51 protein-coding genes, 8 tRNA genes, 1 pseudogene and 1 riboswitch (1 of these 61 only partly in view) are annotated in these 56,944 nt (G+C 60.9%); of the genes and pseudogenes, 19 read left to right on the forward strand and 41 right to left on the reverse strand.

Translation table 11 applies throughout. From position 1 onward, the window contains the following. The first annotated feature begins 384 nt into the window (after positions 1-384). The 3 genes from BM110_RS08060 to BM110_RS08070 all read left to right on the forward strand — a co-directional run bounded on the left by BM110_RS08060 (position 385) and on the right by BM110_RS08070 (position 2,590). Complete coding sequence (locus BM110_RS08060) at positions 385-1,473, forward strand: asparaginase (RefSeq protein ID WP_093513078.1); 1,089 nt, start codon at positions 385-387, stop codon at positions 1,471-1,473. 171 nt (positions 1,474-1,644) lie between these two features. Further along, the gene (locus BM110_RS08065) at positions 1,645-1,896 is read left to right on the forward strand and encodes a DUF1654 domain-containing protein (RefSeq protein WP_083351486.1); all 252 of its coding nucleotides are present in this window, start codon (positions 1,645-1,647) and stop codon (positions 1,894-1,896) included. Positions 1,897-1,900: 4 nt separating this feature from the next. Then, a complete protein-coding gene (locus tag BM110_RS08070; protein WP_071492196.1) occupies positions 1,901-2,590 on the forward strand; it encodes an endonuclease in 690 nt (229 codons plus the stop codon). A 31-nt stretch (positions 2,591-2,621) separates the two neighbouring features. Here BM110_RS08070 and BM110_RS08075 read toward each other — a convergent pair whose 3' ends face one another. Continuing rightward, positions 2,622-2,987, reverse strand: coding sequence for a penicillin-binding protein activator LpoB (locus BM110_RS08075; protein WP_092250381.1), 366 nt, complete (start codon positions 2,985-2,987; stop codon positions 2,622-2,624). 263 nt (positions 2,988-3,250) lie between these two features. On the opposite strand from BM110_RS08075, the gene csrA reads away from it, so the two are divergent. Continuing rightward, positions 3,251-3,445 carry a carbon storage regulator CsrA gene (gene csrA, locus BM110_RS08080; RefSeq protein WP_058426265.1) on the forward strand — a complete coding sequence of 65 codons (195 nt, stop codon included), beginning with the start codon at positions 3,251-3,253 and terminating at the stop codon, positions 3,443-3,445. A gap of 516 nt (positions 3,446-3,961) precedes the next feature. Here the strand turns inward: csrA and BM110_RS08090 are convergent. Beyond that, positions 3,962-4,639 (reverse strand): HAD family hydrolase, encoded by a 678-nt coding sequence (locus tag BM110_RS08090; protein WP_093513080.1) that lies wholly within the window; start codon positions 4,637-4,639, stop codon positions 3,962-3,964. Positions 4,640-4,775: 136 nt separating this feature from the next. On the opposite strand from BM110_RS08090, the pseudogene BM110_RS08095 reads away from it, so the two are divergent. The 5 genes and pseudogenes from BM110_RS08095 to BM110_RS08115 all read left to right on the forward strand — a co-directional run. Then, positions 4,776-5,252: pseudogene (locus BM110_RS08095) on the forward strand (alpha/beta fold hydrolase); the annotation flags it as partial. 111 nt (positions 5,253-5,363) lie between these two features. After that, entirely contained in the window at positions 5,364-5,609 is a 246-nt protein-coding gene (locus BM110_RS08100; protein WP_071492201.1) for a DUF2790 domain-containing protein, read from the forward strand. 42 nt (positions 5,610-5,651) lie between these two features. Continuing rightward, positions 5,652-6,323, forward strand: a complete 672-nt coding sequence (locus tag BM110_RS08105) for a heavy metal response regulator transcription factor (RefSeq protein WP_071492202.1) — start codon at positions 5,652-5,654, stop codon at positions 6,321-6,323. Beyond that, the gene (locus tag BM110_RS08110) at positions 6,320-7,720 is read left to right on the forward strand and encodes a heavy metal sensor histidine kinase (RefSeq protein WP_093513082.1); all 1,401 of its coding nucleotides are present in this window, start codon (positions 6,320-6,322) and stop codon (positions 7,718-7,720) included. The genes BM110_RS08105 and BM110_RS08110 overlap by 4 nt, the downstream gene beginning before the upstream one ends. A gap of 124 nt (positions 7,721-7,844) precedes the next feature. Continuing rightward, complete coding sequence (locus BM110_RS08115) at positions 7,845-8,069, forward strand: hypothetical protein (RefSeq protein WP_058426270.1); 225 nt, start codon at positions 7,845-7,847, stop codon at positions 8,067-8,069. Between the two features lie 15 nt (positions 8,070-8,084). Here the strand turns inward: BM110_RS08115 and pcp are convergent, their stop codons facing one another. From pcp to BM110_RS08135, 4 genes are all read right to left on the reverse strand, one after another. Further along, a complete protein-coding gene (gene pcp / locus BM110_RS08120; RefSeq protein WP_093124617.1) occupies positions 8,085-8,726 on the reverse strand; it encodes a pyroglutamyl-peptidase I in 642 nt (213 codons plus the stop codon). 7 nt (positions 8,727-8,733) lie between these two features. Continuing rightward, entirely contained in the window at positions 8,734-9,684 is a 951-nt protein-coding gene (locus tag BM110_RS08125) for a DUF979 domain-containing protein (protein WP_071492205.1), read from the reverse strand. Next, the gene (locus tag BM110_RS08130; protein WP_071492206.1) at positions 9,681-10,397 is read right to left on the reverse strand and encodes a DUF969 domain-containing protein; all 717 of its coding nucleotides are present in this window, start codon (positions 10,395-10,397) and stop codon (positions 9,681-9,683) included. The genes BM110_RS08125 and BM110_RS08130 overlap by 4 nt, the downstream gene beginning before the upstream one ends. Before the next feature lie 439 nt (positions 10,398-10,836). Further along, a tRNA-Val gene (locus BM110_RS08135) sits at positions 10,837-10,913 on the reverse strand. 184 nt (positions 10,914-11,097) lie between these two features. Between BM110_RS08135 and BM110_RS08140 the strand changes: the two genes are divergently transcribed. After that, positions 11,098-12,381 (forward strand): NAD(P)/FAD-dependent oxidoreductase, encoded by a 1,284-nt coding sequence (locus BM110_RS08140; RefSeq protein WP_093513084.1) that lies wholly within the window; start codon positions 11,098-11,100, stop codon positions 12,379-12,381. Positions 12,382-12,543: 162 nt separating this feature from the next. On the opposite strand, the gene BM110_RS08145 is transcribed toward BM110_RS08140, so the two are convergent. From BM110_RS08145 to leuC, 19 genes are all read right to left on the reverse strand, one after another. Continuing rightward, a tRNA-Asp gene (locus BM110_RS08145) sits at positions 12,544-12,620 on the reverse strand. 105 nt (positions 12,621-12,725) lie between these two features. Next, positions 12,726-12,802: transfer RNA gene (locus BM110_RS08150), tRNA-Asp, on the reverse strand. A 55-nt stretch (positions 12,803-12,857) separates the two neighbouring features. After that, positions 12,858-12,933: transfer RNA gene (locus BM110_RS08155), tRNA-Val, on the reverse strand. A gap of 107 nt (positions 12,934-13,040) precedes the next feature. Continuing rightward, on the reverse strand, positions 13,041-13,805 hold the full coding sequence (locus tag BM110_RS08160; protein ID WP_093124664.1) for an SDR family oxidoreductase: 765 nt from the start codon (positions 13,803-13,805) through the stop codon (positions 13,041-13,043). 11 nt (positions 13,806-13,816) lie between these two features. After that, positions 13,817-15,028: an O-succinylhomoserine sulfhydrylase gene (locus tag BM110_RS08165; protein ID WP_071492215.1), complete on the reverse strand. Its 1,212-nt coding sequence runs from the start codon at positions 15,026-15,028 to the stop codon at positions 13,817-13,819. Positions 15,029-15,093: 65 nt separating this feature from the next. After that, positions 15,094-16,599, reverse strand: a complete 1,506-nt coding sequence (purF, locus tag BM110_RS08170; protein WP_058426877.1) for an amidophosphoribosyltransferase — start codon at positions 16,597-16,599, stop codon at positions 15,094-15,096. 41 nt (positions 16,600-16,640) lie between these two features. Continuing rightward, a complete protein-coding gene (locus BM110_RS08175; RefSeq protein WP_003192538.1) occupies positions 16,641-17,198 on the reverse strand; it encodes a CvpA family protein in 558 nt (185 codons plus the stop codon). Positions 17,199-17,311: 113 nt separating this feature from the next. Beyond that, a complete protein-coding gene (locus tag BM110_RS08180; protein WP_092250359.1) occupies positions 17,312-17,971 on the reverse strand; it encodes an SPOR domain-containing protein in 660 nt (219 codons plus the stop codon). Next, the gene (gene folC, locus BM110_RS08185; RefSeq protein WP_093513086.1) at positions 17,955-19,262 is read right to left on the reverse strand and encodes a bifunctional tetrahydrofolate synthase/dihydrofolate synthase; all 1,308 of its coding nucleotides are present in this window, start codon (positions 19,260-19,262) and stop codon (positions 17,955-17,957) included. The genes BM110_RS08180 and folC overlap by 17 nt, the downstream gene beginning before the upstream one ends. Continuing rightward, positions 19,259-20,179, reverse strand: coding sequence for an acetyl-CoA carboxylase, carboxyltransferase subunit beta (gene accD / locus BM110_RS08190; RefSeq protein WP_025856447.1), 921 nt, complete (start codon positions 20,177-20,179; stop codon positions 19,259-19,261). The genes folC and accD overlap by 4 nt, the downstream gene beginning before the upstream one ends. A 243-nt stretch (positions 20,180-20,422) precedes the next feature. Further along, a complete protein-coding gene (locus tag BM110_RS08195; RefSeq protein WP_093513088.1) occupies positions 20,423-21,055 on the reverse strand; it encodes a phosphoribosylanthranilate isomerase in 633 nt (210 codons plus the stop codon). Between the two features lie 64 nt (positions 21,056-21,119). Then, positions 21,120-21,944: a tRNA pseudouridine(38-40) synthase TruA gene (gene truA, locus BM110_RS08200; RefSeq protein ID WP_071492219.1), complete on the reverse strand. Its 825-nt coding sequence runs from the start codon at positions 21,942-21,944 to the stop codon at positions 21,120-21,122. Between the two features lie 141 nt (positions 21,945-22,085). Further along, positions 22,086-24,635, reverse strand: a complete 2,550-nt coding sequence (locus BM110_RS08205; RefSeq protein WP_093513090.1) for a FimV/HubP family polar landmark protein — start codon at positions 24,633-24,635, stop codon at positions 22,086-22,088. 162 nt (positions 24,636-24,797) lie between these two features. Next, the gene (locus tag BM110_RS08210) at positions 24,798-25,808 is read right to left on the reverse strand and encodes an aspartate-semialdehyde dehydrogenase (RefSeq protein WP_093513092.1); all 1,011 of its coding nucleotides are present in this window, start codon (positions 25,806-25,808) and stop codon (positions 24,798-24,800) included. 239 nt (positions 25,809-26,047) lie between these two features. Further along, complete coding sequence (gene asd / locus BM110_RS08215) at positions 26,048-27,160, reverse strand: aspartate-semialdehyde dehydrogenase (protein WP_092250344.1); 1,113 nt, start codon at positions 27,158-27,160, stop codon at positions 26,048-26,050. A gap of 64 nt (positions 27,161-27,224) precedes the next feature. Next, positions 27,225-28,307, reverse strand: a complete 1,083-nt coding sequence (gene leuB, locus BM110_RS08220; protein ID WP_092250341.1) for a 3-isopropylmalate dehydrogenase — start codon at positions 28,305-28,307, stop codon at positions 27,225-27,227. Positions 28,308-28,360: 53 nt separating this feature from the next. Continuing rightward, complete coding sequence (locus BM110_RS08225) at positions 28,361-29,125, reverse strand: class I SAM-dependent methyltransferase (protein WP_093513094.1); 765 nt, start codon at positions 29,123-29,125, stop codon at positions 28,361-28,363. A 128-nt stretch (positions 29,126-29,253) separates the two neighbouring features. Further along, entirely contained in the window at positions 29,254-29,898 is a 645-nt protein-coding gene (leuD, locus tag BM110_RS08230; RefSeq protein WP_058426887.1) for a 3-isopropylmalate dehydratase small subunit, read from the reverse strand. A gap of 10 nt (positions 29,899-29,908) precedes the next feature. Beyond that, the gene (gene leuC, locus BM110_RS08235; RefSeq protein ID WP_093124685.1) at positions 29,909-31,327 is read right to left on the reverse strand and encodes a 3-isopropylmalate dehydratase large subunit; all 1,419 of its coding nucleotides are present in this window, start codon (positions 31,325-31,327) and stop codon (positions 29,909-29,911) included. Positions 31,328-31,466: 139 nt separating this feature from the next. Here leuC and BM110_RS08240 point away from each other — a divergent pair, with 139 nt between their 5' ends. Continuing rightward, on the forward strand, positions 31,467-32,357 hold the full coding sequence (locus BM110_RS08240) for a LysR family transcriptional regulator (RefSeq protein ID WP_071492224.1): 891 nt from the start codon (positions 31,467-31,469) through the stop codon (positions 32,355-32,357). A 66-nt stretch (positions 32,358-32,423) separates the two neighbouring features. Then, a complete protein-coding gene (locus BM110_RS08245) occupies positions 32,424-35,702 on the forward strand; it encodes an EAL domain-containing protein (protein WP_092250332.1) in 3,279 nt (1,092 codons plus the stop codon). A 4-nt stretch (positions 35,703-35,706) separates the two neighbouring features. On the opposite strand, the gene BM110_RS08250 is transcribed toward BM110_RS08245, so the two are convergent. The 12 genes from BM110_RS08250 to uvrB all read right to left on the reverse strand — a co-directional run bounded on the left by BM110_RS08250 (position 35,707) and on the right by uvrB (position 46,711). Further along, a complete protein-coding gene (locus tag BM110_RS08250) occupies positions 35,707-37,005 on the reverse strand; it encodes a hypothetical protein (protein ID WP_093513096.1) in 1,299 nt (432 codons plus the stop codon). A gap of 140 nt (positions 37,006-37,145) precedes the next feature. Continuing rightward, the gene (locus BM110_RS08255; RefSeq protein ID WP_093513098.1) at positions 37,146-38,771 is read right to left on the reverse strand and encodes a hypothetical protein; all 1,626 of its coding nucleotides are present in this window, start codon (positions 38,769-38,771) and stop codon (positions 37,146-37,148) included. Positions 38,772-39,324: 553 nt separating this feature from the next. Further along, complete coding sequence (locus tag BM110_RS08260) at positions 39,325-40,284, reverse strand: tRNA dihydrouridine synthase (protein ID WP_093513100.1); 960 nt, start codon at positions 40,282-40,284, stop codon at positions 39,325-39,327. Positions 40,285-40,339: 55 nt separating this feature from the next. Continuing rightward, entirely contained in the window at positions 40,340-40,774 is a 435-nt protein-coding gene (locus BM110_RS08265; protein WP_033901813.1) for an acyl-CoA thioesterase, read from the reverse strand. 40 nt (positions 40,775-40,814) lie between these two features. Continuing rightward, positions 40,815-41,648 carry an alpha/beta hydrolase gene (locus tag BM110_RS08270; RefSeq protein WP_093513173.1) on the reverse strand — a complete coding sequence of 278 codons (834 nt, stop codon included), beginning with the start codon at positions 41,646-41,648 and terminating at the stop codon, positions 40,815-40,817. Positions 41,649-41,662: 14 nt separating this feature from the next. Beyond that, the gene (locus BM110_RS08275) at positions 41,663-42,202 is read right to left on the reverse strand and encodes a TetR/AcrR family transcriptional regulator (protein WP_058426896.1); all 540 of its coding nucleotides are present in this window, start codon (positions 42,200-42,202) and stop codon (positions 41,663-41,665) included. Between the two features lie 180 nt (positions 42,203-42,382). Next, positions 42,383-42,458, reverse strand: a tRNA-Glu gene (locus BM110_RS08280). A gap of 77 nt (positions 42,459-42,535) precedes the next feature. Beyond that, positions 42,536-42,611: transfer RNA gene (locus tag BM110_RS08285), tRNA-Ala, on the reverse strand. A 50-nt stretch (positions 42,612-42,661) separates the two neighbouring features. Next, a tRNA-Glu gene (locus tag BM110_RS08290) sits at positions 42,662-42,737 on the reverse strand. Between the two features lie 78 nt (positions 42,738-42,815). Next, positions 42,816-42,891, reverse strand: a tRNA-Ala gene (locus BM110_RS08295). Positions 42,892-43,038: 147 nt separating this feature from the next. Continuing rightward, entirely contained in the window at positions 43,039-44,520 is a 1,482-nt protein-coding gene (gene gltX / locus BM110_RS08300; RefSeq protein ID WP_058427800.1) for a glutamate--tRNA ligase, read from the reverse strand. 175 nt (positions 44,521-44,695) lie between these two features. Then, positions 44,696-46,711 carry an excinuclease ABC subunit UvrB gene (gene uvrB, locus BM110_RS08305; RefSeq protein ID WP_071490114.1) on the reverse strand — a complete coding sequence of 672 codons (2,016 nt, stop codon included), beginning with the start codon at positions 46,709-46,711 and terminating at the stop codon, positions 44,696-44,698. Positions 46,712-47,054: 343 nt separating this feature from the next. Between uvrB and BM110_RS08310 the strand changes: the two genes are divergently transcribed. Further along, entirely contained in the window at positions 47,055-48,251 is a 1,197-nt protein-coding gene (locus BM110_RS08310; RefSeq protein WP_058427801.1) for an amino acid aminotransferase, read from the forward strand. A gap of 100 nt (positions 48,252-48,351) precedes the next feature. Continuing rightward, the gene (locus tag BM110_RS08315) at positions 48,352-48,561 is read left to right on the forward strand and encodes a hypothetical protein (protein ID WP_093124704.1); all 210 of its coding nucleotides are present in this window, start codon (positions 48,352-48,354) and stop codon (positions 48,559-48,561) included. A gap of 13 nt (positions 48,562-48,574) precedes the next feature. Here BM110_RS08315 and BM110_RS08320 read toward each other — a convergent pair whose 3' ends face one another. Beyond that, positions 48,575-49,447 carry a putrescine utilization regulator PtrR gene (locus BM110_RS08320; protein ID WP_092250317.1) on the reverse strand — a complete coding sequence of 291 codons (873 nt, stop codon included), beginning with the start codon at positions 49,445-49,447 and terminating at the stop codon, positions 48,575-48,577. A gap of 103 nt (positions 49,448-49,550) precedes the next feature. On the opposite strand from BM110_RS08320, the gene BM110_RS08325 reads away from it, so the two are divergent. Further along, positions 49,551-50,933, forward strand: a complete 1,383-nt coding sequence (locus tag BM110_RS08325; RefSeq protein ID WP_093513102.1) for an aldehyde dehydrogenase family protein — start codon at positions 49,551-49,553, stop codon at positions 50,931-50,933. 56 nt (positions 50,934-50,989) lie between these two features. Here BM110_RS08325 and BM110_RS08330 read toward each other — a convergent pair whose 3' ends face one another. Beyond that, positions 50,990-51,295: a protealysin inhibitor emfourin gene (locus tag BM110_RS08330; protein ID WP_092250312.1), complete on the reverse strand. Its 306-nt coding sequence runs from the start codon at positions 51,293-51,295 to the stop codon at positions 50,990-50,992. Between the two features lie 14 nt (positions 51,296-51,309). Next, complete coding sequence (locus BM110_RS08335) at positions 51,310-52,371, reverse strand: M4 family metallopeptidase (RefSeq protein WP_071490120.1); 1,062 nt, start codon at positions 52,369-52,371, stop codon at positions 51,310-51,312. A 130-nt stretch (positions 52,372-52,501) separates the two neighbouring features. Here BM110_RS08335 and BM110_RS08340 point away from each other — a divergent pair, with 130 nt between their 5' ends. The 4 genes from BM110_RS08340 (at position 52,502) to BM110_RS08355 (ending at position 56,534) form a co-directional block, all read left to right on the forward strand. Next, positions 52,502-53,428 (forward strand): DNA/RNA non-specific endonuclease, encoded by a 927-nt coding sequence (locus BM110_RS08340; protein WP_092250309.1) that lies wholly within the window; start codon positions 52,502-52,504, stop codon positions 53,426-53,428. A 36-nt stretch (positions 53,429-53,464) separates the two neighbouring features. Further along, a riboswitch (cobalamin riboswitch) is annotated at positions 53,465-53,660 on the forward strand. Positions 53,661-53,761: 101 nt separating this feature from the next. After that, a complete protein-coding gene (locus BM110_RS08345) occupies positions 53,762-54,772 on the forward strand; it encodes an ABC transporter substrate-binding protein (protein WP_092250306.1) in 1,011 nt (336 codons plus the stop codon). Beyond that, entirely contained in the window at positions 54,769-55,773 is a 1,005-nt protein-coding gene (locus tag BM110_RS08350; RefSeq protein ID WP_092250303.1) for a FecCD family ABC transporter permease, read from the forward strand. The genes BM110_RS08345 and BM110_RS08350 overlap by 4 nt, the downstream gene beginning before the upstream one ends. Continuing rightward, positions 55,770-56,534 (forward strand): ABC transporter ATP-binding protein, encoded by a 765-nt coding sequence (locus BM110_RS08355; RefSeq protein WP_092250301.1) that lies wholly within the window; start codon positions 55,770-55,772, stop codon positions 56,532-56,534. The genes BM110_RS08350 and BM110_RS08355 overlap by 4 nt, the downstream gene beginning before the upstream one ends. A gap of 160 nt (positions 56,535-56,694) precedes the next feature. On the opposite strand, the gene BM110_RS08360 is transcribed toward BM110_RS08355, so the two are convergent. Then, positions 56,695-56,944, reverse strand: the 3' portion of a protein-coding gene (locus BM110_RS08360; RefSeq protein ID WP_092250494.1) for a GNAT family N-acetyltransferase. The gene runs 215 nt beyond the window's last position; only the last 250 of its 465 coding nucleotides appear in the window; the start codon falls outside the window, past its right edge; it ends in the stop codon at positions 56,695-56,697.

Genomic DNA, 56,944 nt, shown 5'->3' on the forward strand with positions numbered 1-56,944 from the left:
TTTGTCAACGGTTGAAAACACCCTTTCATCCAGGCCCTCCCTCACGCTTGGGCATAGATGCAGCTAAACATCACACACTTCCAATCGTTCTCTGAAACGACAGGCTGGAACGCATCATTCATGCATCCTCAAAAGCCTGGCGGTCAACTTTTCGGACAACCGAACGCAATGCGGTCCGATGTTCGGAAAGCCGGACACCCACATGATAAATAAGCCCGAAAAATCAATATTAACTGTTATAAATCAATAATTTAAATTGTTTTAGCGTTCACGCTGAGCCTGGTACAGATCCTGCTCTACCTCATCACCTCGTGGCATTCAGAACCGCACGGGTGTTCTAGGTGAACCTGCTACAGCACTCATCAAAAACCAGAGAGAAAAATAATGAAATCTGCACTGAAGACTTTTGTTCCGGGCGCGTTAGCCCTCCTGCTGTTGTTCCCCGTTGCCGCCCAGGCAAAGGAAGTTGAAACCAAGACCAAACTGTCCAACGTGGTGATCCTCGCCACCGGCGGTACCATTGCCGGCGCCGGCGCCAGCGCAGCCAACAGCGCCACCTACCAGGCAGCGAAAGTCGGTATCGAGCAATTGATCGCTGGTGTTCCTGAGCTTAGCCAGATCGCCAATGTGCGTGGCGAGCAAGTGATGCAAATTGCGTCCGAAAGCATCAACAATGACAACCTGCTGCAACTGGGTCGCCGCGTCGCCGAACTGGCCGACAGCAAGGATGTGGACGGCATCGTGATCACCCACGGTACCGACACCCTGGAAGAAACCGCCTACTTCCTGAACCTGGTGGAGAAAACCGACAAGCCAATCGTGGTGGTCGGCTCCATGCGACCAGGCACCGCCATGTCGGCGGACGGCATGCTCAACCTGTACAACGCTGTGGCCGTGGCCGGCAGCAAGGATGCACGCGGCAAAGGCGTGCTGGTCACCATGAACGACGAGATCCAGTCGGGTCGCGACGTCAGCAAGATGATCAATATCAAGACCGAAGCGTTCAAGAGCCCATGGGGCCCAATGGGCATGGTGGTTGAAGGCAAATCCTACTGGTTCCGCTTGCCGGCCAAGCGTCACACAATGGATTCGGAATTCGATATCAAGAACATCAAGAGCCTGCCGGACGTCGAGATCGCCTATGGCTACGGCAACGTGAGCGACACTGCCTACAAGGCCCTGGCTCAAGCAGGCGCCAAAGCCATCATCCACGCCGGCACTGGCAACGGCTCCGTGTCCTCCAAAGTCGTACCTGCCCTGGTGGAACTGCGCAAACAGGGTGTACAGATCATTCGCTCTTCCCACGTGAATGCCGGTGGCATGGTTCTGCGCAACGCCGAACAGCCTGACGACAAATACGACTGGGTGGCTGCACTCGACCTGAACCCGCAGAAAGCCCGCATCCTGGCCATGGTCGCCTTGACCAAGACCCAAGACAGCAAAGAGCTGCAGCGCATGTTCTGGGAATATTGATTCCTGACTGTCCCCCTGCAGGAGCGAGCATGCTCGCTCCTGCACCATCCCGCCCCGCCCTACACCCAATTGCCTGAATTGCTGTAAGACGAACTTCTTGAATTTTAAGTAGTTGCGAAATCGCCTACAGTTAAATACTGTATGTGCGTACAGCTTATTAAGGAATACTCCGTGGCAAAGTCCTCTTCCGCAGTGCCAACCGCACCTGATGCCTACGAACGCCTGGCTATTCGCGTGCAAAAGATCATCAATTCAACCAACGCCCAGAAAGCCAAGGCGGCGTTGATCTTCCGTTTGCCGGACGAGCCCGAGGATGAATGGGCGCGGTTGCTGGAGGAAATAGCAGAGAACGACAACGTCACCCTCGCCTATCGTGACGACGGTGGCGTACAGATTTTCTGGGTTGTACCGAAGGAAGATTGATTCAATGAGTGTCCGTTTTATCGCGGTTTGCTGCCTGTTTTTTGCTGTCACCGCCCACGCCCAGGCGCCACGCACGTTCAGTGAAGCCAAGAAAATCGCCTGGAAGCTCTACGCGCCACAATCCACCGAGTTCTATTGCGGCTGCAAGTACACGGGCAATCGCGTGGACTTGAAAGCCTGTGGCTACATCCCCCGCAAAAACGCCAATCGTGCCGCACGCATCGAATGGGAGCACATTGTTCCCGCCTGGCAGATCGGGCATCAGCGCCAATGCTGGCAGGACGGTGGACGTAAGAACTGCACGCGCCATGATGACGTGTTCAAGCGTGCCGAAGCGGACCTGCACAACCTGGTACCCAGCATCGGTGAGGTCAACGGTGACCGTAATAACTTCAGTTTTGGCTGGCTGCCGGTACAAAGCGGGCAGTATGGGTCTTGCCTGACTCAAGTGGATTTCAAGGCCAAGAAGGTCATGCCGCGCCCTTCCATCCGGGGAATGATCGCCCGCACCTATTTTTATATGAGCAAACAGTACGGCTTGCGACTGTCGAAACAGGATCGCCAGTTGTACGAAGCCTGGAACAAGACCTACCCGGTGCAGGCATGGGAGCGCCAGCGTAACCAGACAGTGGCGTGTGTGATGGGGCGCGGCAATGAGTTTGTCGGCCCGGTGAATCTGAAAGCCTGTAGTTGAAAATGGGCGAAACTCCCGCCCACCCGGCGCGTTACTGTGCCGCCTTGTGCTCGATAACCTGCGATTCGGTATCGGTTTTCTTGGCGCGCGCCATTTTCTCGTTGAGCAGTGCCTGCTTGGCCTGCGCTTCAGCCTTGGTCGCGAACGGCCCCAGCAGGACTTCGTCCTTGCCGTCAACCTTCACGATGTAAAAATTGAAACCATGCTCCAGCAACCAGGCCGTAAGGTCGGTGATGGCCTGTAGCTTGTGGTCCGGCGGCCCGACCCACACGTCCCATTCCTGGGCAGCAATCGCGCCGGTTCGAGGCTGGTTTTCGGTCACGACAGGCTTGCTCCTGGGGGCCTCCACGCGCTTGTCCTCACCGCAACCGGCCAATGCCAACACCGCCATTGCCATCGCTACTTTACGCACTGCCCTGCTCCTTTAAAGATAAAGAGGCGACTTTATCATTCACTGTCTATTCTGGCCGTCATAAACATTGGCTTAAACAATGCGAATCATGTATCGCAGACCTGTATGATGCCGCCATGGGAATTAATGTCGCCTCTATGCGTCCTAAAAAGAGGCAGTCACAGGGAAGCGCTTAGCAGTAAGCTACACACATCCGACACCTGCCCTGTCTGAAACATGTGTCCTTAAAAGTAATCAAGGAGAAGTCCATGCTGATACTCACCCGCAAAGTTGGTGAAAGCATAAACATCGGTGATGACATCACGGTCACCATCCTGGGCGTCAGCGGCCAGCAAGTAAGAATCGGCATCAACGCACCCAAGGATGTTGCCGTGCATCGCGAGGAGATCTACCAGCGCATCCAGGCCGGTTTGACTGCCCCGGACAAAAACCAGACGCCTTGAAGCGCCCTCAGTAGCCAGCCCTTTCGTGCACTGTAATGGCTGGCGAAAACCTCTTCACACCACTCTTGTCATTGCTGCGTGACTGACGCCACCAATGCGTTCATCTTCATGGAAAGATGAAACTGTCTTCACGCCCGGAACTTGTTGTTTCATTCTCAGCCGAATCTTCTGACTGACACTCAGCTATCCGCGTGCATTCAGGAGCATGTCGATGCGGCCCAGGCCCCCACCGCCATTTGCCTACACGTCTTGGATGATCGCCTTATCGATAGGATGGGTCTTCGCAGGGCTGGCCTATGGTTTGAAGTATGCAATCGAAGGCTCCGGCTCCGCCGCTCCTCATTCGGGGCTGGACTTGGCGCTGCTGCTTTGCGGGTACTTGTTCCTGTTTTGTCTCAAACCCATCCAGAAGTCCGTACAACGCAGGTTGTGCCGGCAAACGCGTCAGTGACATCGCGCTCATCGCTAGCAGCCCCCCTATCAACAGCGTCACAGCGCGAGTTTGGCCTTTTCGTATCAGCCCGTCCGACTCTTCAAGTACAACAAGCCATCTGCGTCACGCTGTACGTCCAACTGCTGGTACCCGTCTATCGAAGGGTGGTCAGTGGCCATAGGCGTGTGATGCGTCGACGTCACGACCATCACATCCGCGCCTGCGGCCTCTCCCGCACGAATACCCACCGGCGCATCTTCAAACACCAGGCATTCCTGCACCGGCACACCCAGGCGTTGCGCCCCCAAAACGTAACAAGCCGGATTCGGCTTGCCGACGGCCACGTCTTCAGCCGTCACCAATACCGCCGGCGGCGCAATGCCCGCTGCTTGCAGTCGGCGCAACGCCAACTCCCTGGGGGCAGAAGTGACCAACGCCCATTGATCACCCGGCAGGCGGTTCAGAAACGCCACGGCGCCGGAAATCGCCACAACACCTTCGACATCATTGATTTCAGCCTCGGTTATCCACTGCGCTTCAACCTCGGGATCGACGCCCGGCAATGCCTGGCGTGTGATGGTGTCGATCGCGCGGGCGCCGTGAATAGTCGTCAAAAAAGCCGCCACATCCAGCCCATGACGTTCAGCCCAGATGCTCCACACCCGCTCGGCAGCGGCAATGGAGTTGAGCAAGGTCCCATCCATATCAAACAAAAAGGCACGGTAACGGCGATTGAACACGGCTGAAGCTCGGATAGACACTGAGCGAATTCCTCATGGGCGGAAAAATGATAGGCCCGATGCAATCTACGGATCACCTCGGTGCTTGTAAACGCTACCGAGGTCGATTGCATTACAGGTTTGTAATGGAGCGGTAAGTCTTACCAGCACCCTCACTTCATACAGTGGAGTCGACGCCGGGGCCAACCCGAAGGTCAGCGCCCTGGTGTACGTGGCCGCCCGCGCGCCGGACGCCAATGAAGACTTTGTCGCACTCTCGGCAAAGTATCCGAGCATGCCGGTGCGGGCCGGCGTTGAAGACCACGACGGCTACCTCACCCTGAGCCAGGAGGCCTTCCTCAAGTACTTTGCCGGCGATGTACCGCATGCCAAGGCCATGGAGCTGTACGCCGTGCAGCAGCCCATCGCCAAGACCCTGTTCAGCGGTCGCACCGTCAACGCCGCCTGGCACACCAAGCCTTCCTGGTATGCAGTGTCGGCGAATGACCAGACCATCAATCCGGACTTGGAACGCTTCCTCGCCAAGCGCATGAACGCCACCACCATCGAGCTGCCTTCGAGCCACCTGTCGCTGGTGTCCCACGCCAAGGAAATCACCGACCTGATCCTCGAGGCCTCTGGCCGCCAGCCCTGAGCCGTGCATTACAAACTTGTCATCATCCTGTTGGTTGGCTGTTCGGGGTGCCTGGTTACCGTGAACTCACTGTCACGATCTGGCAGCCAACCCTTTAAGAGAGATACCACCATGAAACTGTTTGTCCTCGGTTTTACCGCTCTGCTCGCTACCGGTTCCGTGCTTGCCGCAGAACCTGTGATCCATGACAAAACCGGCTTCTTCGTGCACCTGGATGTGGCCAAAGTGCTGTCGAGCACCGACACCTACGGCCAATGCGGCATCGTCCCGGCGCGCCTCGACTACCTGGACAGCCAGGGTCGCGAACATGTGTTGGACTACCAGGTCCAGGGCATCGGTTGCGCCAGCGACAATTGATCGGGCTACACTTGCGCCACGCATTGAGACAGGGCACTTTCCATGAACATTCTTGTAGTCGAAGACGAACCCAAGGCCGGCAATTACCTGCTCAACGGCCTGCAGGAACTGGGTTACTCCGTCAGCCTCGCCCGTGACGGCGTGGACGGTTTGCACCAGGCCCTGGAAACAGCGTTCGACGTGATCGTGCTGGATGTGATGATGCCGAAAATGGACGGCTGGGAGGTGCTGCGCCGCCTGCGAAAGGAAGCGGATACGCCGGTACTTTTCCTGACGGCTCGCGACGACATTGCCGACCGCATCAAGGGCCTGGAGCTGGGTGCAGATGATTACCTGATCAAGCCTTTTTCCTTCGCCGAACTGGTGGCACGTTTGCGAACCCTGACCCGTCGTGGCCCAAGCCGCGAGGAGGAACAGCTGCAGATCGCCGACCTGCAAATCGACGTGCTCAAACGCCGTGTCACCCGCGCCGGCACCCGCATCACCCTGACCAACAAAGAGTTCGCCTTGCTGCACCTGTTCGCCACTCATCAGGACCAGGTGCTGTCCCGCTCGCTGATAGCCTCGCGGGTGTGGGACATGAATTTCGACAGCGACACCAACGTGGTCGACGTGGCCGTACGGCGCCTGCGCCTGAAAATCGACGACCCGTTCCAGCTCAAGCTGATCCACAGCGTGCGTGGCATCGGCTACCGTTTCGATACCCAGCCATGAACACACGCCGTCATTACTCCCTGACCCTGCGCCTGGCATTGATCTTCGCCCTGCTCGCCTTCGCCCTGCTGGCGACCCTCGGTGTGGCGCTGTATCGCGAACTGGAGCGGGAATTGATCATGCGTGACGACGCGGCCTTGATCTACCGCATCGATCAGTTGCGCAACCTGCTCAATGACAGCAACACCCTGGACCTGATCAAGACCAAGCCGGAGTTGTTCCAGAACATGCTCGGCAACCGCGAATCGGTACTGAGCATCGCCGCGCCAGGACAGAAGCCATTGCTGACGGTCAATCCCGGCAATATCGACCTGCCTTCCATACCCCCGGTCCCCAAGAACCACGAACTGACGCTCGCCGACGTACACCATTTTCCCAGCATCAACGGCGCACCCTTCGCCACCGTCGCCGCGTCCATCGACTCCGGCGACCTGGGCAGCCTGCAAGTCACCACGGGGCGCCTGATGACCGAGCGCACCAGCGTACTCGCCAGCTATCGCCTGAGCGTTTATATCCTGGCGAGCATTGCCGCGATCATCCTGGCCCTGGTCGGCTACCTGCTGGTTCATCGCGGGCTGTTACCGATGCGACGCCTGGCCCGGCACGCTCAAGGCATTGGCGTCGGCAACCTCGCCGAACGCCTCGACAGCCACGGCGCGCCTAAGGAACTGCTACCGATGATTGATTCATTCAATACCATGCTTGAGCGGCTGGCCAAGGGCTTTGTCCAACTGGGTCAGGTGTCCACCGACATGGCCCACGAGCTGCGCACCCCCATCAACAATTTGCTGGGAGAAACCCAGGTCGCCCTGCAACAGCACCGCAGCATTGAAAGTTATCAGCAGTTGTTGGCGTCCAATGTGGAAGAGCTTGAACGCCTGGCGCGGATGCTCGATAACATGCTGTTCCTCGCGCGCACCGACCCGGCCAGTGCTTTGCGGCAACGCCAGGAACTCAGTGCCTGGGACGAGGTGGAACGCATCGCCGAGTACTTTGAGGGCTTGGCGGGTGATGTGGATATCAGCATTCACGCCGAAGGTGAAGGCGTGATCTGGGCGGAGCCAATGCTGCTGCGCAGGGCCCTGGCGAACCTGTGCGCCAACGCCATCAAATATGGTGCGCCAGGTACCAAGCTGGAGATCCGCGCCGTGCCAAGCGCCGATGGCATTCACCTGAGGGTCAGCAATCAAGGCGAGACCATCGCCGCCGAGCATCTGCCGCGGCTGTTCGAACGGTTTTACCGGGTGGATGAGTCACGGGAACGTTCTGCACAGTCCAACGGGTTGGGATTATCGATTGTGGCAACCATCATGCAACTGCATAACGGGCGGTACAGCGTAAGCAGTGAGGCAGGTGTGACGTGTTTTGAGTTGTTCTTTCCTAGACGGGAAGATTGAGCGCAAACGCCCGGTGTTATTTTGCAAAGGTTTGTCTCTTAACACTGGTCGCAAGCCAGACTAGTCTCGCTTCCCAAGGGGCTCAAGGGAGAGCCGGCAGCGGTAAAATTATGGAGATCCTGAAATGGAAATGCGATTAGGTTTACTGGAAAAGGGGCTGGCTGAAATGAATGAGAAGCTGATCACCGTTTCGAGCAAGGCAGATGCCATGGACAAGCACTTCGCTTCCAAGGCAGACCTGGCAACTACTGAACTGAACCTTATCAAATGGTACGTGGCAACCGCATTCGCCATGACAGGCCTGGCTTGCGCTATCACCTTCGGGCTTACCCGACTGTTTGCGATTTGAGGAGCGTCGGGCCGATCAGCTGACCTGCCCGCCCGCTTCCTCTGCATCTACCGGTGTTTGCCACGCCGCCAGCACAGCTGTCTGCAGCCCCGCAACCAACGTATCCAACGCCATTGAGGGCCGCTGTGAATCTGCCACCTGCTCTGGCAGAAAAGGTACGTGGATAAACCCACTGCGTACCCCAGAACCTGCGAGCGCATGCTGCAACAGATAAAACACCTGGTTACACACAAATGTCCCAGCCGTCTGCGATACCGAGGCCGCGACTCCCGCGTCGCGCACAGCCTTGACCATCGCCTTGATCGGCAAGGTCGTGAAGTAGGCCGCCGGGCCGCCGGCTACGACAGCCGTATCGATAGGCTGCTCCCCGAGGTTATCGGGGATGCGCGCATCATTGATATTGATCGCCACCCGTTCGACTGAGATATCGCTACGCCCAGGCCCCAGGCCAGTCGCAATCACCATCGCAGGGTGCAACTCGTCGATCAGCCCGGTCAGGCACGCGCCCGCCGTGGCAAATGCGCAAGGCAGCAATCGCGCAACAATCTGCACATCGCTTCCCAGTCGCACGCCGTCCAGTTGGCGCACGGCTTCCCAGGAGGGGTTCACCCGGTCTTGATCAAAGGGCTCGAAACCCGTCAGCAGTACAATTTGCATCACGGCCTCACATCAACAGATAAAGCAGCACAATATTGACCACCAGCATCATCAACGCGGTCGGAAGCTGGGCCTTGATTACCGCATTCTTGTCCGGCAGCTCGAGCAACGCCGCCGGAACGATATTGAAGTTGGCTGCCATCGGGGTCATCAGGGTACCGCAGTAGCCGGAGAACATACCGATCGCCGCCATCACCGCGGGGTTACCGCCATAGATACCCACCAACACCGGCACGCCGACACCGCCGGTCATTACAGGAAAAGCTGCAAAGCCATTCCCCATGATCACCGTAAACAACGCCATGCCCAGCACATAGACGATCACCGCCACCAACTTGAAATCAAGGTTGATATAGGTAGTGGTGACGTGCGCGACAGCCGTACCAACCCCGGCTTCGTTGAACAGTAAGCCCAGCATTGCCAGCATCTGCGGCAGCACCATGGCCCAGCCAAGCGCTTCAGTCAGGCGACGGGATTCACGCAAGGCCTGCACCGGCGTATCACGGGTCAACCAGCACGCCAGGCCAAGGGCGATCAGGCAGCCGATACCGAGGGAAACGAAGGTCGTGTTTTTCGGGTCCAGCAACGGCACTCCGCCGATCTCGGTGTGTTTGAGCAACACCGATCCGATCACCGTGGTCAGCGGGATCGCCAACGCCGGGATGAACAGCTTGTGCCCCAGGCGACCAGCACTGGCACGGGATGCCTTGTCGTGCAGCTCCGCATGCTTGCCACGGCCGACGCCGCCCATGCCGGCTATCAAGGCCATGACCACTATGCCTACCCCGATAGCCACCGACGGCAGACGCTCACCGATCAGGAATGGAATGGCGAACAACAGCCAAAACAATGCACTGGTCCAGCGTTTGGGATGGGTGCGATCCATCAGGATCATGCCCGCCGTGATCAGCAGCAGAACCCCGGCCAGCCAATACAGGTATTGAATGGAAATAATCATTGTGCGGCCTCCACGGGTGCAGCGGCCGGCGTCATCTCTCGGGTGAGCCTTCGGTCAAAGCGATGCAGGCGGATCGCGTGAATGATGAAGGCGCAGATCGCCGTAGGAATCCCCCATACCGCAATATGCAGCGGCTCCACATCAATCCCCGAGCCCAGCAGGAAGGTGTGCATCAAGGCGATTGCACCGAAGGCGACAAAGATATCCTCACCAAAAAACAGGCCGACATTGTCAGTTGCCGCGCACATCGCCAGCACTTTATGACGCAGTTTTTCGGGAAGTTTGCCGTAGCGTTTTTCCGCTGCACCTTCAGCCATCGGCGCCAGCAGCGGACGCACCATCTGCGGATGCCCGCCCAGGCTGGTCAAGCCCATGGCGGCCGTGGATTCACGCACAAACAGATAGATGATCAACAAGCGCCCGACCGTGGCGCGCTCGAACCGTGCAATCCAATTCTGCGCATGCAGGCGCAGCCCATGCCGCTCCAGCAGTCCAATGACCGCCAGGGGCAGCAACAGAATCAATTGCAGGGCACGGGTCTGAAGGAAGCCATCGCCCATGGTGGCGAGGATTTTTTCCAGGGGGAAATGGGCGGCAAGCCCGGTGGCGATAGCGGCGGCGGTGACCACCAACAGAGGGTTGATACGCAATACAAAGCCAACCACGATCACCAGTACGCCGATCAACGGCCATAAGTTCACAACAGTTTGCATGGCGGTGAGGTCCTTAAGTGCGCGCTGCGGCGCCATTACAGCAGGATGTGAACAAAGGGTTCACAGCAGGAAGTGGCGTGCAGTCGGCTCGGTTTTTTATTGTTGACCCAGAAGGTCGAGCGTCAGTGGCCGCAACTTTGCTGCCTGGGGGCGGGAGGTGTCCAACAAGAAAAATTGTTGCTGCGAACCAATAAATTTTGTGGGTGGTTGAACATCGTGCATGTAGCGAGAGTGGATAGCCCCGCAGGGACTCACGCATCTCAGCGCCGCTTGTTTCTGAGGCCTGAGCGAGTAAACCGATGACGCCCCCCTCTTACCCGCCGGCCATGACCCGGAAGCATCTGGAGGGTTTTGCAAAAAACCTTGCAAATCGCACCAACAAAAAAGGGCCCACCTTTCGGTGAGCCCTTCTAGACCGCCCAGCAGAGCGGATTTTGTTTGGTAGGCGCGATTGGACTCGAACCAACGACCCCCACCATGTCAAGGTGGTGCTCTAACCAACTGAGCTACGTGCCTGCTGTGAGGCGGCATTCTACGGAATTCCGGAGGGGTGTCAACATCTTTTTTGCAGCTAACCCTATGAATATGCGAATTTTTTATTTGCGTGGGGTACACCTGCGGATTTCGGGTGGCTGGCAGGCAATTTTCAACTCAGGTAGGATCGGCGCACTCGTAAAAAATATAAAACAGAGGTTCCAGGATGGCGAACACCCCCTACCCCCAGTCGTATTACGCCGCTTCCGCGAATGCAGCTCCACCTCGTCCAGTCCTGCAAGGCGACGTCGAAACCGATGTGTGCGTGATCGGCGCCGGCTACACCGGCCTCTCCAGCGCCCTGTTCCTGCTGGAGAGCGGTTTTCGCGTGACGGTGCTGGAAGCCGCCAAGGTGGGGTTTGGCGCCTCGGGCCGCAATGGCGGGCAGATCGTCAACAGCTACAGCCGTGATATTGATGTAATCGAGCGCAGTGTCGGCCCCAGGCAGGCGCAACTGCTGGGGCAGATGGCGTTTGAAGGCGGCAAGATCATTCGCGAGCGGGTGGCCAAGCATCAGATTCAGTGCGACCTGAAGGATGGTGGTGTTTTCGCCGCGCTCAACAGTAAGCACATGGGCCATCTGGAGTCACAGAAGCGTCTATGGGAGCGCTACGGCCACACCCAACTGGAGCTGCTGGACGAACGCCGTATTCGCGAAGTAGTGGCCTGTGACAACTACGTCGGCGGCCTGCTGGACATGAGCGCGGGGCACATCCACCCACTCAACCTGGCACTCGGCGAAGCGGCCGCCGTGGAGTCCCTGGGCGGCACGATCTACGAGCAATCCGCTGCCGTGCGTATCGAGCGCGGCGCCAACCCGGTGGCGCATACCGCCGAGGGCAAGGTCAGGGCCAAGTTCATCATCGTCGCGGGGAATGCCTACCTGGGCAACCTGGTGCCGGAGTTGGCCGCCAAGTCCATGCCGTGCGGCACACAAGTGATCACCACCGCCCCCTTGGGCGATGAGCTGGCGAGAACGTTGCTGCCGCAGGATTACTGCGTCGAAGACTGCAACTACCTGCTCGACTACTACCGCCTCACGCGCGACAAGCGTCTGATCTTCGGCGGCGGCGTGGTGTATGGCGCGCGCGACCCGGCGAATATCGAAGCGATCATCCGCCCGAAGATGCTCAAGGCCTTCCCGCAACTCAAGGACGTGAAGATAGACTACGCCTGGACCGGCAATTTCCTGCTGACCCTGTCGCGTTTGCCGCAGGTGGGTCGCCTGGGCGACAACATCTACTACTCACAGGGCTGCAGCGGCCATGGCGTGACGTATACGCACCTGGCGGGCAAGGTACTGGCAGAGGCACTGCGAGGCCAGGCAGAGCGTTTTGACGCGTTTGCCGACCTGCCGCACTACCCGTTCCCGGGTGGGCAACTGTTGCGCACACCATTTGCGGCAATGGGTGCCTGGTACTACGGGCTACGCGACAAATTGGGATTCTGACTCGAACCTGTAGGAGCCCGTTTGCAGGCTCCCACAGGTCGCACTTATCAAATCACAGACACAAAAAACCCCGGTCTTTCGACCAGGGTCTTTGCTATCGGATCAAAGTAGCCAGAGGCTCGCTTTGTGCTTCAAGGCGTTCAGTGGGCCTTGAGACAGATATGGCGCAGCGGACGGGACTCGAACCCGCGACCCCCGGCGTGACAGGCCGGTATTCTAACCGACTGAACTACCGCTGCGTATCGCTTGACCGGCTGAACATAAGGCTTCAACCGTCTTTAAACATCTGATCGATCAGCCTTGGCTGTTCAATCTCAAGTCCGACACATCGAACCTGGAAAATATGGCGCAGCGGACGGGACTCGAACCCGCGACCCCCGGCGTGACAGGCCGGTATTCTAACCGACTGAACTACCGCTGCGCGTCGGTGCAACCTTTAACGTTGCGTCTTGCCCTGAAGCAAAACTCTCAAGAAGTGGTGGGTGATGACGGGATCGAACCGCCGACCCTCTGCTTGTAAGGCAGATGCTCTCCCGGCTGAGCTAATCACCCTTTGCTTCGTTGAGGCCGCGAAATTTACGCAGGTAGCGGACCTAAGTCAATAGCCCGCTTGAAGTTTTTCTGAAAAAGACAAAATTGCTTCAAGACAGCTATCCACCCTACTCGCTGTAAATCATCTTCTTGCTCATGCCGCCATCCACGACAAACTCTTGCCCGGTAACAAACCCCGCCTGGCGCGACAGCAGCCACGCCACCATTGCCGCCACGTCTTCCACGGTGCCTACCCTGCCCGCAGGATGCTGGGCGTGATCGGCGTCACTCAAGGGCTCGGCACGCCGGGCCGCCGGATCCCGCGCATCGATCCAGCCGGGGCTGACCGCGTTGACCCGCACTTCCGGCCCCAGGCTCATCGCCAGGGCGTGTGTCAGGGCCAGCAAGCCGCCCTTGCTCGCGGCATAGGCCTCGGTGTCAGGCTCCGATTGGCGAGCCCGCGTCGACGCCAGGTTGACGATAGCGCCGCCATGGGCACGCAGATACGGCGCACAGTGCTTGGCCAGCAACATCGGCCCACTGAGGTTCACCGCCAGCACCCGATTCCAGTACGCCAGGTCCAGGCTTTCCAGCGTGATGTTGCGCGGGTCGGCCACCGCCGCGTTGCAGACCAACGCGTCCAGGCGCCCGAACTGCCCCAACACCTCGGCGACCCCCTGGGCGACTTGCTTCTCGTCGGCCACGTCCATGCTGATAAACCAGGCATTCTCGCCCAACACCTTGGACACCTTGGAACCGCGCTCGCGGTCCAGGTCGGTCAACACCACTTGCCAACCCTCACTGATCAGCCACGCGGCAATCCCGAGGCCAATGCCTCGCGCCGCGCCCGTCACCAGCGCGACACGCCCGTTACTGGCGGCTGCGACTTCCATGGACCACTCGATCACAAGGCCGCCAACCCGCGAGCCAGATCAGCCTGCAAGTCCGTCACGTCTTCCAGGCCTACCGCAATGCGGATCAGACTGTCACGAATACCGGCCGCCTCACGCTCCTGCGGCGCCAGGCGGCCGTGAGACGTGGTGCTCGGGTGGGTAATGGTGGTTTTGCTGTCACCCAGGTTGGCGGTGATGGAGATCAGGCGTGTCGCATCGATAAAGCGCCAGGCGCCCTCTTTGCCGCCCTTCACTTCGAAACTCACCACAGCACCGAAACCGCGCTGCTGACGCTGAGCCAATTCGTGTTGCGGGTGGCTCTTGAGGCCGGCGTAGTGCACCTTCTCGATGCCGTCCTGTTGCTCCAGCCATTCGGCCAGGGCCTGGGCGTTGGCGCAATGGGCCTTCATGCGCAGGCTCAGGGTTTCCAGGCCTTTGAGGAAGATCCAGGCGTTGAACGGGCTCAAGGTCGGGCCAGCGGTGCGCAGGAAGCCGACGACTTCCTTCATCTGTTCGCTGCGACCCGCCACCACACCACCCATGCAACGGCCCTGGCCATCGATGAACTTGGTGGCCGAGTGCACAACGATATCCGCGCCCAGCTTCAACGGCTGTTGCAACGCCGGAGTGCAGAAGCAGTTGTCCACCACCAGCATTGCGCCCTTGGCGTGCGCCACTTCGGACAACGCAGCGATATCCACCAGTTCGGCCAGAGGGTTGGACGGCGACTCGACGAACAGCAGCTTGGTGTTGGCCTTGATCGCCCCATCCCAGCCGGACAGATCCGCCAGGGGCACGTAATCGACTTCGATGCCGAAACGCTTGAAATACTTTTCGAACAGGCTGATGGTCGACCCGAACACGCTGCGCGACACCAGCACATGGTCACCAGCGCTGCACAGGCTCATCACCACCGCCAGGATGGCGGCCATGCCGGTCGCCGTTGCAACCGCCTGCTCAGCGCCTTCCAGCGCCGCGATACGCTCTTCGAACGCACGCACGGTCGGGTTGGTGTAACGCGAATACACGTTGCCCGGCACTTCGCCGGCAAAGCGCGCAGCGGCATCGGCCGCAGTACGGAACACGTAGCTGGAGGTGAAGAACATCGGATCACCGTGCTCACCTTCCGGGGTGCGGTGCTGGCCGGCGCGCACAGCCAGGGTATCGAAAGCTACGCCATCGAGGTCGCTGTCCAACCGACCGGCATCCCATTCCTGACTCATGCTGCCACTCCTTACTCAATTCTTTATTTAAGATACAAAACCGGCCCCTCAGGGCCGGTTGTCACTCAGTTGTTGTACAGGTCGATGATCGCGCTGACCGCCTGGGTCTTGATCTTCGACGAGTCGTTGCGCGCCTGCTCGATCTTGTTCAGGTAGGCCTCGTCAACGTCGCCTGTCACGTACTTGCCGTCGAACACCGCGCAGTCGAACTGCTCGATCTTGATCTTGCCACCACCGACCGCTTCGATCAGGTCTGGCAGGTCCTGGTAGATCAACCAGTCGGCGCCGATCAGGTCGGCCACGTCCTGTGTCGAACGGTTGTGTGCGATCAGCTCGTGGGCGCTCGGCATGTCGATGCCGTACACGTTCGGGTAACGCACGGCAGGCGCTGCGGAACAGAAGTACACGTTCTTCGCACCGGCTTCGCGGGCCATCTGGATGATCTGCTTGCAGGTGGTGCCGCGCACGATGGAGTCATCCACCAGCATCACGTTCTTGCCGCGGAATTCCAGCTCGATGGCATTGAGCTTCTGGCGTACCGACTTCTTGCGCGCTGCCTGGCCCGGCATGATGAAGGTGCGGCCGATGTAGCGGTTCTTCACGAAGCCTTCGCGAAACTTGACGCCCAGGTGATTGGCCAGTTCCAGCGCGGCGGTGCGGCTGGTGTCCGGGATCGGGATCACTACGTCGATGTCGTGCTCCGGGCGCTCGCGCAGGATCTTCTCGGCCAGCTTCTCGCCCATGCGCAGACGCGCCTTGTAGACCGAAACGCCGTCGATGATCGAATCCGGACGCGCCAGGTAGACGTGTTCGAAGATGCACGGGGTGAGCTTCGGCGCCACGGCGCACTGACGGGTGTGCAGCTTGCCGTCTTCAGTGATGTACACCGCTTCGCCCGGCGCGAGATCGCGAATCAGGGTGAAGCCCAGCACGTCCAGGGACACGCTTTCGGAAGCGATCATGTACTCGACGCCTTCGTCGGTGTGACGCTGGCCGAACACGATCGGGCGGATGCCGTGCGGGTCACGGAAACCGACGATGCCATAGCCGGTGACCATGGCCACTACCGCGTAACCACCGACGCAACGGTTATGCACGTCAGTAACGGCGGCGAATACGTCTTCTTCGGTCGGCTGCAGCTTGCCGCGCTGGGCCAGCTCGTGGGCGAACACGTTGAGCAGCACTTCCGAGTCAGAACTGGTGTTGACGTGGCGCAGGTCAGATTCGTAGATCTCCTTGGCCAGTTGTTCAACGTTGGTCAGGTTGCCGTTGTGCGCCAGGGTGATGCCGTAAGGCGAGTTGACGTAGAAAGGTTGAGCTTCGGCCGAAGTCGAGCTACCGGCAGTCGGATAACGCACATGGCCAATGCCCATATGCCCGACCAGACGCTGCATGTGACGCTGATGGAACACGTCACGTACCAGACCATTGTCCTTGCGCAGGAATAACCGGCCGTCGTGGCTGGTCACAATACCGGCAGCGTCCTGGCCGCGGTGCTGGAGGACGGTTAGCGCGTCATACAGCGCCTGATTGACGTTCGACTTACCGACGATACCGACGATGCCACACATGCGACGCAACCCCTACTTAATGAATCTTGACTGAACACAACTTACTGAGGCGTTTTGGCCGGCAAGAGGTGTTCCTTGAACGGAAGATCAGCGGGTACGCTGATTCCGCTGGCCAGCCACTGACTGCTCCACCCCAGAATGAGGTTCTTGGACCAGTCTGCAACCAATAGAAATTTTGGCACGAGTACCGACTCCTGCCACCACGAATCCTGCTGTACCGGCCCCAGGCTCAAGAGCCCGACCGCCACGACCACCAGCAACGCGCCACGCGCGGCGCCGAAGGCCATGCCGAGAAATCGATCGGTCCCGGAGAGGCCGGTGACACGTATCAACTCGCCAATAAGATAATTGACCATTGCCCCCACCAGCAGCGTGGCGATGAACATGATGGCGCAGCCCGCGATGACGCGAGCCGAAGGTGTCTCGATGTATCCGGCCAGGTAGACCGACAATGAACCACCGAACATCCAGGCTACGACTCCTGCGATGATCCAGGTCAGCAACGACAGTGCTTCTTTGACGAAGCCGCGGCTTAGACTGATCAAAGCGGAGATGGCGACGATTGCAACAATCGCCCAATCAACCCAGGTAAATGGCACGTTGGAGCCTACGGACAGATGAGGCGGCGCATTTTAGCAGAGCGTCGGGCTATCGGTAAGCTGTGATTGTGGCTGCCTTGCAAATCAGTAGTTTGGGACGAGCAAATCCGCTTTCAACCCCGCTCAGGCTGGAACCGGGTCACGAAACCCTTGAGGTTCTGCTGGCGATCCAGCAAATCCCGCAGGCGGTCTGCCTCGGCACGCTCGATCAGCGGCCCGATAAACACCCGGTTCTTGCCATCGGCACTACGGATATAGGCGTTGTAGCCTTGGCTACGCAGCTTCTTTTGCAACGCGTCGGCGCCCTCGCGGCTGCCCAGGCTGGCCACCTGGATCGACCAACTGATCGGCAAGCCATTCGGATCGATGCGGCTCTGGCCGACATCCGGCTTGCCCGGCGCGGCGGGCTGCGGCGCTACCGGCTTGGGCGCAGGTGCCGGCGCAGCAGGCTTGGCCGCTACGGTCGGCGCGGGCGCCGGCTTGACCACCGGCACGCTCGGCTGCACCGGCATCGACGGCGCTTGCTGTGCGGCTACCTGAGCATCAGTCGGCACCGGTTCCTCCTCCGGCAAGGCCTGAGGCTCTGGAACCACCACTGGCTCAACCTGCACCTGAGGCACCGTGGGCGCCTGGGGCGCGGCCGGTGCCTCGACAACGACCTGACGCTCTTCATCCTGGCGAGAAAACAGCATTGGCAGGAAGATCACCGCCAATGCCACCAGCACCAGGGCACCGACCATTCGCTGCTTGTATGCGCTATCCAGTAATGCCATGTGCAGCTTCCTCCGTGGAGCGCCGGGCTAACCACTCAAGCGCCTCGGCAACACAATAAAATGACCCGAACAACAGAATCTCATCGTCGGGCGTGGCAATGGCGCACTGTGCTTCAAGGGCATCGGTCACGCTTGCATACGACGTCACCGGCGCAGCAAGGTTCTGCAAGGCCGCTTCCAGCTCGGTGGCCGGGCGGCTGCGCGGTGTATCCAGCAGCGCGACGGCCCAGGCCTGGACACTGCCCAGCAAGGGCGCGACCACCCCTTCCAGGTCCTTGTCGGCCAGCAGACCAAACACGGCCAAGCGACGACCGACCGGCGGCGTACGTGACAGACGCTGCGCCAGGTACTCGGCCGCATGGGGGTTATGCCCCACGTCCAGCAGCAGGTTCAGGCGCTTGCCCTGCCATTCGAATTCACGTCGGTCCAGACGCCCTACCACGCGAGTCGCCAGCAAGGTGGCCGCGATCTGTTCGGCATTCCACGGCAGATCCAGCAGCAGATAGGCTTGCAGCGCGAGCGCGGCGTTTTCCATCGGTAGATTCAGCAGCGGCAGGCCGCTCAGCTCGACAACCTGGCCACGGGCATCACGCCCACGCCACTGCCAGTCAAAGGCGCCGATCTCGAGATTGAATTCGCGGCCACGCAGGAATAATGGGCAATCCAGCTCACGCACCTTGTCCAGCAAGGTGTGCGGAGGGTCGATATCACCACATAACGCCGGCTTGCCCTGGCGGAAGATTCCGGCCTTTTCATAGGCCACGGACTCACGGGTATTGCCAAGATAGTCGGCGTGGTCCACGCCAATACTGGTGATCAACGCCAAATCGGCATCCACCACGTTGACCGTATCCAGGCGCCCACCCAAGCCGACTTCCAGCACGACCACATCCAGTTGCGCACGCTCGAACAGCCAGAACGCCGCCAGGGTGCCCATCTCGAAGTAAGTCAGGGAGATCTCGCCCCGGCCCGCATCGAGTGCGGCGAAGGCTTCGCAGAGTTGCTCATCCGTGGCTTCGACACCGTTGAGCTGCACCCGCTCGTTATAACGCAGCAGGTGCGGGGAATTGTAGACGCCGACTTTCAGCCCCTGGGCCTGCAGCAGCGCCGCGACAAAGGCACAGGTAGAGCCTTTGCCGTTGGTGCCGGTCACCGTGATCACTCGCGGCGCCGGGCGGCCCAACCCGAGGCGGGCCGCTACCTGTTGCGAGCGCTCCAGGCCCATGTCGATGGCGGACGGATGCAACTGCTCAAGGTAGGCGAGCCACTCGCCCAGGGTACGTTGGGTCATAGGTTTGCAGGCACCGGCGGCACGACGATCGGCTCGACTTTAGGCGCGACGTACACCGGAGTCGGCAGGCCCATCATTTGCGCCAGCAGGTTGCCCAGGCGTGGACGCAGCTCACCGCGCGGGATGATCAGGTCGATCGCACCGTGCTCCAGCAGAAACTCGCTGCGCTGGAAACCTTCCGGCAGTTTTTCACGCACGGTCTGCTCGATCACGCGCGGGCCGGCAAAGCCGATCAGCGCCTTGGGCTCGCCGACGATCACGTCACCCAGCATCGCCAGGCTGGCGGAAACGCCGCCGTAGACCGGGTCGGTCAGCACGGAGATGAACGGGATGCCTTCTTCACGCAGGCGTGCCAGGACCGCAGAAGTCTTGGCCATTTGCATCAGGGAGATCAGGGCTTCCTGCATGCGCGCACCACCGGAGGCCGCGAAGCAGATCATCGGGCAACGGTTTTCCAGGGCATAGTTGGCGGCGCGGACAAAGCGCTCACCGACGATGGCGCCCATGGAGCCACCCATGAAGGAGAACTCGAATGCCGACACCACGACCGGCATGCCCAGCAGCTTGCCGCTGACGGAAATCAGGGCGTCTTTCTCACCGGTCTGCTTTTGCGCAGCGGTCAGGCGGTCCTTGTACTTCTTGCCATCACGGAACTTCAGACGGTCAACCGGCTCCAGGTCGGCGCCCAACTCGTTACGGCCTTCGGCGTCGAGGAAGATGTCGATGCGGGCGCGGGCGCCGATACGCATGTGGTGGTTGCACTTGGGGCAAACGTCCAGGGTCTTTTCCAGCTCCGGGCGGTACAGCACCGCGTCGCAGGACGGGCACTTGTGCCACAGACCTTCAGGAACCGAGCTTTTCTTCACCTCGGAACGCATGATCGAAGGGATCAGTTTGTCTACTAACCAGTTGCTCATGCTTTCTTTCTCCAGTACCGGTGGCTTGAACACAGCCCCGCGTATGCCCTTGAGCTAAATTCATATGTGGCGATGACACAGGCTGGACGGGGTCAGACGTTCGACCGGCCTTTTCCTGCCTGTATCCTCAGCCTTCCAGACAACCTGCCAGCGCAGGGTTGCCACTTCGTTTCCGGGCCACCACAGGCGGCGCCGGGCTGTTTTACACAGTGGTAGTTATGGACGGCGGCAGACTGCCAGCCGTCACATTGCACCGCTGCTGTTGCGCACAGCCTGCATGAATGCGCGAATCTTGCTGTGATCCTTGATGCCCTTACCCTGCTCCACCCCACCGCTGACATCCACGGCATACGGCCGCACCTGTTCGATTGCCGCCCCGACATTTGCAGGGTTGAGCCCGCCGGCCAGGATGATCGGCTTGCTCAAGCCTGCGGGAATCAGCGACCAGTCGAACGCTTCGCCAGTACCGCCGGGTACGCCTTCGACATAGGTATCCAGCAAAATCCCGCGGGCACTGCCGTAGGCGGAACACGCCGCCGCAATATCATCCCCGGCCTTGACGCGCAACGCCTTGATATACGGCCGCTGGTAACTTTCACATTCCTCAGACGTTTCGTCGCCATGGAACTGCAACATGTCCAAGGCTACGGCATCCAGGGTTTCGTTGAGCTCGCAGCGACTGGCATTGACGAACAGACCCACGGTGGTCACGAACGGCGGCAATGCGGCGATGATCGCTCGCGCCTGCAGCACGTTCACCGCCCGTGGGCTCTTGGCATAAAACACGAAACCGATGGCATCCGCCCCTGCCTCGACCGCCGCCAGCGCGTCTTCTATGCGGGTAATCCCGCAAATCTTGCTGCGAACGGCTGACATGTCGTGGAAACCTCCAGGGTTGGACCGAGAAAGCCCCGGATGGTAACAAAAGCTTTTCCGGGCGTCAGCCGCCAAGTTCGCTGAAACCTGTGAGGAAGTGTGGTCCGATGAAACGCTCCGGCAACTCGAACTCGTCTCGGTACTCCACATCCACCAGGTACAGGCCGAACGGGTGTGCCGTGACCCCTCCCGTGCGACGAACGCGGCTTTCCAGCACTTCCCTGGCCCACTCTACCGGACGCTCGCCAGTGCCGATGGTCATCAGCACCCCGGCGATGTTGCGCACCATGTGATGCAGGAAGGCCCCGGCACGGATATCCAGCACGATCATCTTGCCGTGACGAGTCACCCGCAGGTGGTGGACCTCCTTGATCGGTGACTTGGCCTGGCACTGGCCGGCACGGAAGGCGCTGAAATCATGCACACCCACCAGGTGCTGCGCGGCCTCGGCCATGCGCTCGGCGTCCAGCGGGCGGTGGTTCCAGGTAATTTCTTCGTTAAGGTGCGCCGGGCGGATCTGGTCGTTGTAGATCACATAGCGATAGCGCCGGGCGATGGCCTTGAAACGCGCATGAAAATGCGCCGGCATGACCTTGGCCCAACTGACGCTGACGTCATGGGGCAAATTGATATTTGCGCCCATCACCCAGGCCTTCATTGACCGCTCGGCCTGAGTGTCAAAGTGCACCACCTGGCCACACGCATGCACACCGGCGTCGGTACGCCCGGCGCACATCAGCGATACCGGTGAATCGGCGACTTTCGACAGGGCGTTCTCCAGGGTCTCCTGCACCGTCAGCACGCCGGACGCCTGACGCTGCCAGCCGCGATAGCGCGAGCCCTTGTATTCCACGCCCAAGGCGATGCGGTAAAAGCCTGCGGCCGCCATTTCGGCGGTCGGGTTATCTATATTTGCCAAGAACTGAGAGCCTGATGAGTTGCGCGAAGGCGGCCATTATGCCGGTTTGCAGGGGAGCCCACAAAAGCAAAACGGCGACCCGAAGGTCGCCGCTGTTTGAACAATGGGCTGTCAAGCCAACCGACCGAGCATTTCCTTGGCCTCGCCGCGTTGAACCTCATCGCCTTCGGTCAACACTTCGGAAAGGATATCCCGCGCGCCGTCCGCATCGCCCATGTCGATATAGGCCTGGGCCAGGTCGAGCTTGGTAGCCACCTCATCCGTGCCGGAGAGGAAGTCGAATTCCGGCTCATCATCGCCCAACGCCGCGTCTTCTGCGTTAAAGGACGGCTCGATGGACGGATGTTCCAGGCTCTGGGACAGGCGATCCAGCTCGGCGTTGACATCATCCAGTTCCGACGTGAAAGCATCGGGCTTGGCGGCCGCTTCCGGCTCATCGGCCAGGGACAGGTCGAAATCCTCCGGCAAATCGAAGTCATCCAATGCCGCAGGCGTGAGGGTCGGCGGCTCGACGGCCGGCACGTCCTTCATCTGCTCTTCCAGGCCCGAGAGGAAGTCGTCATCGGATTGTGCCGAAGCCGGGGCATCCAGTTGCAGGTCCAGATCGAAGTCCGACAAGTCGTCCGACGCGGCCTTGGCTTCGGTCTGCTGCTGCAACAGCGACTCGAAGGTCTGCTGATCGTCCTTGATCTGAGCCGGGGAAGCTTCTTCAAGATCGTCCAGGCTGAGATCGAAATCAGTGTCAAAGGCCTCCGGCTGCGCAGGCGCCGGTTTGTCTTCGAGCAAATCCTTGACGTATTGAGCATCCAGGGCAGCAGCCGCCACCGCGGCACTGACACCCGCCGCCAACACGGCCATGGCCGGGAAGCGACTCTTGAGCTGCTCGACCTGGGCGTGGTTTTCACCATTGGCCACCAGTTGACGCTCCTGGGTCACGAAACCGTCCTTGTCGTTTTGCAGGCCGTAGACTTCCATCAGTTTCAAGCGCAGGTCGCTGCGCTTGGGCTCATGCTTGATCGCTTGCTCCAGCACGTCGGCGGCCTGGTTCAGGTGACCACGATCGATATGAGACTGGGCCTGGGCCAGCGCATCGTTTGAATTCACCGGAGCCACGGCAACCGCCAGCGGCGCAAGTACGGAAGCAACAGTCGGCACAACAGCCGCCGGTTCAACCACCGGAGCCGGGGCCGGTGCGGCGGCCAGCTTTACGCTGGGCGGCGGCGTCTCCAGGCCTTCGAAGCTGCTCGGCGGCAGGTCGTCATGAAGGTTAGAGGTGAACTCCGGCTCTTCAGCCAGGGCCCGCGCCATGCGCAGGTGTTTTTCCTCTTCGCGGCGCGCATTGCGATGGCGCGCCCATAACAGCAGGAGCAGCAGCACCAGCAAGCCCGCCGCACCACCGATCACACCGAGAACAATCGGGTTGGTCAGCAGTTCATTGAATTTGCCGTCGGCGCTGGCCGGTGCCGCGTCCGCCTTGACCGGCTCAGGCGCTGGCGCGACGGGTGCAGGGGTGACAGCCTCGGGCTTGGCAGGCGCGGCGGATGGCTCGCCCGCCAATTGCGCGGGTATCGCGGCAGTCGCCGGAGCACCCGGAACAGCCTTTTCAGCCTGCAAACGCGCCAGTTGATCGTTTTTCAGTTGAATCAGTTTTTGCAGCTTGTCCAACTGGCTTTGCAGGTCTGCCGCGCGGCTTTTCAGCTCTTCGTTGTCGCGACGGGTGGTGTCCAGTTGCTCCTGGGTCATCGCCAGCTTGTCGCTGAGTGCCGCGCTATCGCCCGCCTTGCCCTTGGCGCCCTTCTTGGCGGCCTCGGCAGACACCAGGCTCAGGTTGTCTTTGGTGTTGGTACTTGCGGGCGCGTTACCGGCCTGGGTGCGCTTGGTGGCGTCCAGTTGCTGCTTGCCCGCTGCCGGGTTGGTGGCGGCGCGTCGGCCCTGGCGCCAGGCGGCATTTTGCGCGCTCACCTCAGCAATTGCCTGGGGTTGCGGCAGTGCAGTGCTTTGTACGGCATCCGGCAGACGCAGGACCTGGCCGGTTTTCAGCCGGTTGATATTGCCGTCGATGAACGCATCCGGGTTCAGCGCCTGGATCGCCAGCATGGTCTGCTGCACGGAGCCGCCATTACGGTGCTTCGCGGCGATTTCCCACAGGGTGTCGCGGGAGGTGGTGGTGTGCTGTGCCGGTTTGCTCGCGGCGGGCGCGGCGTTGGTCGGCGCAGCCAGACGCGGCGCAGGCGCGGCAGCGGTGGGTGCCGGCTGCTCGAACTTGGCCGGGTCGAGCAACACGCTGTAGTCACGCATCAAACGGCCATTAGGCCATTGCACCTGCAACAGGAAACGCACGTAGGAATCAGGCAACGGCTTGCTGGAGGTGACGCGCACCACGCTGCGGCCGTTTGGATTGACCACCGGGGTAAACGTCAGGTCATCGAGAAACGCCTGGCGATCAACGCCCGCGTCCACAAATGCCTGGGACGAAGCCAGGCTTGGCGTGATCTCGGAGGCCGTGAGGCCACCGACATCGAGCAATTCGATTTCCACCGCCAACGGCTGGTTCAACTTCGACTTGAGGGTCATCTCCCCCAGCTGCAGCGCCTGCGCCATACCGGAGGACAGCGCCGAGGCGGCCGCTATTGCTAACACCAGTTTGCGAACTTGAACCATAGCCTCATCCTTTGTTTGAACACTCCCCGGCCTGCGAGAAGGTTGGTAACCGCTGCCATAAGGCATGGCGAGCCGATAGGTCACCGACGCGCAACTTTTCCTGCCTGGGACCAAGCATAGCGCCTGGCTAGAATCAATCTACAAATTGCCGCCAAGTATCTTTTACGCAAGGCCTTTTATCAACAACTGCGCCAGCTGCACGGCATTCAGTGCGGCGCCTTTGCGTACGTTATCTGACGTCAGCCACAGATTTAGTTCCGCCGGGTCATCCACACCTGCCCGGACACGACCGACATAGACCACATCCTGGCCCACTGCATCGCCGACGGCTGTAGGAAAATCCCCTTCATCCACAAGCTCGATGCCCGACGCAGCGTCAAGTGCGCGGCTCACCGCCGCCAGATCAACCGCCGCCCCCAGTTGCAAGGACACTGTCAGGCTATCGCCAAAAAACACCGGGGCTTGAACGCAGGTTGCGGAAATCTTTAGCAAAGGTAATTCCAGCACTGCACGCAATTCGTGGACCAGGCGTTTTTCCAGGACCGTATGCCCCTGGGCGTCTGGCGTGCCAACCTGAGCCAACAGGTTGAAGGCGACCTGTCGATCAAAGAACTTCGGCTCCAGCGGGCGCATATTCAGCAGCTCGGCGGTTTGCCGGGCCAGTTCGCTGACAGCTTCACGCCCCTGGGCCGACATCGCCAGGCTGGCGGTGACGCTCACCCGCTGGATATCCAGCAAGCCCCGCAAAGGCGCCAGCACCACCGCCAGGTTGGTCGCTGACGGGCTGGGGCTGCCGAGCTGGAACGGCTTCTTCAGCCCCTCCAGCACGTGGGCATTGGCCTCCGGCACCACGTGCGGAGCCTGCGTGGCCGGCAAGGCGCCGGACAAGTCGATCACCGAGCACCCAGCCGCCGTGGCACGCGGCGCAAAACTCAGGGTGACCGCCGGCCCCGCCGCAAAGAACGCCAACTGCGCCTTGCTGAAGTCAAATTCGTCGACTTCCTTGACCCGCACATTCTTGCCACGAAAGGGCACGGAGGCGCCGGCCGAGTTGTTGCCCGCCAGCAAATACAGAGTGCCCACCGGAAAATCCAACTCTTCCAGGATCTGCACCAGGGTTTCGCCGACGGTGCCGGTGGCGCCGATCACGGCGATTTCAAAGGTCTGGGTCATGGGGGCTGCCTCGGGCATTGCGGGGGGAGCGGCACTTTACCGGGTGGTGGGGGGTGAGGCAATTAAGCTGGCATTTGTGGTAGGGCTGATGGCCTTATCGGGGGCAAGCCCCCTCCCACACTCGAACGGGTTCGCAGGTCAAAATGTGGGAGGGGGCTTGCCCCCGATGAGGCCCGACCAAACAACAAAAAACCCGCGCCTGTCACCAGAACGCGGGTTTTCATCATTGCCTCACGCGATCAACGCTCCAGCAAGATCCGCAACATGCGGCGCAGCGGCTCGGCCGCGCCCCACAGCAACTGGTCGCCCACGGTGAACGCACCGAGGAACTGGCTGCCCATGTTCAGTTTACGCAGACGACCCACCGGTACATTCAGGGTGCCGGTGACCTTGGTCGGGCTCAGCTCCTGCATGCTGATATCACGGTTGTTCGGCACCAGCTTGACCCACGGGTTGTGCTGGCTGATCAACGCTTCGATATCGGTGATCGGCACGTCTTTGTTCAGCTTGATGGTCAGCGCCTGGCTGTGGCAGCGCATCGCGCCGATGCGCACGCAGATGCCGTCCACCGGGATCGGGCTCTTGAAGCGGCCGAGGATCTTGTTGGTCTCGGCCTGGGCCTTCCACTCTTCGCGGCTCTGGCCGTTCGGCAGTTCCTTGTCGATCCATGGGATCAGGCTACCGGCCAACGGCACGCCGAAGTTTTCGGTCGGGTAGGCATCGCTGCGCATCGCTTCGGCCACGCGGCGGTCGATGTCGAGGATCGCGCTGGCCGGGTCGGCCAGTTGATCGGCGACCGCGGCGTGGGTCGCACCCATCTGCTTGATCAGCTCACGCATGTTCTGCGCGCCGGCCCCAGAGGCCGCCTGATAGGTCATGGCACTCATCCACTCGACCAGGCCAGCTTCGAACAAGCCGCCCAGGCCCATCAGCATCAGGCTGACGGTGCAGTTGCCGCCGACGTAGTTCTTGGTGCCGGCATCCAACTGCTGGTCGATGACCTTGCGGTTCACCGGGTCGAGGATGATCACCGCGTCGTCCTGCATGCGCAGGCTCGAGGCGGCGTCGATCCAGTAACCCTGCCAGCCGGCTTCGCGCAGCTTGGGGAAGACTTCGCTGGTGTAGTCGCCACCCTGACAGGTCAGAATCACGTCGAGGGTTTTCAGCTCTTCAATGTTGTAGGCGTCCTTGAGCGGAGCAATATCCTTGCCCACGGACGGCCCCTGGCCACCCACATTCGAAGTGGTGAAAAACACCGGCTCGATAAGATCGAAATCCTGCTCTTCCAGCATCCGCTGCATGAGCACGGAACCGACCATACCGCGCCAACCGATCAGACCTACACGTTTCATCGCAACTACACCTTGTTAAAAAGTGGGCCGCCTTGCAGCAACAACTGCAAGCGGGCCCGAGAGATTACAGATTCCGCAGCGCGGCGACTACTGCGTCGCCCATTTCTTGCGTACCGACCTTGGTGCAACCCTGCGACCAGATGTCGCCGGTGCGCAACCCCTGATCCAGCACCAGGCTCACGGCCTTCTCGATGGCATCCGCCGCGTCGCTCAGGTTGAAGCTGTAACGCAGCATCATCGACACCGACAAAATGGTCGCCAGCGGGTTGGCAATGCCCTGGCCCGCGATGTCTGGCGCCGAACCGTGGCAAGGCTCGTACATGCCCTTGTTGTTGGTGTCCAGGGACGCCGACGGCAGCATGCCGATGGAACCGGTGAGCATCGACGCCTGGTCGGACAGGATGTCGCCGAACAGGTTGTCGGTGACGATCACGTCGAACTGCTTCGGCGCACGCACCAGTTGCATGGCGGCGTTGTCGACGTACATGTGGCTCAGTTCGACGTCCGGGTAGTCCTTGGCCACTTCTTCGACGATTTCGCGCCACAGTTGGCTCGAGGCCAGTACGTTGGCCTTGTCCACCGAGCAGACCTTCTTGCCACGCACGCGGGCCATGTCGAAGCCGACACGGGCGATACGGCGGATTTCACTCTCGCTGTACGGCAGGGTGTCGTAGGCCTGGCGCTCGCCATTTTCCAACTCGCGCACGCCGCGTGGCGAGCCGAAGTAGATACCGCCGGTCAGCTCGCGCACGATCAGGATATCCAGGCCCGCGACCACTTCCGGCTTGAGGCTCGAGGCGTCGGCCAGTTGCGGGTAGAGGATCGCCGGGCGCAGGTTGCCGAACAGGCCCAGTTGGGCACGGATTTTCAGCAGGCCGCGCTCAGGGCGGATGTCACGTTCGATCTTGTCCCATTTCGGGCCGCCCACGGCGCCGAGCAGTACGGCGTCGGCCGCACGCGCACGCTCCAGGGTCTCATCGGCCAGCGGTACACCATGCTTGTCGATGGCCGCGCCGCCGATCACGTCGTGGCTCAGCTCGAAACCCAGGCTGTACTTGCTGTTGGCGAGTTCCAGCACCTTGACCGCTTCGGCCATGATTTCCGGACCAATACCGTCGCCAGGGAGAATCAGAATCTGCTTGCTCATGCGTTCCTCATTTCATCAAGCGACCCGCCCGTGGGCAGGTCGGGAAAAATCAATCAGCGTTCGGCAAAGACCACCAGCACGTCGGTGCTGAAGGTGCCGTCGGCCTGAATTTCGTAATAATCGCGCACTTCCTGACCCATCGACTTTTGCAGCTCGAGGATCGCCGCGCGCAGCACCTGCGGCGTGCGCATGCGCTCGACCCACGAGGTGTATTCCAGGCGCAGGCGCTGGCGACTGCTGGTTCGTACATGCAGACCGGATTCGCTGAGCTGCTGCATCCACTCGGCGGCAGAGTAATCGCGCACGTGGCTGGTGTCGCGCAGCACTTCGACGGTTTGCAGGTAAGTGTCCAACAGCGGGCTGCCCGGTGACAAGACATCGACGAAGGCCGCCACGCCACCCGGCTTGAGCACCCGACGCACTTCACGCAGGGCCAGGCCGAGGTCGCTCCAGTGGTGGGCCGAATAACGGCTGAACACGAAGTCGAACTCGCCATCGGCGAACGGCAGGCGCTCAGCGGCGCCGTTCACGGTGCGGATATTGTCCAGGCCACGGTCCGTCGCAGCGGCGGCAACCACGTCGAGCATCTGCTGGGACAGGTCGTAGGCGACCACTTCCTTGACCAGCGGCGCGACGTGAAAGCTGACATGACCGGCACCGCAGCCCAGGTCCAGCAGTCGCGCACTGCCCTGCCCGGCCAGTTCGGCCTGGAGCAGCGCGAATTCGGTGCCCTGGGCGTGCACGGCACTGCTCAGGTAGGCGCGGGCTTGCTCGCCGAATTGTTTTTGCACGACTTGGGTGTGGGCGGTGGTGGTCATGGTGGTTTCCTTGGGTTTTGGGGTGTTGGTACTGGCGCTATCGCAGGCAAGCCAGCTCCCACAGTCGGAATGCATTCCAATGTGGGAGTCGGGCTTGCCCGCGATGGGGCCCGCACGGTTACCGCCAATCAGGCATCGCGAAACAACCAAGGCTGGCTCGCCCGGTGCCTGGCTTCAAACGCGGCAATCGCATCGCCGTCCTGCAAGGTCAGGCCGATATCGTCCAGGCCGTTGATCAGGCAGTGCTTACGGAACGCATCCACTTCAAAGTGATACACCTTGCCGTCTGGACGGGTCACAGTCTGCGCGGCCAGGTCGACGGTCAGTTGGTAGCCCTCTTCGGCCTCGACCTGCTTGAACAGCTCGTCCACTTCGGCATCGCTCAAGATGATCGGCAGCAGGCCGTTCTTGAAGCTGTTGTTGAAGAAGATGTCGGCATAGCTCGGCGCGATGATGCTGCGAAAGCCATACTCTTCCAGGGCCCATGGCGCGTGTTCACGACTGGAACCGCAGCCGAAGTTTTCCCGGGCCAGCAAGACGCTGGCGCCCTGGTAACGCTCGGCATTGAGCACGAAGTCCTTGTTCAGCGGGCGCTTGGAGTTGTCCTGGTAGGCGTAGCCCACATCCAGGTAGCGCCACTCGTCGAACAGGTTCGGGCCGAAGCCGGTGCGCTTGATCGACTTCAAGAACTGCTTGGGAATGATCTGGTCGGTGTCGACGTTGGCGCGATCCAAAGGGGCGACAAGGCCGGTGTGTTGGGTAAAAGCACGCATCGGGTATTCCTCAGATCAATTCGCGAACGTCGATGAAACGACCGTTGACGGCAGCGGCGGCGGCCATGGCCGGGCTGACCAGGTGGGTACGCCCACCGGCGCCCTGACGCCCTTCGAAGTTACGGTTGGAGGTGGACGCGCAGTGCTCACCCGACTCCAGGCGGTCCGGGTTCATCGCCAGGCACATGGAGCAGCCCGGCTCACGCCATTCAAAACCGGCTTCGAGGAAAATCTTGTCCAGGCCTTCGGCTTCAGCCTGCGCCTTGACCAGGCCCGAGCCCGGCACCACGATGGCTTGCTTGATAGTCGAAGCCACTTTGCGGCCCTTGGCGATCACCGCCGCGGCGCGCAGGTCTTCGATCCGCGAGTTGGTGCAGGAACCGATGAACACGCGATCCAACTGAATGTCGGTAATCGCCTGGTTGGCCTTCAAGCCCATGTACTTCAAGGCGCGTTCAATGGAGCCGCGCTTGACCAGGTCGGTTTCCTGCGCGGGGTCCGGCACGTTCTGGTCGACGGCCAGGACCATCTCCGGCGAGGTACCCCAGCTGACTTGCGGCTTGATCTGGGCAGCGTCCAGCTCGACCACGGTGTCAAACACCGCATCGGCATCGGAGACCAAGTCTTTCCAGGCTTGCACAGCGGCGTCCCAATCTTTGCCTTGTGGGGCAAATGGACGGCCCTTGACGTATTCAACGGTCTTTTCGTCCGCCGCCACCATGCCCACGCGGGCACCGGCTTCGATGGACATGTTGCAGATGGTCATGCGGCCTTCGATGGACAGGTCGCGAATCGCGCTGCCGGCGAACTCGATGGCATGGCCGTTACCGCCGGCGGTGCCGATCTTGCCGATCACGGCGAGCACGATGTCCTTGGCGGTCACGCCGAACGGCAACTGGCCTTCGACTTTAACCAACATGTTCTTCATCTTTTTGGCGACCAGGCACTGGGTGGCGAACACATGTTCCACCTCGGAGGTGCCGATGCCGTGGGCCAAGGCGCCGAACGCACCGTGGGTGGACGTATGGGAGTCGCCGCACACCACGGTCATGCCCGGCAAGGTGGCGCCCTGCTCCGGACCGATCACGTGCACGATGCCTTGACGCACGTCATTCATCTTGAATTCAGTGATGCCATATTCGTCGCAGTAGTCATCGAGGGTCTGCACCTGCAAACGCGACACCTGGTCGGCAATGGCTTCGATGCCGCCCTTGCGCTCAGGGGTGGTCGGCACGTTGTGGTCCGGGGTGGCGATGATGGAGTCGACGCGCCAAGGCTTGCGCCCGGCCAGCCGCAGGCCTTCGAACGCTTGGGGCGAGGTCACTTCATGGATGATGTGGCGGTCGATATAGATCAGCGACGAACCATCGTCGCGCCGTTTCACTTCATGGGAATCCCAAAGCTTGTCGTAAAGCGTTTTGCCGGCCATCAGTCGGTCCTCATCAGCGGTGTTTCTCTATGCCGGGCTTTTCAATAACCCTTTGGCTTGTGAGGCTGATGGTATGGCGCTACATTAAATAACTCAAATTCATATTTTTTATGCTTTGGATTACCAACTGGAATACACCATGGACCTGGCCAACCTCAATGCCTTTATCGCCATCGCCGAGACCGGCAGCTTCTCCGGTGCCGGTGAGCGCCTGCACCTGACCCAGCCGGCCATCAGCAAGCGCATTGCCGGCCTGGAGCAACAATTGAAGGTGCGCCTGTTCGATCGCCTGGGCCGTGAAGTCGGCCTGACGGAGGCCGGACGGGCCTTGCTGCCACGCGCCTATCAGATCCTCAACGTGCTGGACGACACGCGCCGCGCCCTCACCAACCTCACCGGCGAAGTCAGCGGGCGCCTGACCCTGGCCACCAGCCACCATATCGGCCTGCATCGCCTGCCGCCGGTGCTGCGCGCCTTCACCCGGGCATACCCGAATGTGGCGCTGGATATTCAGTTCCTCGATTCGGAAGTGGCCTACGAAGAAATCCTCCACGGCCGCGCCGAAGTGGCGGTGATCACCCTGGCGCCCGATCCCCACAACCTGGTGCGCGCCACCCCGGTGTGGGACGACCCACTGGATTTCGTGGTGGCGCCAGAGCACAGCCTGATCAGCAACGGCCACGTCAACCTGGCCGATATTGCCGGCCACCCGGCGGTGTTCCCCGGCGGCAACACCTTCACCCACCATATCGTCAGCCGGTTGTTCGAGGCCCAGGGCCTCACGCCGAATATCGCGATGAGCACCAACTACCTGGAAACGATCAAGATGATGGTGTCGATCGGCCTGGCCTGGAGCGTCTTGCCGCGCACCATGCTCGATGATCAGGTGGCAAGTATCGCTTTGCCGGGCATACAGCTCAGTCGCCAGCTAGGCTATATCGTGCACACCGAAAGGACGCTGTCGAATGCTGCGCGGGCCTTCATGAGCCTATTGGATGCACAGGTCGATCTGCCAGGGATACCGGCATGAAACCGTGCGGCCTCAAGGTCTGAACTGTACCGCGCCATACGCCCATCGAGCCAAGGCCCTTTGATAATGCGCAACCCCGTCGACTCCGTGCCACCCCTGCCCCGCATTTACGCCCTGGACCCCCAAGAGGCGGAACAAAGCTGGGACAGTGCCCCGCAACTGCTGGCCGCGCTCAATGCTGCCCGGCTGGGCGCCTGGTGCTGGGAAATCGACACCGGCAGGATAAGCTGGTCGCGGGGCACCCAGGCGCTGTTCGGCTTTGACCCGCGCCAGCCACTGCCCAAGGACCTGGACTATCTGGACCTGCTGGCACCGGCGGATCGCGCCAGGGTGGTACGGGCCTTTCATGCGGTGCTGGCGGGCGAGCCGTTCGAGCAGGCCATGCACCACCGTATCCAATGGCCTGACGGCAGCTTCCACTGGCTGGAAATCAACGGCAGCCTGTTACCGGACAAGTCCGGACGCCGACGCATGATCGGCGTGATCCGCGAAATCACCCACCAACGCGAGCGGGAAAGCGCCCTCAGCCACTCCGAAAAGCGCTTCGCCACGCTGTTTCACCTGTGCCCGAACATGGTTCTGCTGACCCGCCAGTCCGACGGGTTGATCAGCGAGGCCAACCAGTACTTCGAAATGCTCTTCGGCTGGCCGGTCGCCGATGCCATCGGCCGCACCACCCTGGACCTGGGCCTGTGGCGTCATCCCGAACAGCGTGCACAACTGGTCAAGGCCACCCAGCGCAAGGGCCTGACCATCACCATGGAGGTGCAGTTCTGCGCCAGCAACGGCCAGATCCACGACGGCACCCTCAGCGCACAAAGGGTCGAGCTGGAGGGCGAGGCCTATCTGATCAGCACGTTTCTGGACACCACCGAACGCAAATTAGCCGAGCAGGCCCTCAAGGACAGCCAGGAACGCCTCGACCTGGCCCTGGACTCGGCGCAACTGGGCACCTGGGACTGGCACATCCCCACCGGCATGCTCTACGGCTCGGCCCGCGCCGCCCAATTGCACGGCCTGCCGCCGGAGCCGTTCCATGAGTTCTTCGACGCCTTCTTTGACGGAATGCCCAATGACGAGCGCGAGAGCATGCGCAACGCTTATCGCACCCTGCGCGAAGGCCCGGCCGGCAACTATCAGCTGACGTATCGCGTGCCCATGGAAGACGGCAGCTCACGCTACCTCGAAAGCCGCGCCCGCCTGTACCGCGATGAGCACGGCGCGCCCCTGCGTATGGCCGGCACTCTGCTGGATATCACCGACCAGGTGGAACGCGAACAACGCCTGACCGCTTCCGAAGAAAAATTTGCCAGCCTGTTCCAGGCCAGCCCGGACCCGATCTGCGTCACCTGCCTGGAGGGCGGCGCGTTTATCGAGATCAACCCCGCGTTTACCCAGACCTTCGGCTGGACGGCCGCCGAGGTCATCGACAAAAGCGCCGAAGAGATCGGCCTGTGGGACGAGTCGAGCAAGCGCCTGCAGCGTATCGAGCGGGTGATCCGCGAGCAGGCATTGAACAATGTGGCGATCGTGGTGCATCACAAGAGCGGCCAAAGCCTGACCTGCGTGATATCCAGCCGTCTGATCAAGGTGGGCGACCAGTCGTGCATCGTCACCACGCTGCGCGATATCACCCAGCAGCAGCGCTCGGAAGCGGCGCTCAAGGCCAGCGAAGAGAAGTTCGCCAAGGCCTTCCATTCCAGCCCCGACGCCATTTCCATCACTGAGCGCGACACCGGTCGATATGTGGAGGTCAACGACGGCTTCTGCCGCCTGACCGGCTACCGCGCCGAGGAAGCCATTGGCCTGACGCTGTATCAGATCGGCATCTGGGCCGATGAAAACCAGCGCGCCGCGCTGCTGGCCGAGTTGCAGATCAAGGGCCGCATTCATCACCTGGAAATGCTCTGGCACAACAAGCGCGGCGAGTTGCTGGCGGTGGAAGTCTCGGTGGAGCCCATCACCCTGAATGAAACCCCGTGCCTGTTGCTGACCGCCCGCGATGTGAGCCTGCTGAAAAACGCCCAGGCGCAGATCCGCCACCTGGCCTATCACGACCCGCTGACCAACCTGCCCAACCGCGCCCTGTTGATGGACCGCCTGAGCCAGCAGATCGCCTTGCTCAAGCGCCACAATTTGCGCGGCGCACTGCTGTTCCTCGACCTCGACCACTTCAAGCACATCAACGACTCCCTCGGCCACCCGGTGGGCGACACCGTGTTGAAGATTGTCACCGCACGCCTGGAAGCCAGCGTGCGCATGGAAGACACCGTGGCGCGCCTGGGGGGTGATGAGTTCGTGGTGCTGCTCAGCGGCCTGGAAGGGTCACGCATGGAGGTCAGCGGCCAGGTGCAGGAGTTGGCCGACACCCTGCGTGAATTGCTTTCAGAGCCGATGTTCCTGGACGGTCATCGCCTGCAGGTCACGCCAAGCATTGGCGTGGCATTGATTCCCGATCACGGCTCCACGCCAGCGGACTTGCTCAAGCGTGCCGACATCGCCCTGTATCGCGCCAAGGATTCAGGGCGCAACACCACGCAGATGTTCCACAACAGTATGCAAAAAACCGCCAGCGAACGCCTGCGCATGGAGACAGACTTGCGCCTGGCCTTATCACGTGGCGAGTTCAGCGTGCATTACCAACCCCAGGTGGACGCGCGGGGCAACAAGATCGTCGGCGCCGAGGCCCTGGTACGCTGGCAACACCCGCAATTGGGCGCTCAGTCACCTTCCGAATTCATCAAGGTGCTGGAGGACAGCGGCCTGATCCTTGAGGTGGGCACCTGGATCCTGGATGAAGCCTGCGCGGCCTTTCAACAACTGATCCACGAAGGCTTGGTAGACCCACTGAATTTCAGCCTGTGCGTGAACATCAGCCCCCGGCAGTTTCGCCAGAACGACTTCGTGGAGCGGGTGGAGCGCAGCCTCAAGCAACATCAGTTGCCGTTCAGCCTTTTGAAACTGGAGATCACCGAAGGCATCGTGATCCAGAATCTGGACGACACCATCAGCAAAATGCGCCGCCTGAAAAAACTCGGCGTGAGTTTTGCCATGGACGACTTCGGCACCGGCTATTCATCGCTCACTTACCTCAAGCGGCTGCCGGTGGATGCGCTGAAGATCGACCAGTCCTTTGTGCGCGACGCGACCCATGACCCCAACGACGCTGAAATCATCCGTGCGATTGTGGCAATGGCCCGCAGCCTGAACCTGGAAGTGATCGCCGAAGGCGTGGAAACCCCGGAGCAACTGGCATTCCTGCAAAAACTGGGCTGCCATTTGTTCCAGGGTTATTTGCATAGCCGACCCTTGCCGATCGAGGGATTCCGGCAACTGTTGAAGTAGCCCCTCACACCAGCTTCAATGCCCACATTGCTCTATCGGACCACCCCGATGAGGTCAAGCCGAGCTTTTGGCCGTGGCTATCCACCGATCCGCTGACTGCCACCACCGAATGGGTATTGTCAGCGAGCGTGCCAATGGCGCCTTTGGCCAACTCTTGCGCAGTGCTCTGCCGCACGTAGGCAGACAACCCCAACCTGCGCAACGCCTGGCCTGGCGCTTCTCCATCGTTCAACGAGTGCATGGCGTCCTCGAAACTGCGGCCAGCACGCATGTCGTTGTTCTCCATTTGCGCACGCTTGGCGCTGACGGCATACAAGAAATTGGCATCATCCTTGAGCGCCTGGTCAGAACCTTCCAGTTTTGACCCATGCTCGGCCTTGCGCCGCTCTTCATGGCTCAGAAACACCTTGTAGCCATCACGCATGATCACCTCAAAACCACCGGGTACAGCGCTGATACTTTTGTAAATGCCCGCGGGATTCTGACCAAACCTCATCATCGCGACTTTGATCGCCGACACCGTGACACAATTACCTGCGGCACCTTGATAAAAGCCGCTCCATATATTCTTGGGTTTCATGCCCACCGGCATCTGTGAAACAACCGTGTCACTGCCATTCGGCGAAGCCGTATCGGGTTGGGTTTTGTCGTTGAACAAACGGTAGCCGTACCCGCGGTCAACACGGCGTCTATCGTTGTAGTCGTGCCTGACGCCATCGAGAACAAACGCACTGCCTCGGCTATGCGTCTCGAGTACACCCGCCCCCCCATCACCCACCATCTGATGTGCCGGAACATATTGCGACAGCCCGTACACACCCATGCCCTGCAGCCCTCGCAGCGTCGTCTCACCCTGCAGGGTGTCAGCCAGAGCCTCCTCAAAGCGGGGATAGCCGCCCATCACCTGCTTGCGTTTAACATAGGCGGCGAGCGCGACGTTGGCGCTGTCGACTGCGTCGCTGTCTGCGCCGGTGAAACGGGAGGCGCGCCTTGTCTGTTCGAGTTCGTGGTGGGAAATCTTTCCCTTGAACTCATCCTTCATGGTGAAGGTATACCCCCCGGCAGCCGGTGCGAACCGGGCAAACATGTCTTCAGGTCTTGGCCCAAAGGTTGCCATCATCATCTTGATGACCGCCGCAAGGGTGCTGGTATCAAAGTTCTCGCCAAAATGCCGCCGAGAAGCCTCAAAGCCGACGCCCTTTGCGGTCGGTTTGGCAACCGCCTGCTCCGTAGCGTGGGTAACGTGCCTGTAGTCCGGTGAATTTCCCCAGCCGACAGGAGGAGCAAAGACAGCAAAGGTCATAAACCCTCCGAAACCAAATTGAATGAGTGAAAAAACGCTGCCCCCAACCAGCCCTCCCCAATCGCACCTGCGATCGGGGAGGCTGGATCCCTCATCAAGCGTTTAAGACGAGCCGGGGGACATCAAGACTCGTCTGCACCTCAGGCCCTTATCCCTTCCAATCGAGGATTCATGACCCTGCGAGGGGCGGTGGGGTTTTTCACTTCTACAGTTGGCTCTGCATCAACCTTGTCCGAAGTTTGTGGCTCTGGAGTGAGCGGCACCTGAACCTTCGGCTCAGTTTCGACCTTTACCTCGACCTTATGCTCTGGGGCAGGCGGCACCTGTACCTTCGGTTCAGCCTCGACCTTCACCTCGACCTTGTGCTCTGGGGGGGGCGGCGTCTGGACCTTCGGCTCTGCACCGACCGCTACCTCAGCCTTTTGCTCCCCCTTCGACTCGCTATTCACCTTGGGTTCAGTACCCACTCTCGCCTCTGCCGTCGACTGAGAAATGGTCTTTACTTCCGCCTCCGGCTGCGAATCCACCGTCACACGCGTCGACTGCTTCGGGGTGATGTCACGGATTGATACTGGCTGGTTCTCCCCCCACCCCTCCGAACTGATCCGCACGTTGACACCGGCCTCCACACGCACCCTGAACTGTTTGCCGTCCTGAGGTGTAACGCTCACTTGCGTACTGCCATCTGGCATGACCTGCACTTGGGCATCACTACCCGACGTACTCACCTGCGCTTCACTGCCAACTTTGCCCTGAACGCTCTTTCCGACAGTCTCCGCCGACGAACTATTGCTAAAACCAGTGATTTTCATCTGCGCGCCGGCATTAACGTTACCCTTATTGCCGGTAGTCACGCTGGTCGATTTAGTATCGCCTGCCGCGTTGACTTCTGCGCCGGTGTTGCCATCAGGATTTACTTGAGCGTCCTCACCCACAGCGACTGTTACCGTTTTATTACTATTACCCGTAGCCTTTACTTGCGTGGAGGCATCCGCGTAAGCATTTACGTTACGGTCCTTAGCCGCGATGACCGATCTCGATGTATGATCACCAGCAGTCTTCACTTGCGTGGAGGCATCCGCATCAACATTTACTTTGCTGTCCTTAGTCGCAATGACCGTTCTCGATGTATTATCACCAGCAGTCTTCACTTGCGTGGAGGCATCCGCATCAGCATTTACCTTACTGTCCTTAGTCGCGATGACCGTTTTCAATGTATTATCACCAGCAGTCTTCACTTGCACGGAGCCATCAGCACCAACATTGACTTTAGCGCCCTTACCCGCAGTGACTGTCGAGTTATTATTGCCGCCAGCAGTCTTCACATCCGTGGAGCCATCTGCATTGGTACTCACATTCTTAATACCGGCGGAGACACGTTCACTGTTCTTGGCAAAAGGTAACGGCTCCCCTTTGGAATTCACCCCGCCCTCCACAGACACTTCAATACCACTCTCCGCCTTGGCTGCATGCGGTACTACTGTCGCGGCGTGAGAATTGAATCCCCTGCCGGACAACAGGCTGCGCATGGCTTTGAAGACCAGATCAAACATCTCAAATAATTTTTCCAGCGCATCAGAGTTAACGGAAATCTCCTTCGCCCCCGTTGCAGTCTGATTAACGTCTCGTGCAGCCCCTTTAATACCGCTATCCGTAGCAAGCGTGCTAGCGCGTTCAACATCTTTCACAGCACCGGTCGAACTTTGGCTCACCGACTGGTGTTCCGGAACAAAAAACTTAGGAGTGCCAAGCGATACATTGGACATCTTGTAACCTCATGATTAGTTATGTGCTGCCTCGAAGCATTTGAAAATCCGGACAGCAATTAATGTAAAACTGGAAACAATCATCATCTCGCAGTCCCTATTTTCGTGGACCGAAACGCAATCAAGTTCCAACAATCCGACCTCACAAAAGGCAAACAAAATTAAAAATCAGATTTCAGCCTATGGCTATTCAAGAAACCGCTCTAAATCCACTGCGCCAGCGAGTATTTCATGGACAAAAAAGGTAACAACCAAGCCCAAATCTAAAATAATGAAACCATTTACTCCAGCAAGATTTCACACGTATGTTAATTGCGCACAAGCGCGTATCAAAAGTTAATAAAACTGTATTTTTCCTGAAAAATTAAGGTATCAATCAAATAACTGCATACATTCAGAACACGCTATCACCCTCGATAAACATTAATGCTGCGCCCCTGAAAATCCGGAACTTTCACTTAAACACCGCCCAAAAAAAGGGCGCCAAGGGCGCCCATTTATCGATGCGTTTGAAAACTTATTAAATATCAACGCTATTTTTCTGCGCCGTCACTCACTGACTGTCTACCGGTACCATACCGAGCAAACGGCTCACTTGTGCCAGCTCGGTTTCCCGACGCATCGCCGTAAACAGCTCCACCGCTTCCGGATAGTTGCGCGTGAGCATCGCCAGCCACTGCTTCAATCGACCTGGCGCCTGTCGCTCGGTCAGTTGCGCCACCGACTGGGTCCAGAAGTCCTGGAGCAGGGGCTGCATCTGCGCCCAGGTCATTTCGACCACCTCCTCACCCGCCCGCGCGGCAGCGATCTGCCGCGCCAGGTCCGGGCGCGCCACCAGGCCCCGACCCAGCATGATGTCTTCGGCACCGGTGATTTCGCGGCAACGCCTCCAGTCTTCGACACTCCAGATATCGCCATTGGCGAACACCGGCACCTTGACCACATCCTGCACACGCGGGATCCACTCCCAGTGCGCCGGTGGCTTGTAGCCGTCGGTCTTGGTACGCGCATGCACCACGATATGCGCCGCGCCGCCTTCCGCCAGGGCGGTGGCGCAGACCAGGGCGCCGTCCGGGCTGTCGAAACCCAGGCGCATCTTGGCAGTCACCGGGATGTGCGCCGGCACAGCACGGCGCACGTGCTCGACGATCTGGTTGAGCAACTCCGGCTCCTTGAGCAACACCGCACCGCCACGGGACTTGTTGACGGTCTTGGCCGGGCAGCCGAAGTTGAGGTCGATGACCTGCGAACCGAGCTCACACGCCAGCGCAGCGTTTTCCGCCAGGCACACCGGATCAGAGCCGAGCAATTGCACGCGCAGCGGCACACCGGCAGCGGTGTGGGCACCCTGCAGCAGTTCCGGGGCGAGTTTGTGGAAATACGCCGGGGTGAGCAGGCGGTCGTTGACGCGGATGAACTCGGTCACGCACCAGTCGATACCACCGACACGGGTCAGCACGTCCCGCAGGATGTTGTCGACCAACCCCTCCATGGGCGCCAAAGCAATTTGCATGGAAAACACTCAACAAAAATCGTGGCGCAGTTTACTGGGTTTCCCACAGCAACCGTTAACCCCCTGTCAGGGCGGGGCCATAACCGTCGAGGAATTCGGCCGGCATGCGCTTGGGCTTGCCGGTGGACAGTTCAATGCAGACGAAGGTGGTTTGCGCACGTAGCAGGGTCGCGCCGTCACGGGGGCGGACCAGTTGGAAGCGCCGGGTCATCTTCAGGCGCTGGTCCCAGTCGACGATCCAGGTGGCCAGTTGCAGCTCGTCGCCTTCATAACCGGCGGCCAGGTAGTCGATCTCATGACGCACCACCGCCATGGCGCGGTCCAGGCGGCGATATTCGGTCAGGTCCAGGCCCAGGCGCTGGGAATGGCGCCAGGCGCAGCGCTCCAGCCAGGACACGTACACCGCGTTATTGGCGTGCCCCAGGCCGTCGATGTCTTCAGGCGCGACCTGCAGATCGATGATGAACGGCGTTGCCAAATCCCAGCCCATGCCTTGCTCCCAGTCGATTAATGTCGGCGGGGAGAGTGTATCAGGCGCTTTGCCGCTCCTGTAGACAACGGCCGGCCAGCAACGCCAGTACAGCGTCGATCACACGCGGATCGGCCAGGACTTTCTGATGACCGCCCTGCTCCAGGCGTAGCAAGCGGCTGTCGAACCAGGCTTCGTGGATGGCTTGCGAGGCTTTGACCGGAACGAAGGTGTCGTCTTCGGCGTGCACGATCAGGCCGGGAATATTCATCTGGTAATGCGCCACGTCCAGGTGTTTGAGCGGCATTCCGAAAGTCAACTCGACCTCCTGGATAAACGCCGAACGCGCCCGCGCCGGCAAACCGACCATCCTGGTAAAGCCGCGCAGCACATCCAGAAAACGCGACGGCGCGGCGATACTCACCAATGCCTCGGTGCGCAGCCCCAACTGCACCGCCAGCATCGCACTGGCGCCGCCCATGGAATGGCCGATCACGGCGTGCAGCGGTGGCAACTCGGCGGCAGCTTCAAGCATGGCGCGGGCAAACAGCAGCACATGGGCTTCACGACCCGGCGAACGGCCATGGGCGGGGCCATCAAGGGCAATCACGGAATAACCGTTGTCGACTAATGCGCTGATCAAGCTGGCAAATTGGGTAGGACGCCCTTCCCAACCGTGCATCAGCAACACCGCCGGCCCCTGGCCCCAGCGCAACGCGGACAAGCCGAAACGCAGGGTGATGCGCTCCGATTGCGCCAGCAGCGGCAGTTCCCAGTCACGCGGCGGCAGCTCGCGGGGCGTCATGAAGGCACGACGCATGCGGTTGGCCACCGTTTGCGGCACCAGGTAGCCCAGCGTGCTGTTGAAGCGACGAACCCAGGTAAGCGTGCCCATCATGCAGCCCTCTTCTAGCGCACGGCCGACTTGGCGGCGCGCAGCACACGGTCAGACAACTCACCCGGCCCCAAGGCGCGGGCCAGGGCTAGGCCACCGATCATCAGCGCCATGTCAGCCAGGGCTTTGTCGGTGTCCTCGGGGCTGGCAGCCAACTGCGCAGCCATCAGCTCACAGTGCTCGTTCAACGCCTGGCGGAACTCATCCGGCAGGCGGCTCATCTCGCCGACCGTGGCGGGAATCGGGCAAGCCTGGGCAGTGGAGTCGCGGTGCTTGCGCGACAGGTAGAACGCCGCCACCAGGCTTCTGCGCTCCTCTCCGGTCAGCTGCGAGTCCATGTCATCAATCGACGCTCGACGCTTGGCCAGCAACTGGGTGAAGGCCTCCAGCATCAGCGCGTCCTTGCTTTCGAAGTGCGCGTAGAAACCACCGACGGTCAGCCCCGCCGCGCCCATCACTTCGCCCACACTCGGTTCAGCCGGGCCACGCTGGATCAGCGCGGCGCTGGCGGCCTGCAAAATGCGTTCGCGGGTTTGCGCTTTTTTATCGCTCATCATCGCCTCCGATGTTCATGGGTTGAATATTATTACCATAATAATATTTGGCAAGCGACGGGCATGACCGCTGGTCAGAAGAAAAGTAGGAAAGGAAAAAGAATTGGCCAAACGGCAGACAAACAAAAGGGCCATTCAATAATTGAATGACCCTTAAAAATCCCGCAGAGCGGGTAATCGTGGCGTCCCCTAGGGGACTCGAACCCCTGTTACCGCCGTGAAAGGGCGGTGTCCTAGGCCACTAGACGAAGGGGACACAAACCTTCTGTACACTGATCAGGCTGAGACTGATCGATCCAAGGACGGTGTGGCCGGAACCTTGGAACTGTAAATTGGTGGAGCTAAACGGGATCGAACCGTTGACCTCTTGCATGCCATGCAAGCGCTCTCCCAGCTGAGCTATAGCCCCGGATTTTTCGTCTCGCGACGCAGCAGATCTTTCGAACTGCTTGGTGAAACTGGCGTCCCCTAGGGGACTCGAACCCCTGTTACCGCCGTGAAAGGGCGGTGTCCTAGGCCACTAGACGAAGGGGACAAAACCTTCTGTACATCTGATCAGCGCTGAGAACTGATCGATTCAAGGACGGTGTGGCCAGACCTTGAACCTGTAAATTGGTGGAGCTAAACGGGATCGAACCGTTGACCTCTTGCATGCCATGCAAGCGCTCTCCCAGCTGAGCTATAGCCCCTCATCGGTGAGGACGGGGCGAATCTTAATGGCGGTTTGGAAACGTGTCAAATTTATTTTCAACAATTTCCAAAATTTTTTGCCGGGATAACAATCACTTACCAGCGAAACCCCGGAAAACCGGGGTTTCGCCGTTTCAACCGCGTGCTTAAGCGATAGCGCCCAGCAACTTTTCCCACTCTTTGTTTTCTTTCTTCGATACACCACCAAGCAAATCAAGGGCTTGGCGCAGACGGAAGCGGGTCAGGTCCGGGCCGAGGATTTCCATCGCATCAAGCACCGACACCGAACTGGCCTGCCCGGTGATCGCGGCAAACATCAGCGGCATGGCATCACGCAATTTCAATTCCAGGGATTCCACCACCGCCTGGATCGTCGCGGTGATCGCATCCTTCTCCCACTGGCGCAGGCTTTCGAGCTTCCACAGGATCAACTGCATCAGTTGGCGAACCTGGTCGCCCGAGAGTTTCTTGGATTCAAACAGCTTGGCATCCGGGTTCACGCCCCCGGCAAAGAAGAAGCTGGCCAACGGTGCGACCTGGCTGAACGTCTCCACCCTGCCCTGCACCAGCGGCGCGATCTTCATCATGTACTCGGGGTTCAACGCCCACTGCTGCACACGGCTGGCGAACTCTTCCACCGGCAGATCACGCAGCCACTGGCCGTTGAGCCACGACAGCTTCTCGATGTCGAAGATCGGCCCGCCCAGTGACACGCGGGACAGGTCGAAATTATCGACCATTTCCTGCAGCGAGAACTTCTCGCGCTCGTCCGGCATCGACCAGCCCATGCGGCCCAGGTAGTTGAGCATCGCTTCCGGCATGAAACCCATGCGCTCGTAGAAGGTCACCGAGGTCGGGTTCTTGCGCTTGGACAGCTTGCTCTTGTCCGGATTACGCAACAGCGGCATGTAGCACAGCTGCGGTTGTTCCCACCCGAAGTACTCGTACAGCAGGATCAGCTTCGGCGCCGACGGCAGCCATTCTTCGCCGCGCAATACGTGGGTGATGCCCATCAGGTGGTCATCGACCACGTTGGCCAGGAAGTACGTCGGCAGGCCGTCGGTCTTCATCAGCACCTGCATGTCCATGCGGTCCCACGGGATCTCGACGTCACCGCGCAGCATGTCCGGCACCACGCACACGCCTTCGCTCGGCACCTTCATGCGGATCACGTGAGGCTCGCCAGCGGCCAGGCGACGGGCCACTTCTTCTTTCGACAGCAGCAGCGCGCGGCCATCGTAGCGCGGGGTTTCGCCGCGGGCCTGTTGCTCGGCGCGCATCTGGTCCAGTTCTTCTGCGGTGCAGAAGCACGGGAACGCATGGCCCATGTCGACCAGTTGCTGGGTGTACTGCTTGTAGATATCGCTACGCTCGCTCTGGCGATACGGGCCATGCGGTCCGCCAACGTCCGGACCTTCCGCCCAGGTAATGCCCAGCCAGCGCAAGGCATCGAAAATCTGCTGTTCCGACTCACGGGTGGAGCGCAGTTGGTCGGTGTCTTCGATCCGCAGGATGAATTCACCGCCGTGCTGCTTGGCAAAGCAGTAGTTGAACAAGGCGATGTAAGCAGTGCCGACGTGGGGATCCCCAGTAGGCGATGGCGCGATGCGCGTGCGGACGGTGGTCATGGCAGGTCTCGAATGGGCGATAAAACTGAAAATTGAAACAAGGGGCGAATGGTAACAGCCTGGGGGATTTCTGGAAAACCGAGGCGCGGCTATCGGGGCAAGCCCCCTCCCACAGTCGATATGTGAACACCGTCAAATGTGGGAGGGGGCTTGCCCCCGATGAAACCACCACCAATCAGACGGCCAGCAAGCGCTCGCGCAACTTGCCAATCTCATCCCGCGTCTGCGCCGCCGCCTCGAACTCCAGGTCACGCGCCAGCTGGTACATCTTCTCTTCCAGTTGCCGAATCCGCTTGGTGATCTCACTCGGCGAGCGCAGTTCGTTCTCGTACTTGGCGCTCTCCTCGGCAGCCTTGGCCATGCCCTTGCGCTTCTTGCTGCGCGAGCCTGGCACGGTGGCGCCTTCCATGATGTCGGCGACGTCCTTGAACACGCCCTTGGGCGTGATGCCATTTTCCAGGTTGAACGCGATCTGCTTGTCGCGACGGCGCTGGGTCTCGCCAATCGCCCGCTCCATGGAACCGGTGATGCGGTCCGCGTACAGGATCGCCCGGCCATTGAGGTTACGCGCGGCACGGCCGATGGTCTGGATCAGCGAGCGCTCCGAACGCAGGAAGCCCTCCTTGTCCGCATCGAGGATCGCCACCAGCGACACTTCCGGCATGTCCAGGCCTTCGCGCAGCAGGTTGATCCCCACCAGCACATCGAAGGTGCCCAGGCGCAGGTCGCGGATGATTTCCACGCGTTCCACGGTGTCGATGTCCGAGTGCAGGTAGCGCACGCGCACGCCGTGGTCGGCCAGGTAGTCGGTCAAGTCTTCGGACATGCGCTTGGTCAGCGTGGTGACCAGCACCCGCTCATCCAGGGCCACGCGCTTGGTGATTTCCGACAGCAAGTCGTCGACCTGGGTCAACGCCGGGCGGATTTCGATTTCCGGATCGACCAGGCCGGTCGGCCGCACCAATTGCTCGATCACACGGCCGGCATGCTCGGCCTCATAGTTGCCCGGCGTGGCGGACACAAAAATAGTCTGCGGGCTGATGGCTTCCCACTCATCAAAGCGCATCGGCCGGTTATCCAGCGCCGACGGCAGGCGGAAACCGTATTCCACCAAGGTTTCCTTACGCGACCGGTCGCCCTTATACATCGCGCCGACCTGCGGCACGCTGACGTGGGATTCGTCGATCACCAGCAATGCATCCGGCGGCAGGTAATCGTAGAGCGTCGGCGGCGGCGCCCCGGACTCGCGCCCCGACAGGTAGCGCGAGTAGTTTTCGATGCCGTTGCAGTAGCCCAGCTCCAGGATCATCTCCAGGTCGAAACGGGTGCGCTGTTCCAGGCGCTGGGCTTCCACCAGCTTGTTGTTGGAACGCAGGTACTCCAGGCGCTCGGCCAACTCGGTCTTGATGCCTTCGATAGCGCCCATCAGGGTTTCACGCGGGGTCACGTAGTGGCTTTTCGGATAGAACGTGAAGCGCGGCAGCTTGCGGATCACCTCGCCGGTCAACGGGTCGAAGGCCGACAGGCTCTCGACCTCATCGTCGAACAGCTCGATGCGGATCGCTTCCAGGTCGGATTCGGCCGGGTAGATGTCGATCACATCGCCGCGCACCCGGAAGGTGGCGCGGGCAAAGTCCATGTCGTTGCGCGTGTATTGCAGGCTGGCCAGGCGACGCAACAGTTCGCGCTGGTCGAGTTTGTCGCCGCGGTCGACGTGCAGCACCATCTTCAAATAGGTTTCCGGGCTGCCCAAGCCGTAGATGCACGACACCGTGGTGACGATGATCGCGTCCTTGCGCTCCAGCAGCGCCTTGGTCGCCGACAATCGCATCTGCTCGATGTGGTCGTTGATCGACGCATCCTTCTCGATAAAGGTATCGGAGGACGGCACGTAGGCTTCGGGCTGGTAGTAGTCGTAGTAGGAAACGAAGTACTCCACCGCGTTGTTCGGGAAGAACGCCTTGAACTCACCATAGAGCTGCGCGGCCAGGGTCTTGTTTGGCGCCAGCACCAGGGTAGGACGATTGATCTGCGCGATCACGTTGGCGATGCTGAAGGTCTTGCCCGAACCGGTCACCCCGAGCAGCGTCTGGTGAGCCAGGCCGGCCTCGATGCCTTCGACCATCTGGCGAATGGCTTCCGGCTGATCGCCGGCGGGTTCAAAACGGGTGACGAGTTGGAAATCCGACATAACGTACCTCGTGAAGTCACCCCAGACTCGAAACCGCCAGGGACGAAATAGCTCGGCAACCCGCGAATGATCATCGCAGGTTGCAGGAAAAAACCATGATAGCTGTAGAAGTGGTGCCGAATGTGACGGGTTTCAAGACCATCGTCCTACGTGCCGTGCCGGATCAATGTTGCAATAAGACTAACGGTCAGCAAATAAACCGAAAAACTTGGCCGAAAAGCCATTTCGGCTGTCGCCCTCGGCGGTGATGGCCTCTATACTAGCTCCCCGTTTGTGCACCGCTCTAGTGCATTCGGCTGGAGCGCGACACGTCCCTCCTACCCCCCATAGAGCTGCCGCAAAAATGAGCCTGTTCTCCGCTGTCGAAATGGCACCACGCGACCCTATCCTGGGCCTCAACGAAGCATTCAACGCCGATACACGAACCACCAAGGTCAACCTTGGCGTGGGCGTTTACTGCAACGAGGAGGGGAAGATTCCACTCTTGCGTGCCGTTGCCGAAGCGGAAGCCATTCGCGTGGCGCAACACGCCGCCCGTGGCTACCTGCCGATCGATGGCATCGCAGCCTACGATAAGGCTGTGCAAACCCTGCTGTTCGGCGCTGAATCGCCACTGCTCAGCGCTGGTCGCGTCACCACCGTACAAGCGGTCGGCGGCACTGGCGCGCTGAAGCTGGGGGCTGACTTCCTCAAGCAACTGCTGCCCAACGCCGTCGTCGCCATCAGCGACCCGAGCTGGGAAAACCACCGCGCGCTGTTCGAAACCGCCGGCTTCCCGGTGCAGAACTACCGCTACTACGACGCCGCCACCCATGACGTGAACCGCGCCGGCCTGCTCGAAGACCTCAACGCCCTGCCGCCGCAATCCATCGTGGTGCTGCACGCCTGCTGCCACAACCCGACCGGCGTCGACCTGAGCCCGGCCGACTGGCAGAACGTGCTGGACGTGGTCAAGGCCAAGAACCTGGTGCCGTTCCTCGACATGGCCTACCAGGGCTTTGGCGACGGCATCCACGAAGACGCCGCCGCTGTGCGCCTGTTCGCTGAATCGGGCCTGACCTTCTTTGTGTCCAGCTCGTTCTCCAAGTCGTTCTCCCTGTACGGCGAACGTGTGGGCGCACTGTCCATCGTCGGCGAGTCCAAGGAAGAAAGCGCGCGCATCCTGTCCCAGGTCAAGCGTGTGATCCGCACCAACTACTCCAACCCGCCAACCCACGGCGCGGCCATCGTGGCAGCAGTGCTGAACAGCCCTGAGCTGCGCGCCCAGTGGGAAGCCGAACTGGCTGAAATGCGCCTGCGCATCCGTGGCATGCGTGAGCAAATGGTCGCCACCCTGGCCAAGGCTGCTCCGGAGCACGACTTCAGCTTCGTCGGCCGCCAGCGCGGGATGTTCTCCTACTCCGGCCTGACCGTTGAGCAAGTTACCCGCCTGCGCAGCGAATTCGGCATCTACGCACTGGATACCGGGCGTATCTGTGTGGCGGCGTTGAACCAGTCGAACATTGATGCAGTCACAAAGGCAATCGTTCAGGTGCTGTAAACCTGTAGCCGTTGCACCAGAAGGGGAAGCCGATGGCTTCCCCTTTTTCGTCTCCAGCCCCTAGACTGAACCTCGACCGCCCCTTTGCTGTGAGTACCTTATGAGAAACGACGACCTGGACCTGCGTGCCGACCGCGACGAGCTGGACCACTTCCCCCCGCGTGCACCGCAAGCAAAGCGCCAGAAGAGCCTGGTACTGCAAGTGGCGCTCGGTGTATTCCTTGGCGGCCTGGCACTGTGGCTGGTGCAGTTGGGCGCAACTGCAGTCATGGCAAAACTGGCCATGGGCACCCTGCAATTCGGCGGCTGATACCCATCACAATCTAGGAAGCAACCAGATCGCGTTCCTCCAACAGCTTTACAAAGCTGTTGAGGCTCTGCGACACCGTCCCGCGCCGCCAGATCAGCCAGGTATTCAAAATCCGGAAGTTATCCGTCAGCGGCCACACGCTCACCGCCGCCGACCCCGGCATGCTCTCCAGCATGCTGCGCGGCATCAGCGCCAGCCCGGCGCCGGCACTGACGCAGGCGAGCATGCCGTGGTACGACTCAATCTCGAAGATCTTGCCCGGCACCGCGCCATCCTGTGAAAACCAGCGCTCAAAGTGGTGCCGATACGAGCAGTTGGAGCGGAAGGTGTAGATGTTCTCGCCATTCACATCCTGCCCCCGGGTGATCGGCGCGTGTTGCAGCGGCGCGATCACTACCATCTCTTCCTCGAATACCGCCACGCCTTCCAAGGTGGCATGCAGCACCGGCCCGTCGACAAACGCCGCCGCCAACCGCCCCGACAACACGCCTTCGATCATCGTGCCCGACGGCCCGGTGCTCAGGTCCAGCTCGACCTTGGTGTGTTTCTGGTTGTACGCCGCGAGCAACGCCGGGATACGCACCGCCGCCGTGCTCTCCAGCGAACCGAGGGCAAACGCACCCTGGGGCTCCTCCCCCGCCACTGTCGCACGGGCCTCCTGCACCAGGTCGAGGATGCGCCGCGCATAACCGAGGAAATTCCAGCCCGCCGGCGATAGACGCAAGCGGCTTTTCTCGCGGATAAACAATTCCACGCCCAGGTCTTGCTCCAGTTGCTTGATGCGCGTGGTCAGGTTCGACGGCACGCGGTGAATCAACTGCGCGGCGGCGCTGATGCTGCCTTGCTCGGCAACGGCCTTGAAGATTTCCAGCTGCACCAGGTCCAAGTCATTCTCCAATCGTGAATGTATTGCTTAATATTATTCAGTTTCCAGAAAATATATACCCCCGTAGGCTGAACCCAACCTCATCATTCAGCAGGACGGTGCCATGAACGCGACTACCCACGCCCTCTCGATCAACCCGGCCAACGGCGAAACGGTCGGCAGCTACCCGTATGAAACCGCGCAGCAACTGGACGCCGCCCTCGAGCGCGCCACCCTCGCCTTCCGCACCTGGCGCCGCCAGCCGGTCAGCCAGCGCGCCGAGTTGCTGCTGAGCCTGGCCAGCGCCCTGCGCGAACAAGCCGAAGATATGGCGCAGATGATCACCCTGGAAATGGGCAAACCCATCGCCCAGGCCCGTGCCGAAATCGAAAAATGCGCGCAGCTCAGCGAGTGGTATGCCGCCCACGGCCCGACCATGCTCGCCCCGGAACCGACGCAGGTGGACAACGGCAGCGCCCAGATCGAATACCGCCCACTGGGTCCGATCTTCGCGGTGATGCCGTGGAACTTCCCGGTGTGGCAAGTGCTGCGCGGCGCCGTGCCGACCATGCTGGCCGGCAACACCTACGTGCTCAAACACGCACCCAACGTGATGGGCAGCGCTTACCTGATCCAGCAGGCGTTCCACACCGCCGGTTTTGCCAAAGGCCTGTTTGAAGTGGTCAACGTGACCAACGACGGCGTCTCCCAAGCCATCGCCGACCCACGCATCGCCGCCGTCACCCTCACCGGCAGCGTGCGCGCCGGTATCGCCATCGGCTCCCAGGCCGGTGCCGCATTGAAAAAATGCGTGCTGGAACTGGGCGGCTCCGACCCGTTCATCGTGCTCAACGACGCCGACCTCGATGCCGCCGTACAAGCCGCCCTGATCGGCCGCTTCCAGAACAGCGGCCAGGTCTGCGCCGCCGCCAAGCGCCTGATCATCGAAAAAGGTGTGGTGCAAGCCTTCACCGCCAGATTCCTCGAAGCCAGCCGCGCCCTGGTGATGGGCGACCCGACTTCAGCCGCCACCTACATCGGCCCGATGGCCCGCTTCGACCTGCGCGACGAGCTGCATGGCCAGGTCCAGGCGACTCTGGAAGAAGGTGCCACCCTGCTGCTGGGCGGCCATAAAATACCCGGCGCCGGCAATTACTATGCGCCGACCGTACTGGCCAACGTCACCGACCAGATGACCTCGTTCAAACAGGAACTGTTCGGCCCCGTGGCCTCGATCATCACCGCCCGCGACGCCGACCACGCCGTGGCCCTGGCGAATGACAGCGAGTTCGGCCTTACCGCGAGCATCTTCACCAGCGACCCGGCGAAGGCGCGGGACATCGCCAATCAGCTGGAAACCGGCGGCATCTTCGTCAATGCCTTCAGCGTCTCCGACCCTCGGGTGGCGTTTGGCGGGATCAAGAAAAGCGGGTTCGGCCGCGAGTTGTCGCACTTCGGTGTCCGCGAGTTCTGCAACGCGCAGACCGTGTGGCTGGATCGCACATAAATCAGAGCAGCGCCTGACCTGTGGCTCACCACAGGCATGCGGTGGCCTGAAATTGTTTATGCACGAATATGCCGCCGCACACACTGCACCAACCCCTCCAGCGCCTGCGACTTCACTGGCGCGAGCACACAGACCGTGTGTTCGCGCTGGTCCTCCTTCACCGTCAGGGTGTAATGCACCTGGCCCGGTTTACCGGGCGCGGGTTCACTGCTTTGCGGCAGTTGAAAGAAGTCGCACGCCTCGACCAACTGCCGCAACTCCTGCTGGTCCTGCTCGGGCAGGCTGTCCAGCTCAACCGTACGCGGCTTGGCCAGGCCCGGAAAAAAAGCAGGCCCGCCGTTTTCCTTCAGCGAAATTTGCATGGTTGCTCCTCACGTCAGACTGAAATACCGACCGCCTTCCAGCCCTCCTTGACCGCCTTCTGCTCATCCTTGTTCGCGCCGTAGAGGCGACCGGCAACATCGTAGGTAATGCGTGCAAAGCGCAAAAACCCTGAGTTCGGCCGCAACCGCGCATCACGCAACGCGTCGTACCAGATGCGCCCGGCACGTTCCCAGGCAAACCCGCCGATTTTCGTCGCCACCTGGTAAAACGCATGGTTGGGAATACCGGAATTGATATGCACCCCGCCATTGTCCTCGTAGGTCTGCACAAAATCATCCATGTGCCCGGGCTGAGGGTCCTTGCCCAGCAGCTTGTCGTCAAACGCGGTGCCGGGGGCTTTCATCGAGCGCAGCGCGGTGCCTTTGATCTTCTTGGTAAACAACCCTTTGCCGATCAGCCAATCGGCGTCCTCGGCCTTTTGTTTCAACGAATATTGCTTGATCAACGAACCGAACACGTCCGACAGCGACTCGTTCAACGCGCCGGACTGATTGAAATACATCAGCTTGGCCTCATCCTCGGTCACACCGTGGGCCAACTCATGGCCAATCACGTCGAGGGCGACCGTGAAGCGGTTGAACAGCTCGCCGTCCCCATCCCCGAACACCATCTGGGTCGAGTTCCAGAACGCATTGTTGTAGTTCTGGCCAAAGTGCACGGTAGCGTCCAGGGCCATGCCGGCATCGTCGATGGAGTTGCGGTCAAAGACCTGATCGAAAAAGTCGAAGGTGGCACCCAGCCCATCATAGGCCTCGTCCACCGCCGCGTCGCCACTGACGGGCTGGCCTTCGCCACGGATGAGTTTGCCCGGCAGGCTGTCGCTGCCCTCGGCGCTGTAGATCGAGCGTCGTTTGTCGGCGCCCATGGCCAGCGCCAGGTGCGCCGGGCCCTTGGCGGGCACCGCGACCATGCGCAGCGAGCGGAAGGTGCTGTCCTTGGCGCGGGTACGCAGCGCGACATCCCGTTGCGCTTTGTCACCGTTACGCGCGATCTGGTCGAGCATATAGGGCGGGATCAGGCAGAAAATCGGGTTACGGTAATGGCGATCACACATGGGCTGGCTCCTTGTTGGCGTGTGCTGAACGTCCGGGTGACCGTTTGAGGATAGCCCCCAGGGGTTAGTGCGTATGATCAATTGTCATTAATCTATGTTGCAGTCGTGTTTATCCAAGGAGGACTGACCGATGCCCGCACGTAAAGCCAAAATCGACCTTGCCTACCGCCCCCGGCTTGCCGACCTGCGCCCATTGATCGCGCCGAGCCCCACGCTGCTGGAGGCACGCGCAGCGACACCCCGCGTCACGCCGGCCAAAGACTTGAAGGACCGGCGTGGCTACGCGGAGGACTTTCTCGGCAGCTTCGGGGTGCCCTGGCCCACGCTGGAAGAAGCGTTGGCGAGCGATGCCCAGAAGCGCCTGGACTACACGCACTTCTCCATAACGATGTCACGCGCCAAGCGCCTCGCGCTGTATGTGGGCGTCAACATCGACGGCGGCCAGCATGTGGACATCATCCGCAGCAACGACACCTGGGCCTACGATGGCCGCCTGCCGGTCGACGCCCAAGTCGGCGAAGCGCTCTACGCCGGCAATGGCCTGGACCGCGGCCACCTGGTGCGCCGCCAGGACCCCAATTGGGGCGACGTGGCGCAAACCGCCAACCTCGACACTTTCCACTTCACCAACTGCTCGCCGCAGATGAGCGGGTTCAACCAGAAGACCTGGCTGGAACTCGAAGACTACATCCTCGACAACACCCAACGCTGGAAAGCCCGGGCCACGGTGTTCAGCGGCCCGGTGTTCGCTGACGACGACCGCATTTACCGGGGCGTGCAGATCCCCAAGGCGTTCTGGAAGGTGGTCGCCTACCTGAGCGATGACGGCAAGCCTTCGGCCAGCGCCTACATGATCGATCAGAGCCGCGAACTGGGCCAATTGGAGCTGGTGTTCGGCCAGCTGCGCACCTACCAGCGCAGCGTGATCCAGATCGAGCGCCTGACCGGCATCCGCTTCGGCAACCTGGCCAACTACGACGGCTTCAGCAACGAAGAACGCGCCACCGGCACGCGCATCGAAGCGCTGATCCAGGGGCCCGAGGACATTCGTCTCTGACCGGGCACGCCGTGGGCTATGTCGCCCCGCCTTAATCAACTACCATACCGCGCCGGTTCCCAAACGGGACTAATAGGGAATCCGAGGCGCGGTACACCCGCGCCAACCGGAACTGCCCCCGCAACTGTAGATGCCGAGCCTGCTCCTCGATGCCACTGGACCTCGTCCGGGAAGGCTGGAGCCTGGCGACGACGCATCAGTCAGGAGACCTGCCGGCCCAAGCTCAATCACTAACCGGCGGGGTGTCCGGGAAGGACATTCTTGCCTGTCGCTCCCCCGGAGCCCGAGAGTGAATTTCCGAATGGCACGTACGCTTCACTCGGAGATCGCCCCATGCTGCCACGCGTTACCGCCCTGCTCACAGGCGTTGGCTTCTGTGCCCTGGCCCAAGCCGCGCCCACTCACTACCCGCTGACGGTGGAAAACTGCGGCAGCCAGATCACCTTTGCGCAAGCTCCCGCCCGCAGCGTGACCATCGGCCAGGCCGCCACCGAGATGCTGTATGCCCTGGGCGTGGCCGATAAAGTGGTCGGCACCTCGCTGTGGTTCAACAGTGTGTTGCCGCAGTACAAGGCACAGAACGATAAAATCGAGCGCCTGGCCAACAACGAACCGAGCTTCGAAGCCGTGATCGCCAAGCGCCCGCAACTGGTGGCCGCCGAGCTGGAATGGGTGGTCGGCGCGCAAGGCGTGGTCGGTACCCGCGAGCAGTTCCATGAACTGAAGATCCCCACCTACCTGCTGCCCTCCGACTGCGAAGGCAAGGACAACCTGGTGGGCGCCGACGGCACACGGCTGGAGCCGTTTCGCATCGAGACCATCTATAAAAGCATCCGCCAACTGGCGCAGATCTTCGACGTGCAGGAGCGCGGCCAGCAGCTGAACGACGAACTCAAGGCGCGCCTGGCCAAATCCGTCGCCACCGTGCAGGGCAAAGGCCTCAAGCAGGCCAGCGCGCTGGTGTGGTTCTCCAGTGCCGAGATGGCCAGCGACCCATACGTGGCCGGCCACAAAGGCATCCCCGAATTCATGCTGCAAACCCTGGGCCTTTCCAACGTGGTGCAGTCCGATGAAGAGTGGCCCGCCGTGGGTTGGGAAACCATCGCCAAGGCCAACCCGACCTTCCTCGTCATCGCGCGCATGGACCGCCGCCGCTACCCGGCCGACGACCATGAAAAGAAACTCGCCTTCCTGCGCAGCGACCCGGTAACGCGCAACATGGACGCGGTGAAAAACAACCGCATCATCATCCTCGACGCCCTGGCGTTGCAGGCCAGCATCCGCATGTTCGACGGCCTTGAACAACTGGCCACGGCCATCGACGGCTACGACCTGCCAAAATGATGCGCACCCTGCTCGCCCTGGCCCTGCTCCTGGTTGCCGTCCTCGCCGGCGTGGCCATTGGTGAAACCGCCATCTCGCCACAGGTGGTGCTCCAGGTACTCGCCAACAAACTGTGGGGCGCCGGCTACGTGCTCGACCCCATCGATGAAGGCGTGGTGTGGAACTACCGCCTCACCCGCGCCCTGGTCGCCGCCGCCTGCGGTGCCGGGCTGGCCACCTGCGGGGTGATTTTGCAATCGCTGTTGCGCAACCCGCTGGCCGATCCCTACTTGCTGGGCATCAGCGCCGGCGCTTCGACCGGTGCGGTGCTGGTGGCGTTGATGGGTGTGGGCGGCGGCTTGGTGTCGTTGTCGGCGGGCGCGTTTATTGGCGCGATGGCGGCGTTTGCCCTGGTGATCCTGTTGGCGCGGGCCAGCGGTTCGGTCAGTGGCACCGGGCAGATCATCCTCGCCGGTATTGCCGGCTCGCAACTGTTCAATGCGCTCACCGCGTTCCTGATCACCAAGTCGGCCAGCTCCGAACAGGCGCGCGGCATCCTGTTCTGGCTGCTCGGCAATCTAAGCGGCGTGCGTTGGCCCTCGGTGTGGCTGGCGGTGCCGGTGGCGGTCGCCGGCCTGGCCGTGTGTCTGTGGCACCGCCGGGCGCTGGATGCGTTTACCTTTGGCAGCGACTCGGCGGCGTCACTCGGTATTCCGGTGCGCCGCGTGCAATTTGTGCTGGTGGGCTGCGCGGCGCTGGTGACGGCAGTGATGGTGTCGATTGTCGGCTCTATCGGCTTTGTCGGGCTGGTGATTCCCCATGCTGTGCGCCTGTTGCTTGGCACCGGGCATTCGCGGCTGTTGCCCGCCAGCGCCTTGGGTGGCGCGTTGTTCCTGATTGCGGCGGATGTGCTGTCGCGCACGCTGATCAAGGGCCAGGTGATTCCGGTCGGCGTGGTCACCGCGCTGGTCGGTGCACCGGTGTTTGCGCTGATCCTGATCGGCCGGAGGAATGCGCGATGACGGTACTCAGTTGCAGCGGGTTGGGCTTCAAGGTGCGCGAGGCCGAGTTGCTGCGTGATATTCATCTGGACGTGCAATTGGGCGAAACCCTCGGCATCGTCGGCCCGAATGGCTCCGGCAAATCCACCTTGCTCAAGCTGTTGGCCGGGCTACGTGCACCAGCGTCCGGCGACGTGCTGCTGGGCGGCCAGCGCCTGGGCACGCTGTCCCGCCGCGCCATCGCGCAGCAACTGGCCGTGGTGGAGCAACAGGCCGACACCGACGACGCCATCCGCGTATTCGACGCCGTGGCGCTGGGCCGTACGCCGTGGCTGTCGGCGCTGAGCCCGTGGTCCTTGGATGACGATGCGATTGTGCGCCAGGCCCTGCGCGACGTCGACGCCACCCACCTGAGCCACCGTGCGTGGCGCAGCCTCTCGGGCGGGGAACGCCAGCGCGTGCACATCGCCCGCGCATTGGCGCAACGGCCGCAGATTCTGTTGCTGGATGAGCCGACCAATCACCTGGATATCCAGCATCAGCTGGCGATCTTGAAGGGTGTGCAGGCGCTGCCCGTGACGACCTTGATTGCGCTGCATGACCTTAACCAGGCACTGACCTGTGACCGCCTGGCAGTGTTGGATCGCGGGCGGTTGGTGGCGCTGGGCAAACCGCTGCAAGTGCTGACGCCGCAGCGGTTGCACGAGACATTCGGAGTGCAGGCGCATTACCTGACGGACCCGTTTGATGGGGCGCAGATCCTGCGGCTGCGTTCCGCTTGATACTGGAATAGCGGTTTATCGTGGCGAACGGGCTTGCCCCGCGTTGGGCTGCGAAGCAGCCCCAATAAGGCCGCTGCATTCCTCCAGGTCGAACTGGGGCGCAGGGTTTCAGGGCCGCTGCGCAGCCCAACGCGGGGCAAGCCCGCTCGCCACAACAGGCCTACAGGGACCGCTGCATATGCGTCGTCCGCCATACCGGGTCTGCTTCCACATCCACCACCTCGAACCCCTGCCGAACCCAGAACTCAATCGCTCCCGGCAAAAATGGGTGGGTATGCAGGTACATCACCTCAACCCCATCCGCCTGCGCCAGCGCTTCCAGTGCGCGGTACAACTGCCTCGCCAGGCCAAAACGACGGAAGGCGGGAAGCACAAACAACCGCACCACCTCCACCGTCTTGCGGCCTAGG

The organism is Pseudomonas sp. NFPP28, from assembly GCF_900115535.1.
GTDB lineage: Bacteria > Pseudomonadota > Gammaproteobacteria > Pseudomonadales > Pseudomonadaceae > Aquipseudomonas > Aquipseudomonas extremorientalis.

Bases quoted from the DNA above. Each gene is read 5' to 3' on its own strand.
- BM110_RS08060 (WP_093513078.1), top strand. From the start codon at position 385: ATGAAATCTGCACTGAAGACTTTTGTTCCGGGCGCGTTAGCCCTCCTG.
- BM110_RS08070 (WP_071492196.1), top strand. From the start codon at position 1,901: ATGAGTGTCCGTTTTATCGCGGTTTGCTGCCTGTTTTTTGCTGTCACC.
- BM110_RS08075 (WP_092250381.1), bottom strand. From the start codon at position 2,987: ATGGCAATGGCGGTGTTGGCATTGGCCGGTTGCGGTGAGGACAAGCGC.
- csrA (WP_058426265.1), top strand. From the start codon at position 3,251: ATGCTGATACTCACCCGCAAAGTTGGTGAAAGCATAAACATCGGTGAT.
- BM110_RS08100 (WP_071492201.1), top strand. From the start codon at position 5,364: ATGAAACTGTTTGTCCTCGGTTTTACCGCTCTGCTCGCTACCGGTTCC.
- BM110_RS08105 (WP_071492202.1), top strand. From the start codon at position 5,652: ATGAACATTCTTGTAGTCGAAGACGAACCCAAGGCCGGCAATTACCTG.
- BM110_RS08110 (WP_093513082.1), top strand. From the start codon at position 6,320: ATGAACACACGCCGTCATTACTCCCTGACCCTGCGCCTGGCATTGATC.
- BM110_RS08115 (WP_058426270.1), top strand. From the start codon at position 7,845: ATGGAAATGCGATTAGGTTTACTGGAAAAGGGGCTGGCTGAAATGAAT.
- pcp (WP_093124617.1), bottom strand. From the start codon at position 8,726: ATGCAAATTGTACTGCTGACGGGTTTCGAGCCCTTTGATCAAGACCGG.
- BM110_RS08125 (WP_071492205.1), bottom strand. From the start codon at position 9,684: ATGATTATTTCCATTCAATACCTGTATTGGCTGGCCGGGGTTCTGCTG.
- BM110_RS08130 (WP_071492206.1), bottom strand. From the start codon at position 10,397: ATGCAAACTGTTGTGAACTTATGGCCGTTGATCGGCGTACTGGTGATC.
- BM110_RS08140 (WP_093513084.1), top strand. From the start codon at position 11,098: ATGGCGAACACCCCCTACCCCCAGTCGTATTACGCCGCTTCCGCGAAT.
- BM110_RS08160 (WP_093124664.1), bottom strand. From the start codon at position 13,805: ATGGAAGTCGCAGCCGCCAGTAACGGGCGTGTCGCGCTGGTGACGGGC.
- BM110_RS08165 (WP_071492215.1), bottom strand. From the start codon at position 15,028: ATGAGTCAGGAATGGGATGCCGGTCGGTTGGACAGCGACCTCGATGGC.
- purF (WP_058426877.1), bottom strand. From the start codon at position 16,599: ATGTGTGGCATCGTCGGTATCGTCGGTAAGTCGAACGTCAATCAGGCG.
- BM110_RS08180 (WP_092250359.1), bottom strand. From the start codon at position 17,971: ATGGCATTACTGGATAGCGCATACAAGCAGCGAATGGTCGGTGCCCTG.
- folC (WP_093513086.1), bottom strand. From the start codon at position 19,262: ATGACCCAACGTACCCTGGGCGAGTGGCTCGCCTACCTTGAGCAGTTG.
- accD (WP_025856447.1), bottom strand. From the start codon at position 20,179: ATGAGCAACTGGTTAGTAGACAAACTGATCCCTTCGATCATGCGTTCC.
- BM110_RS08195 (WP_093513088.1), bottom strand. From the start codon at position 21,055: ATGTCAGCCGTTCGCAGCAAGATTTGCGGGATTACCCGCATAGAAGAC.
- truA (WP_071492219.1), bottom strand. From the start codon at position 21,944: ATGGCGGCCGCAGGCTTTTACCGCATCGCCTTGGGCGTGGAATACAAG.
- BM110_RS08205 (WP_093513090.1), bottom strand. From the start codon at position 24,635: ATGGTTCAAGTTCGCAAACTGGTGTTAGCAATAGCGGCCGCCTCGGCG.
- BM110_RS08210 (WP_093513092.1), bottom strand. From the start codon at position 25,808: ATGACCCAGACCTTTGAAATCGCCGTGATCGGCGCCACCGGCACCGTC.
- asd (WP_092250344.1), bottom strand. From the start codon at position 27,160: ATGAAACGTGTAGGTCTGATCGGTTGGCGCGGTATGGTCGGTTCCGTG.
- leuB (WP_092250341.1), bottom strand. From the start codon at position 28,307: ATGAGCAAGCAGATTCTGATTCTCCCTGGCGACGGTATTGGTCCGGAA.
- BM110_RS08225 (WP_093513094.1), bottom strand. From the start codon at position 29,125: ATGACCACCACCGCCCACACCCAAGTCGTGCAAAAACAATTCGGCGAG.
- leuD (WP_058426887.1), bottom strand. From the start codon at position 29,898: ATGCGTGCTTTTACCCAACACACCGGCCTTGTCGCCCCTTTGGATCGC.
- leuC (WP_093124685.1), bottom strand. From the start codon at position 31,327: ATGGCCGGCAAAACGCTTTACGACAAGCTTTGGGATTCCCATGAAGTG.
- BM110_RS08240 (WP_071492224.1), top strand. From the start codon at position 31,467: ATGGACCTGGCCAACCTCAATGCCTTTATCGCCATCGCCGAGACCGGC.
- BM110_RS08245 (WP_092250332.1), top strand. From the start codon at position 32,424: ATGCGCAACCCCGTCGACTCCGTGCCACCCCTGCCCCGCATTTACGCC.
- BM110_RS08250 (WP_093513096.1), bottom strand. From the start codon at position 37,005: ATGACCTTTGCTGTCTTTGCTCCTCCTGTCGGCTGGGGAAATTCACCG.
- BM110_RS08255 (WP_093513098.1), bottom strand. From the start codon at position 38,771: ATGTCCAATGTATCGCTTGGCACTCCTAAGTTTTTTGTTCCGGAACAC.
- BM110_RS08260 (WP_093513100.1), bottom strand. From the start codon at position 40,284: ATGCAAATTGCTTTGGCGCCCATGGAGGGGTTGGTCGACAACATCCTG.
- BM110_RS08265 (WP_033901813.1), bottom strand. From the start codon at position 40,774: ATGGGCTGGGATTTGGCAACGCCGTTCATCATCGATCTGCAGGTCGCG.
- BM110_RS08270 (WP_093513173.1), bottom strand. From the start codon at position 41,648: ATGGGCACGCTTACCTGGGTTCGTCGCTTCAACAGCACGCTGGGCTAC.
- BM110_RS08275 (WP_058426896.1), bottom strand. From the start codon at position 42,202: ATGAGCGATAAAAAAGCGCAAACCCGCGAACGCATTTTGCAGGCCGCC.
- gltX (WP_058427800.1), bottom strand. From the start codon at position 44,520: ATGACCACCGTCCGCACGCGCATCGCGCCATCGCCTACTGGGGATCCC.
- uvrB (WP_071490114.1), bottom strand. From the start codon at position 46,711: ATGTCGGATTTCCAACTCGTCACCCGTTTTGAACCCGCCGGCGATCAG.
- BM110_RS08310 (WP_058427801.1), top strand. From the start codon at position 47,055: ATGAGCCTGTTCTCCGCTGTCGAAATGGCACCACGCGACCCTATCCTG.
- BM110_RS08315 (WP_093124704.1), top strand. From the start codon at position 48,352: ATGAGAAACGACGACCTGGACCTGCGTGCCGACCGCGACGAGCTGGAC.
- BM110_RS08325 (WP_093513102.1), top strand. From the start codon at position 49,551: ATGAACGCGACTACCCACGCCCTCTCGATCAACCCGGCCAACGGCGAA.
- BM110_RS08330 (WP_092250312.1), bottom strand. From the start codon at position 51,295: ATGCAAATTTCGCTGAAGGAAAACGGCGGGCCTGCTTTTTTTCCGGGC.
- BM110_RS08335 (WP_071490120.1), bottom strand. From the start codon at position 52,371: ATGTGTGATCGCCATTACCGTAACCCGATTTTCTGCCTGATCCCGCCC.
- BM110_RS08340 (WP_092250309.1), top strand. From the start codon at position 52,502: ATGCCCGCACGTAAAGCCAAAATCGACCTTGCCTACCGCCCCCGGCTT.
- BM110_RS08345 (WP_092250306.1), top strand. From the start codon at position 53,762: ATGCTGCCACGCGTTACCGCCCTGCTCACAGGCGTTGGCTTCTGTGCC.
- BM110_RS08350 (WP_092250303.1), top strand. From the start codon at position 54,769: ATGATGCGCACCCTGCTCGCCCTGGCCCTGCTCCTGGTTGCCGTCCTC.
- BM110_RS08355 (WP_092250301.1), top strand. From the start codon at position 55,770: ATGACGGTACTCAGTTGCAGCGGGTTGGGCTTCAAGGTGCGCGAGGCC.